Consider the following 54,896-nt stretch of genomic DNA (forward strand, 5'->3'; position numbering starts at 1 on the left):
TATTTCAGAGGATATTATAGATTACTATTATTCTTTGCAATCTCAACTCGGAATTGCAGCTCGATATCAGCTTTTAGGTTCCTTGTTTGCTGGACAAGAAGTGCCCGACTTGTTAAACAAAATCCCAGCCATTGAAGGTAAGATGGGTGGTCACACTTATTATTCTTTTTCGATTGAGCCTGAAAAACTTTTGAAAATTGGCTATGTCTTGCATAGAAACAAAGCAAATGAGAACATGATGCCAACCTATCAGCGTTTAATAAAGAAACATCGTCTAAAAGAAATACATCATTTTATTGATCAAGAACATGGATATTTCCCTAATTCTATAATAATTAATATAGTATCAGACAAAAGCAAAGATCTACGATTCGAACCAAGTAGCGGTCAGATTGATGGAGCTATTTCTAAAATTGGTACGCTTCATCTCCCTAAAAAATATCGTTCAGCTTATATTATTGACGGTCAACATCGCCTTTATGGATATGCCAACTCAAACTACAAAAACACGAATACTATACCAGTCGTTGCTTTGGTAAATTTAGATCGTTCCGAACAGGTTCGGTTATTTATGCAAATCAACGAAAATCAAAAGCCGGTTTCAAAAGATTTACGAAACACTCTCGACGCTGATTTACTTTGGGACTCAGACAGCTACATCGATCAAATTAAAGCTCTAAAATCTCGAATAGGCATTAGATTAGGAGAAGATAGAAATTCCCCATTTTTTAATAAGATTTCCATAGGTGAAGATAAAAAACTGATTTCCACCCAACAAATTTCAATTGCTTTAGCAAAAAGCGATTTCATTGGAAAAGTAAAAGCTAAACAGATTGAAAAGGAAGGAACCTTTTTTTCTGGAAATCTAAATCGAGCATATAATAATATATCCGATTTCTTAATACGGTGCTTTGATTACATAAAAATAGGTGTTGGTGATTTATGGGATCAAGAAGGTAATATTATAGTAATCAACAAAGGGTTTTATGGTATAACAATGATTATAAATGACTGCGTAAACCATTTGAAAACGCATCAAATAATTGACAATAACACGTCCCCGAAAGACATATTTGATGAATTGAAGGATTACTTGAACACCATAATTACATTTTACAATAACATAGAAGAAGAAAAAATAAATGAGTTAAAATCCGCTTATGGAATGCCAGGGGACGCCAAATATTGGAGAACTTTACAGATCGCACTAAGAAAAGATTATCCAGAAATCCATTTTGAAGGCTTGGATGATTACATAAAAAAGGAAGAAAAGGAAAATAACGAAGCTGCATTTAAATATATACGAGATATTGAGAATACCTATTTAAAAAATGTGGTTAGGCAGCGGCTAGAAGATGAATACGGAAAACAGTGGTTCAAAAAAGGTGTGCCTGAAAAAATTTACTCGGATGCAATTGCTTTAGCTGCCAAAAAAAATCGAGAGATTGATGACGAAGAAGATGAGAAACAACCGTGGGATCAATTACATCTAATAGACTATCGAGAAATAATTCTTAAAAACTGGCAAAATTTATTTGAGAAAACGTTTACAAAACCTGGAGAAGAAAAAATATCAGGCGGAAAAGAAGCTAAAACAAAATGGCTAGTTGAACTGAACAGAATTAGAAATGAAAATTCCCACACATATTATGTAACTGGTGACGAATTATCTTTCATTGAAAGCATTTATGATTGGCTATCTAATTCAGAAGCCTAACTACAAAAAGATTAATCGTACTTGCTCGCATATAGTTTGACTACTTTTGGTGTCAATGCTCGCTATCAATAACCGCATTGCAGTAAAGCAGGTACGAGTACACCTGTAAGAATGTTAACGCACGCTTTTAAGGCAAAAGTTCCTTTGTGATAAAAGTTGTCGTCTATAGTCTATTTTCGAACCAGATCATCCATAAACCGCAACACCGCATAGGTAGACAATTGGCCGCCCGGTCCGTTAATGTTATAATCGAAGCCATGTGTAGCCCAGGGCAGCCTAAGCCAGTAGTGGGGCACACCGGCCTGCTGTAATTTCTGATTGAGCCTGCGGCTGTGTTCGTAAGCCACCAGGGCATCATTCTTCCCATGGATAATAAGCGTAGGTGGCACCGAGGCGTCCACAAACGATAAAGGCGAGCTATTCACATATTGTTTCGGTACGCTGCTATAGGTGCCCCCAAGATACCTTTCCATCACCTTCCGCGAGTCCATGATCAGCGGGTTAGAAGGTGCTGCATATCCCCATACCATATCAGCAGGGCCATAGAAGTCTATAACACCGGCAATGTGCTGGTTCTTTAGCGTATAGCCTGCCACCAAAGCGATCTGCGCCCCTGCCGAACGGCCGAGCAAAACAAATTGGTTAGTATCAATAGATAGTTCGGCAGCGTGCGAACGCAGGTATTTAAGCGCATTCTCCACATCCTCAACAGGCGCTGGGCTTTTCCACATCGGCGCCATGCGATAATTTATGGAAGCTACGTTGTAACCATTAGTAGCCAATAAGCTATTGAGCTCCGGTAATTGCTGCGAGTCGCCACTGCTCCATGAGCCGCCATGAATAACGATGACGCAAGGCCGCCTATTAGATTTAATCTTACTTGGATAGAAGTCCAGGGTTAACGAGGTGTCTGTGTATTTAATGTAAGTATGTTGAAAGTGATCTGCTTCGGATGTTTTAGCAAAAAACTTTGCTATGGAAAATGGCTTACCTATTCCTCGCTTAGCTTTAACAAGAAATACTTTATCGAGATTGCCACTCAATTTCCCGGAGATTCGAGAAGCCTGAAAAATTGGAAGGATAAATATGAAGAAGGCTATTGCACTGATGATAGTACCGGTGATAAAAGCCTTGTCTTCCCGTCGCCCCGAAGCCAATACGATCAGCGCTGCCAGCGCAAGCACCCAGCAATACTCGCCGGCGATAACCGCAAGTAACCACAAATGGTACTCCGGTGCGGGAAACAGTATCAGCAAAGCGGTTAATAGCAGTAGGATGCTCAATATGAATCGGATCATTTTGCGAAGTTAAGGCTATTTCTTTGGCAATGTTAGCGAAGCATTTGCCTCCAGACAAGTTTCAAAAATTCTCGCAACGCAAAAAAGCCTTCGACTGTTATCCAGTGAAGGCTTTNTCTTTTTCCTACTTAACCATCCTCAACACTCCTTCAAAAAACAACCGCTTAACTCTCCGTGAAGCGGGCTGCAAAGGTGCAAATTTTTAGTTTATATGTCAAGTGAAAAATTCACTTTTCGTTAACTTTTTTTATTTGCCTTGCTTTTCAAAAAACAACCGTCCTTCGTTTTGGACGGGATACAAATGTACACCGAAAAGGTTCTTGCCTCCAAAGAAAATTTAAAATAATTTAAGCATCCACTTAAGTTACTCACGCACAGCAACAAACAGCACCATTTAACGGCCCGTTTATACTGTGTTTATATTAAAATCACATCGGCTGGCAACTAAAAACATCGCCAAAAACGCATGAAAACGGCATTTTATGGTTACTGCATCATATCAATCAGCCCAAATAGCGCTTAATTTTTTCCGTACTTTTGGTGTTATATATGGCAAATCATACTTTTCCGGATAAGTTTTTAGAGAACCTGGCTGCTGAACCGGGCTTCGACAGGGAGAATTTCATCCATGCGCATGCATCAGAAAGCGCCCCAACCACTATCCGGCTTAATCCTTTTAAACCATCCAACACCCAAACCGACGCCCAAGTGCCCTGGTGCGCCGAAGGCTTTTACTTGAACGAGCGCCCATCTTTTACGTTCGACCCGCTCTTTCATGCCGGTGCGTACTATGTACAGGAGGCATCGTCCATGTTCATAAGCCATATATTATATACTATAAGGGGGAATGATACCGACCCATTGCGGGTGTTAGACCTTTGCGCCGCCCCGGGTGGTAAAAGCACGCTGCTTAATTCGGCACTGCAGAGCAACGATCTGCTGGTGGCAAACGAGATCATAAAAACACGCGTACCTATATTAATGGATAACCTTACCCGCTGGGGTACCGCCAATACGGTGGTAACCAACAACGACCCGCGCGACTTTGCCCCGCTTAAAGGTTTTTTTGATGTGATACTGGTTGACGCGCCCTGCTCAGGGTCGGGCATGTTCCGTAAGGACCCCGACGCCATGAACGAGTGGAGCGAAGCCAATGTAAACCTTTGCCACCAACGGCAGGAACGCATACTGGCCGATATTTACCCCACCCTAACCGAAGATGGCTACCTTATATATAGTACCTGCTCTTACTCGCACCAGGAAAACGAGGATATTTTAGATTGGTTGTGCAGCACCTTTGATATGGAAAGCATCCGCATACCGTTGAGAGAGGACTGGGGCTTGGTAGAAAGTCAGTCGGCCACGGCTAAAGCCTGGGGCTACCGCTTTTACCCGGGTAAGGTAAAGGGCGAAGGCTTATTCGCAGCCTGCCTGCGCAAACGCGAGAACAGCGGGCAAAGCAATTATAAAAGTAACGCGCAGCAAAAGCTCCCTGCCAAAGAACTGGACATCGTGAAGGCCTATGTTAATAATGCCGACGACTTTTACTTTTTTAAGGTGAATGACGACTGGTTGGCCATTAACCGCGAACACAAGGAAAGCCTGAACGCTTTACACCGGCACCTGTACATAAAAAAGTCGGGCACGCGTTTGGGCAAACTGGCCGGTAACGACCTGATACCCGACCATGAACTGGCCCTGAGCATATATATAAATAAGGAAGCTGTGCTATCAACCGAATTAAGTAAAGACCAGGCCATACAGTACCTGCGCCGCGATAACATGGATATAACGCCAACCGGCAAAGGCTGGAGCCTGATGACCTACGAAGGCCTCGCGCTGGGATGGGCCAAACTGCTGCCCAACCGTATTAATAATTATTATCCAAAGGAGATCAGGATAATGAGTACCCCCCTGACCCACAACCCCCTAACCCCCTGAAGGGGGAACAGGAGCGCTTCTTATTTATTCTTTTTGTAGAAATCCTCTAAAGCATCTTTATACTCCTCGCGCGAGAATAGGTCGCTGATACGCAGGAAAGCTTTATAATTAGTAGTGTAAGGAAACGCAAACTTGGCCGACTCGATCTTGGAATCGTCCGTATTGAACTGGTTGAGCAGCGTAATGAGCTGATCAATGCTGATGCCTTTATCCTTAACGCCGGCTTTAAGCACCGCGATTTTCTCCGCATCAGTATTTTGCTGCTGCATCTCACGCAATATAGCCTTAGCCTCAGCTGCAGACATAGCCTGCTCCGGGTGTTTTATTTTTTGGATAAATGCAGCAGGTACAGGCTTAACGGTGGCGGCACCTACATTTGCTGCCGCTGATGCTAAGAGGATAAGGATGAAGAGTTTTTTCATTTCGGGGTATTTAAAGTGTTGAAGGTAAAAATAAATTGTAAGGAGAGCAATAATCAAATATTATTCAAAAAATCCGAAATGTCGGTTTCGCCAGTGTCGCCCGTCAATTCAACCGTCTCAAACTCATGCCAGGTTGGATCTTTTATGGAGAAATGCTCATCTATTATGGAAGGCAAACCCCACTGCTCTGCATAGAACCAAGTACCATCAATAAGTTTTTGCCGGATTTTCACTTCGATATTGGCAATATTAATACCGGTGCTATTTGCAAATACCACATGATTAAAGGTTTTATAGTTCCCGCTATCGCGATAGAGATAACATAGCTTGATGTTTTGCACTTGACAAAATTATAGCTCAGATAATATTTGTCAATCGGGTATAAGTGAACTATGAACGAAACCGTCCATTATGAACTTTTAGAAATTCAACATCAGGGAAAAACTTTTTGGGTTCGATAAGGGGTTGCCCATCATAAACTGCGAAGTTGTTATTGATACTTAAAATATCGGCACCCTTTAGTAAGCTGGGCGAAACTTTGATTTTGAGGTCTGTTGTAATCGTAATTAATCCTCTATCAAAAGCCTTATCGTGCAAGGCGTTCAAGGCAAGGCCATTTCTTGGGTTAAGGCGGTTACCCGCATCTTCACTCCAGGGAAGTATATGGCTTGCAACAAGCAACTCTGGTACATTAATGCCCGTTATACAACAACGATCATCAAAGTTACTCAACACCATTTTCCTGAAAGCCGTTTGGTTTAACCTCACCAAAACCTGCCTTGTGGCTTCCCTTCCCTCCATAATTTCGGGCTCTTTTAAGTCTACAGGGTTTAACGCCTCAATACTGGTATGCTTTTTTTGGGCGAGTAACTTCTCGCTTTCAATAAACTGCTCGTCCCAATTGTTTACATATTCCTGCCAAACTTGCCTATCCAGTTTACTTACATTTTCCAATCCCTTTATACCACGAGCCTGTAAAGTAGGGTCGAAACTGGCGAAGTTGCCAAGTTTACGGGCAACAGCGCTTGGCGACCGGCCGATAATAGCGGCCAGTTCCTGCACATCTTTATTACTGGCATGCATTTGCCCGAAACGGATCTTGCTATACAGATTAATAGTAAGGATTAGTTGCTCCCGTGTCCAGAGGGTTTGGCCCGCTTTCATGAATTGTTACTTTTTATGAAGTTATACAATTTATCTGTTATAATCGCTGTCCCAAATCCGTTCCGTTATAGTTTCCAAAAGCGTTCCACACGGAACGGGCACCTAAAGTAAGGCATAAGCTGGTTATCAGCCAATTACAACGGTTAACTCAACAAAGCAACGCAAATAGTAAATTTGCAAATCATTCATTGTCAAAATGTTCCGTTTGTTTCATTATGGTATATACTCCTTGGTGGAACGCATGGTGTATGGGGTAGCAATGAGGGCATCACCAAACGCAATTTTAAACGAGAACTATTACTCATTTGCACATCCGCATATCTGCACATCTGAAATTAACTCTTCTTCCTTTTACTCTTAAAAAAATCCTTAATGAGTTGGGAGCATTCGTTCTCGTGGATGCCGGAGGTGATGAGGGTTTTGGGGTGGGTAATGCTTTGGTTTAGTCGGCCAAAGCCCATGCGGGTGTCATAGGCACCAAAAACTATGCGGCCTATCTGGAACCAGTAGCTGGCGCCGGCGCACATTACGCAAGGCTCAAGGGTTACATACAGCGTGCACTCGGGCAGGTATTTACCGCCCATATAGTTGGCGGCGGCGGTAAGGGCCTGCATTTCGGCATGGGCAGATACATCGTTGAGTCGTTCTGTGAGGTTGTGGCCCCGGCCAATGATCTTACCTTTGCATACCACCACGGCGCCAATGGGTATCTCATCCTCGGCCAATGCCTGGCGGGCTTCCTTGAGGGCCTCGTTCATAAAAAACTCATCGGGCGATATGGCCGGCTGTTCGTCGTCACCAAAATTGAAGTAACGCATTTAAATTAATTTGCTGCCATTGGGCACAGGTTTATCAATAGCGGCCAGTACAATATCGCCGTTCGCATCGGCCAGGCCGGTAACCAAAAACTCCGACATAAAATTAGCGATCTGCTTTTTAGGGAAGTTCACCACGCCCAGTATCTGCCTGCCGGGCAGTTCTTCCTTGCTGTATCTCCTGGTGATCTGCGCGCTGCTTTGTAAAATGCCTAAGGGGCCAAAATCAACCCGTAGTTTGTAGGCCGGCTTACGCGCCTCCGGGAAATCAAAAACCTCCAAAATGGTACCCGCGCGCAGCTCTACCTTTTCAAAATCATTCCAGCTGATGGTTTCCATAGCTTATGCCCTTATCCTTTTTACGGTTTCTGTTAAATGTGCCAGGTGGTGGTTGCCATGCCAGGCATAAGTAGCCAGGTTGCGTTTCAGTGGTATAACAGCGCCGGTTTCGGGGTGTACAAAGGTACGGTTCCACTGGTCTTCGTTAAAGCTCTCCAACAAGGCCACCAAGTGCTGGTGTATACCTTCCAGCATACGCAGCGAGGGCTCAACCGGCAGGCGGTAGTCGGGCTGTATGGCCCAGGCAGCCTCATCATAAGGCTTAATGGTGGGGTTATCTTCTGTAAGGGCCAGCTTAAAACGGCAAAGGGCGTTCATGTGGCTATCGGCCAAATGGTGCACCACCTGGCGCAGCGTCCAGCCGCCGGTACGGTACTGCGTATCCAACTGCTCATAAGTAAGGCCTAAGATGGCTTCGCGCACACGGCCGGGCAAAATAGCAATCTCATGTATCCAATTGCGGTAGTCCTGCTCGGTGTATGAAACCGGGGCAACAAATTTGCCTATCGGGTAGCGCATCTGCTCATCGGTAAGTATCATGGTGCTGCTCAATTATATTTTAACAAAATAATATGTAACAGGCCGAATTTAGCGTTTTATGGATATTTTGCCGTACTTATGATAAAAAAGTTACTGCTGTGCTGCCTTATTTTCGCATTTACAGGGGCTTACGCCGAAACCATTAAAACCGATGTATTGGTTATTGGCGGCGGTGCAAGCGGGGTATCTGCCGCCATACAAAGCGCACGCAGCCGCGTAAAAACTATGCTTATAGAACAGGGCGACTGGTTGGGCGGCAGCCTAACCTCGGGCGGCTTTTGCTATGCAGAGGCTAACCGCAACTTCCCTTCGGGTATTTATGGCGAGTTCCGTAAACGGGTAAGAGATGTTTATAAGATGCGCCTCGGGTATGATACCACGTACAACGCCCCGCTGGTATTTGAACCGGCAACAGGCGCGGCTATCCTGAAAAAGCTAACCGATACGGTAAAAAATCTTACCGTTAAACTCCATACAAACTTTACTGACATTAAAAAAGATGGCACCGGTTGGGAAGTGGTGATCGTATCAGACAAACAAAAAACCACCATCAAAGCCAAAGTATTAATTGACGCTACGGAACTGGGCGATGTGGTGAGTAAAATAGAGGTGCTGATGACAGCCGGCTTTGATAGTCGCGGCGACACTAAAGAGGCCCTTGCCCCACAAAACGCCACCAACCAGATACAGGACATCAGCTACCTGGCTGTTTTGAAAGATTTCGGCCACAATACCAACCATACCATTCCGCAACCTGATGGGTACGACCCATCCAAATATAGCTGCCTTCAAAAAGCCGATATCAGAAAGCTGCTTGACGCCGCTAAACTACCAAATGATAAATACTTAATTAACTGGGATGGATGCGCCAGCCAGTATTCTGTTACCAGCGAGGACCTGCAACCTGAACACCGTGCGGAAACCTTTCGCAAGGCAAGGCTGCACACGCTTGGGCTTATCTATTACCTGCAAACTGTTCTCGGTTATAAAAACCTGGGTTTCGCCGATGACTTTAACACGCCTGACCACCTGCCCTACATACCTTATATCAGGGAGAACCGCCGCGCCGCGGGCCTGGTGCGCATGGTAGTAGATGATATTTACACACCTTACAGCCGCGGCTCGCAGCTTTACCGCACGGCCATAGCCATTAGCGACGCGCTGCCCGGTCAGCACTACAGCGAGGCAGGGGTGCCGCATATTAACTACCCGCCTTTCCCGGCATTTTCGATACCGCTGGGGGCCATTGTTGTAAAAGATCAGGACAATTTACTGGTGACCGAAAAAGCGCTATCAGTTACTCACCTGGTAAACGGCGCGGTAACCGACCCTGCCGTACAAATGACATTGGGGCAGGGCGCCGGCGCAACAGCAGCGTTTTGCGCTTTTTTTAAAACTACCACGGAAAACCTGATGCCGCGTATAATACAGGGCGAGATACTTGATTTCGGGGGCTACCTGATGCCTTTTGCTGATATTAAACAAACCGACCCTGCATGGCGCGCCATACAGCAGATTGGTGCTACCGGTATGCTGAAAGGTGTTCAGCGCCCCAATGGTGATAAAGCTGATGTGCTGTTCATGCCTGACAACACAGTAACCACAGCCGAAATAAAACCTTACCTGGAAGAGATCTATTCGCGGTCGTTCATATGGTTTAACCAGGAAAAGCCGGGAGAGCTGTTTACCATAGCAAACATCATCTCCTACATCAGCAATATGACCCTTCGCGACCCTAAAAACCTGCAGGACGCCCTCCAAAAAAGCTGGAAGACCTATTACCACTTTCCAACTGAGTTTAAAACTGACCGGCCCATTACCCGGCGAGAGTTCGCCGTTTTGGCCAACCGCTTTTTCAACCCTTTCGCCCGTAAGGTAGATATCAGCGGAAAAATGGTGAACTAAACACGGCCGTTATTGTATTTATATATATTTGAGCAAACACCAACTTTATGAGAATTGCCACCTATAACGTTAATGGCGTAAATGGCCGCCTGCCCGTATTGCTGCGCTGGTTGCAGGAAAAACAACCGGATATTGTATGCCTGCAGGAATTGAAAGCCCCACAGGAAAAATTTCCTGAAGAGGCTATTAACGATGCGGGGTACAACGCTATCTGGCATGGCCAAAAAAGCTGGAACGGGGTGGCTATACTTTCAAGGGGACTGGAAATAAAGGAAACCCGCCGTGGACTGCCCGGCGACCCTGAAGATCTGCACAGCCGCTACATTGAAGCAGAAGTAGGCGGAATTACTATAGGCGGGCTCTATCTGCCCAATGGCAACCCGGCGCCCGGGCCAAAATTCGATTATAAACTGGCCTGGTTTGAAAGGCTCACCTACCATGCGGCTGATCTGCTCAAAGCCGGTAAGCCCACCATACTTACGGGTGACTACAATGTAATGCCTACTGAAAAAGATGTTTATAAGCCTGAGCGCTGGGTAGAGGACGCGCTCTTCAGGCCGGAAACACGCGCGGCTTTCAAAAAACTGGTTGACCAGGGCTGGACGGATGCACTGCGTAAATTATATCCGGACGAAACCATTTATACCTTCTGGGATTACTTCCGCAATGCATTTGGCCGTAATGCCGGCCTGCGTATAGATCATTTTCTGCTAAGCCCCGGACTGGATACCCGGCTAAAAGCCGCCGGGGTTGACAAACAGGTACGCGGCTGGGAAAAAACCAGCGACCATGCCCCTGTATGGATAACTTTAGATGCTGAGTAGTATCTCTATAAATAAGGATAAATATTTTTACACTCCCGCTGGTTAATTACTTCGGCTTCAAACTTTTTCCAGTCGGCATCTTTAATACCGGCATCTTTTACAATGGTTAGCAAATAATTGTAATTGGTTTCCATACCCGGCTTTTGCAGTGCCTTACGGCAAAATTGTTCAACGGCACCGGGACCAAAACGCTTTTCCATGGCCAATAAAATTAATGGCCCGTAGATGTATCGGTAGCCTTCGCCAAGGTTATCCGGGTTTACAATGGTGGGCAAAGGCTTAATTTTCCAGTCTTTTACCTGCGCTTTAGCCTTGCTGATGTAATTACGCAAAAAAACTTCGCCGTATTTTTTTTGCCCTGCCTTTATAGAAAGGAACTCGGCCATGCTCTCCAGGAAAAACCATTTTAAAGTACTATTGGGCTGTAGCAGGTGGCCAAAGTAATAATGCCCCATTTCGTGGGCATAAAAGGTATAGTTAGACGTATCTTTAAACGTACCCTTCTGCATATCCAGCTGCGATTTAAATGTTTCACCCGCTACCGCGATAGTAGGGAAAGTAACAAAGCCCCAATTACCCGATGGCCCGTAAGTTTCTACCGCCTTGTGCTGCAACAGGGTTACCTTATCGCCATATGGTGCACTTAAGTACGCTTTGTAAAAATTGGTTATGAAGGCGATGTTATCATTAAACACCTTTGCTTCGGCAGGTGAAAGGTCGGCATTGAGAAAAGTGCTGTTATCTAATACTTGCGCCTTGTAATTTCCAGCAAATAGTAAAAGCTGCCTTGGCACAGCAGATACGAACCTGGCAGCGGGACCAGACTGCGGCCGCGAACCATTTATGTAAATGGTTTGGCAATCCTTACATTCCACATCAATATCATAGGTTACATCCAGCAGCTCTTTATCATTTTTTACATCATAAATTACCGGGTACCACTTACTCTGCTCAGCAGCGCGTAGTGTTTTGCCGTTAAGCGCTATCATCCCTTTAAAATCAAAAGAATTGAGCGTATCTGTATATATCGGGAAAGCACCTGTGTAACTGATAGACAATTTTTGAGGCAACGAGAGCGTATCATTATCAGCCACGGGGTAATACGCGGCTGCTTCTCCTATCAATTTATCATTATAAAAGCCGCTATACTGCAAAACTTTGCCGCTATCGTTTTTCAGCAGCCCGATGTTCAAACCTCTGTTCAGCAATATTTTGTACTGCTTACCCAGGCCGGGAAGCTTAGATAGCTGAAAATCGCCCTTTATAAGCCCATCTGAAAAACTGATCTCCAGTTTACCGGATACGTGTGGTGCTTGCTGCTGCCCGCTTACCCGGCAAACATTCAACATCAATATAAATAACGCCCAATAGAAATGCTTCATAACCATAAGTTGATCAATTGAGTACAAGACGTCCAATGCATATACGACGTTACTCCTGAGCGCCACATTAATCTATCTTCTTAAAGTCATATGGATCTTGCTCTACAAAATCGGCTACCTTAACGCGTATACCGGTTACCTTGCCATCCTTTACAAAAAACGGGAACACGGCTTTGCCAAAAGTTGGGTCGGAAAATGTTACCTGGAAGCGGTTACCTCCAAGAGGCAGCAACTTAGCGTACATTTTAGGGTGATGCTCAAAGCGGGCTTCCAATTGGTTACCTTCTTCGCCACGCTCAATGGTCATATTGCCATACAGGTCATTATAGTATTTACCGGTATATTTATTTATGGATAGCTGAGGCTTTAAGTTCATCAGGGTACTATCGCGCATTTGTTTGTCAATAGCCCGAAACGTCGCTGTAGTCTTTTTGAAATTGGCCAGGTAAACATCATTATAATGATAATTTTTATTGCCCAGGTAGGCGTCAATGATATCACGTCGCAGTGTTTCAAAAAATTCGTTATGATCAGTATTAGTTAATATCACTATCCCCAGCTTTTCAGAAGGCAGCAGTGTAACGGACGACACATAGCCGCTTACCCCGCCGGTATGCTGCACAATGCGCTTTCCACAGTAATCTTCCAGGAACCATCCCAGTCCGTAAATTTCAAAACCACTGTCGCCATTTAAATAATGGGTATTACCTACTACATCCATCGGTTGGCGGGTTGCTGTAATAGCAGCTGCTGGTATCACTTGTTTATTACCTATTTTACCATTATCCAATAAGGCCATTACCCATTTGCTCATGTCGCTAACACTCGAGCTGATGGCACCGGCGGGAGCAAGGCCATCCAACTGCGCGTAGGGTATAGCGGTAAGGCGGCCATCAACCAGGGTATGTGGTACGGTACGGTTGAGTGCTTTGGGCATATCAGCAGTGAGCGCGAGGGTGCTGTTCATACCCAGCGGAGAAAATATGTTTTCCTTTAAATATACCTCCCATTGTTTGCCGGTAGCCCGTGGAATGATCTCTCCCGCAGTAAGAAAAGCCGCGTTGGTGTAACCCCAGGTAGTCCGGAACGGATAGGTAGCCCTCATTTTACCCAGCTTTTCGATGATCTCATGCCTGATGAGGTTACTGTTGTAAAAAGTAAAATCGCCCTGGAAGGTTTTAAAGCCCAGCCTGTGGCACAAGAGATCTTTAATGATCGCCTGTTGCCCCGCTGCACTATTATCTAACTTAAACTCGGGGACATATTTAGTTACGCGGTCATCCAGCGACAGCTTTTTATCGGCTTGTAGCATAGCCAGTGCCGTAGCGGTAAAGGCCTTGGTATTACTACCGATCATAAACAGCGTATTCACATCCACTTTATTTGGCAGGCCCAACTCCTTTATCCCGTAGCCTTTCATGAGCACTACCTTACCATCTTTAACAATGCACACGGCCGCGCCGGGAATGCGCCAGTCGGTTAACGCTTTATTAATATAACTGTCAAGGCTATCGGTAATAAACCTGGAACGGTCTATCTTTTGGGCGTTTACCACAAAAGTTGTGGCCAATAGGCACAGTAGCAAGTGTAATTTTTTCATGAATTTGTGTAGAGAGGCTTTAAAATGCTAATTTAACGCAATTTTTACTGCACAATTATTTATTTTAATTATCACCCACAAATTAACTCTATGAGCATAAAGCTTTATTGTAAAAGATGGTTTGCCATTGCCCTCCTGCTAACCCTTGGCTGGCAGGCGAATGTAAAAGCGCAAGCCATTAACTGGACTAAAGACGGAAGCCAATATTACCGTATAAAAGGCGGCGAAATTTTTAAGGTTGACGCACGCGACGATAGCAAGCAAACCGCCTGGATAACTAAAGACATGCTTACCCCACAAGGTAAATCGCCCATTGGTATACGCCGCTTTACACTATCAGACGATGGGCAGAAGGTGCTGATCAACAACAACACTAAAAAGGTTTGGCGTTATGATACCCGCGGAGATTATTGGGTTTACGACGCTAACAGCAAAAGCCTGGTACAATTGGGCAAAGGCTTACCGGCCTCATCGCTTATGTTTGCCAAATTTTCACCTGATGGCAGCAAGGTAGCTTATGTAAGCGAGCATAACATTTACGTGGAAAACCTGGCTGATAACAGCATAAAGAAACTGACTAACGATGGCACCGACAGGCTGATAAACGGCACTTTTGACTGGGCTTACGAAGAGGAATTCGACTGTCGCGACGGTTTCCGTTGGTCGCCAGATAGCCGTAACATCGCTTACTGGCAGATAGACGCGACCAAGATAAAGAACTACCTGATGCTGAATACAACAGATGCAACCTACCCATTCACCGTTCCGGTAGAATACCCGGTAGCGGGCGAAGACCCAAGCATGTGCCGCATTGGCGTGGTTGATGTAAATACCGCTGCCAGCAAATGGATGGCTGTACCCGGCGACCCCGTTCAGCATTACATTACCCGCATGGAGTTCTCTACCAACCCTAACGAAATTATCCTTGAGCAGCTTAACCGTGCGCAAACAGAAAGCAAAGTATTTATCGGTAACATATCTAACGGCACCACACGTGTAATACACCAGGAAGACGCCAAGGCATGGATCGATGGCAAAGCACGCTGGAACGATGGCAACCCTGTAGGATGGGAGTGGCTTAACAAAGGCAAAGAGTTTTTATGGGTGAGCGAGAAAGATGGCTGGAGGCACATTTACAGAATAACCCGCGAAGGCAAAGAAACCCTGGTAACCAAAGGCAACTATGACATTACCGGCATTAAACTGATCGATGAAGCCAGCGGTTACATTTACTTTACCGCATCGCCAACCAACGCTACACAAAATTACCTGTACCGTATAAAAATAAGCGGTGGTAAAGAGGAACGTTTAAGCCCTGCTGCACAGCCTGGCACCCACCATTATGAGGTAGCGCCCGGAGGCAAACTGGCCATGCACAATTTCTCTAACGCATACACCCGCCCGCAAAGCGAGGTAGTTAGCCTGCCAGATCATCAACACATCAGTGGCGACAATATCAAGCTTGATGCGGATGCCAAGAACAAAACAGAATTCTTTAAAGTAAAAACTGTTGATGGTGTTGAGTTGGATGGCTGGATGAAAAAACCAACCAATTTTGATCCAAGCAAGAAATATCCGGTAGTATTTTACGTATATGGCGAGCCTGCTTCGCAAACCGTAACAGATACTTATGGTGCGGGAATGAACTTCCTTTACACCGGCGATATGGCGGCCGACGGTTATATCTACATATCATTAGAGAACCGTGGCGCACCAGCGCCTAAAGGTACTGCATGGCGCAAAGCTATTTACAAGAACATCGGTATTCTTAACGTTCGCGACCAGGCTATGGGCGCAAAAGAAATTATGAAATGGCCTTATGTGGATAGCACACGCGTAGCGGTTTGGGGCTGGAGCGGTGGTGGCTCATCAACCCTTAACCTAATGTTCCAGTATCCGGATATCTACAAAACAGGTATTGCCATTGCCGCAGTTGGCGACCAGCTAACTTACGATAATATTTACCAGGAGCGTTACATGGGCGTACCAACCAATGAAGAGGGCCGCGAACCATTCATTAAAGGCTCACCCGTTAGCCACGCCAAAAACCTGAGAGGTAACCTGCTTTACATACATGGCACAGGTGATGATAACGTGCATTACAAAAATGCCGAGGAGCTGATAAACGAGTTGGTTAAATACAATAAGCAGTTCCAGCTCATGTCGTACCCTAACCGTACGCACAGCATATCTGAAGGGCCGGGTACAGGTGCACACCTGCGCACTTTATATACCAATTATTTAAAGGAACATTGCCCTCCGGGAGGCAGATAATTGACGCCTTTTATAGCTTACAAATGCCTGCTTTTCGCAAGAAGCAGGCATTTTTTATTTCGCATAAAACACAACGCAAACTTTTATGTTAACATGCAATCATAAGCTCAATTGGCGCTTATCACACTAATTAAAAAATTTGTTTTTTTTGAAAGTTCTTTTTAGTTTCACCTTCTACATTACCCATGCAAAAAACAAACAAGAAGATTATCATTTTTGATGATGATGAGGATATCCTATCTATCTGCACTTACATTCTGGAAGAACAGGGCTGGGAAGTAAATACTTTTACAGACTGTAATGATATTGTAGCAAAGGTGAGCAGCATACAGCCGGATGTAATATTGATGGACAACTGGATACCCGATTCGGGCGGCATTATTGCTACACAAACCTTAAAAAAGGACGAAGAATTAAAGCATATACCGGTAGTATACTTTTCGGCCAACAGCGATATCCAATTACTTGCAGATCACGCCGGCGCCGAAACTTACCTGGCCAAACCCTTTGACCTGGACGAACTGGAGAAAGTGATCAGCGCGGTAATGGTTAGCCATTAACCAGCATCAACCATATTTAACAACAAGGCCCGGAATATTACTCCGGGCCTTGTTGTTATTACCATATCTTAACACGCTTATCTGGGTCTATCCACATTTTATCGCCTTTCTTTACACCAAAGGCTTCGTAAAATTCGGGGACATCACTAAACGGGCCGTTCACCCGTAAAAAGTTAGGGGAGTGCACATCCGTAAGTATCTGGTTTGCCAAAGCTTCCTTTCGGGTATGCCCCAGCCAGCCCAGCGCATAGCCTAAAAAGTAGCGCTGCACAGGAGTTAGCCCGTTTATGGTTTTACCTTCTTTATACTGTTTAGTTTTCTTAAAAGCATCCAAGCCTATTACAATGCCACCCAGGTCGGCAATGTTTTCGCCCAGGGTAGCTTTGCCATTTACGTGCAGGTCGTTTACTTTATAGCCATTAAATTGCTGCACCAGCATTTCGGCACGCTGGGAAAATTTAACCGAGTCCTGCGGCGTCCACCAGGGTTTTAAATTGCCTTTCTCATCAAACTGGCGACCTTCATCATCAAAGCCATGCGTAAGTTCGTGCCCTATGGTTGATGCCGCGCCGTAGCCATACACAACAGCGTCGTCAACCTTATCATCAGGCGTACCCGGTACAGTAAAAATAGCGGCCGGCAATACAATCTCGTTATTAGAAGGATTGTAGTACGCGTTATAGGTTTGCGGTGTCATGCCCCATTCGGTACGGTCAACCGGTTTGCCCAGCTTGCCTGCATTGTACTTATGGTCAAATATGTTGCTATTCATAATATTCTGCACATAGTGCTGCCTGTCTATATCCAGGCCTGAGTAATCTCTCCAATGATCAGGGTAACCCACTTTAGGATACACCTTGGCCAGCTTTTCATACGCCCGCTTTTTGGTGGCATCGCTCATCCAGTCGAGCCTGGCAATATGCTCTTTAAACGAAGCACGTACAGCCTCCACCATATTCTCATACCGCTTTTTGGTAGCTTCAGGAAAGTATTCCTTTACAAATATTTGCCCTAGCACTTCGCCCATTACCCCTTCTTCCACATCCAGTACCCGTTTCCAGCGCGGCAATTGCTCCTTACGGCCGGATATTACCGTACCATAAAACCTGAAACTTTCATTTGCCGCCGCTTTATTCAGATAAGGGCTGTATTCTTCGAGCAGGTTTTTCCGCAGGTAATTCTTCCATTGGTCCAGACTGAATTTGGTGAGCGCCGTATTTACCGCGCGCAGATATTCCGGCTGGCCAACGATCACCGAATCGGCCTTGCTGTAATACATGATATCAAGGGCAGGCTGCCAGTTCACCTGCGGGGCAAGTTTATTTAACCCGGCAAGCGGCATCTTGTTATAGTTATGGTAAGGGTCGCGCAGGTCCTGTAAGGTCCTTGAGCTATCAGCCAAAAACTTTTCCAACGCGTAGGTTTGCGCAGCCGCGACTTTTGCAGCAGCCTCGCCGTTACCAAGAAAAGCAAATAAAGCAGGTAAATGCTTTTGCTGATAATCATTACGTACCGCGGTCGTATGCTCATCGGTTTTGAAGTAATAATCGCGGTTAGGCAGCCCTATACCCGTCTGGTACATTTGCAGCATATTTTTAGCGCTGTTACGCTCATCCTGCCCTACGTAAGCGCCCAGGGGAGTGGTAACACCAAGCGTGCTGAGAGTGGCAAATTCATTCACCAGGCCTTTAACATCTGTTATGGCATTTATCCTGGCCAGTTCTCCCTGCAAAGGCTGCAAGCCTAATTTCTCAATAGTAACGGTATCCATACCGCTGTAGTAAAAATCGCCGATCTTTTGCGTGTTGGTACCTTTGGCGGCATTAGCCTTCATGGCCTCCTCATTTATCTTAAGCATCTTGTTACGCAGGTCCTCCTGCACCAGGTTGGATATGCTCCAGGCCGAATATGCCGCCGGAATAGGGTTATTTTTTATCCATGCACCGTTAGCATACATAAAAAAGTCATCGCCGGGCTTTACACTCTTATCAATATTCTTGATCAGCACATCGTTTTGTGTGTATACCTTCTGCTGATCGGTACAGGCCATTAATACTGTCGCGCTAAAAACGCATACAGAAAGGTATCGTAAGGTGTTTGTTTTTATGGTCATAAATAGCATTTGTATTGAAATAGATACATGAGGTGTACTATAAACAGGAATAATATTGATAAAAGTACACTTCTTTTTACTTAAAATTTAACTTCCTTCATCTGGATCGGAAATTTTTTGAAAAAAATTAAATCACGTGTTTTTACGGGCTTTTCGATAGTTGGTTTTAAAAGTTTAAACACACGGTTATAGTATAATGCACTGATAACGAATAAACAGACTACTTACGCAACCCGGCAAAACTTATAAGAATTATTTTTAACTACGCCAACATCCCCCCTTTACTCCGCTAACCGGAACATCATAACCCAAATTGTGGCTTGGCTTTTGTTTAACACTTCACGGCCTTGCATACATCTTTGAAAAAATATTTCATCTACCTGTGAAAAATTTCTTTGAGTATAAGGGCTTTATCTTGAATTCTCAGGCGCCCAAGTTGAGATGAACATGTTCTTTTATTTTGGGTTTAATCAATAGTTTAAATTAATTAGGGGAAAAGGGAGCTTCAAAAGAGCTCTCTTTTTTTGTTTCAGCCTTTTTGCTATGCATGCATAATACTATATTTACCATATGCAATTTGAATTATCAGAAGAACAAAAAATGATACGCCAGGCGGCGCGTGATTTTGCACAGACCGAACTTAAACCCGGCGTGATAGAGCGCGACGAACACCAGAAGTTCCCGGCCGAACAGATAAAGAAACTGGGCGAGCTGGGTTTTATGGGCATGATGGTGTCGCCGGAGTATGGTGGCAGCGGTATGGATGCCATATCCTACTCCCTGGTAATGGAAGAATTATCAAAAGTTGATGCATCTGCTTCGGTAGTGGTATCGGTAAATAATTCGCTGGTATGCTATGGCTTAGAGAAGTATGGTACCGAAGAACAAAAGCAAAAATACCTGGTGCCATTGGCTACCGGGCAGGTGATCGGGGCGTTTTGCCTGAGCGAACCCGAAGCCGGGTCTGATGCTACATCGCAGCGCACCACCGCCATTGACATGGGCGACCACTACCTGCTTAACGGTACCAAAAACTGGATCACCAATGGCAGCACGGCATCAACCTATATTGTAATGGCCCAAACCGATCCCGAAAAAAAACACAGGGGCATTAACGCGCTTATTGTTGAAAAGGGTATGGAGGGCTTTACCATAGGCCCCAAAGAAAATAAACTGGGTATACGCGGTTCTGATACGCACTCCTTAATGTTTACCGATGTTAAGATCCCCAAAGAGAACCGCATTGGCGACGAAGGTTTCGGCTTTAAATTCGCGATGGCCACGCTGGAAGGCGGCCGCATAGGTATTGCCTCACAAGCCCTGGGGATTGCGGCGGGTGCCTACGAACTGTCGGTGCAGTATGCGAAAGAGCGCCAATCGTTCGGTAAACCATTGGCCGACCATCAGGCCATACAATTTAAACTGGCCGATATGGCTACCGAAATTGACGCTGCACGCCTGCTATGCCACCGTGCAGCCTGGCTTAAAGATAATGGCTTGCCGTATGCGCAGGCGGCATCTATGGCTAAACTCTTCGCTTCTGAAACCGCTATGCGTACCACTATCGAAGCTGTACAGATACATGGTGGCTACGGTTATGTGAAAGAATACCACGTGGAAAGACTGATGCGTGATGCGAAGATCACACAGATTTACGAAGGCACTTCTGAAATTCAGCGTATTGTAATATCGCGCGAAGTATTAAAATAGTTTAACTTGTTTTGCTACTTTTGAAAAAGTATACAAAATTAGTAGTCTATTTTTAACATGATAAAGAAACTGATATCCGGCGCGGCAGTATTGGCCGCGCTAACAACCCATACCCAAGCTCAAAACAGTTTGCAAGAAGGCGTATGGCGTGGCGAACTGAAAACGGCCAGCGCAAAGGTCATCCCTTTTAATTTCGACGTAACCCAGGCGGGCAATAAGCAGGAGATCTACATTATTAACAGCTCCGAACGTTTTAAGGTAACCGATGTAACATCAAAAGGCGATTCGGTTTTCATCAGGATGCCTTTGTTTGATTCTGAGTTCAGGCTGAAACATAGCGGTAAAGAACTAACCGGCCAGTATATTAAACATCTGGCCGATAAGGATGTGCCCATGGAATTTACAGCCACTCCGGCTACATCATGGCGTTTTTTTAAACAGCCTGTAAAAAGCGCGGCTAATGTTAGCGGAAGATGGTCGGCCATTTTTGGCGAAGGCAATTCGCGCGATACAACCGTTGGCGAATTTAAACAAAGCGGCCAAAAAGTAACGGGAACGTTTTTAACGACCACCGGCGATTACCGCTTTTTAGAAGGCACGGTAAGCGGCGACAGCCTCTACCTGTCATGCTTTGATGGCGGCCACGCCTTTTTATTCACCGCAAAAGTGGAGGATAACAATACCCTGAGCGATGGCAAGTTCTTTTCGGGCCTTACCGGTAAAGATGTCTGGACCGCTAAACGCGATGAGAACGCTAAACTGCCCGACGCTTATTCGCTTACCGCATTAAAACCCGGCTATAAGAAACTGGACTTTACCTTTAAGGACCTTGATGGCAAGCCCGTTTCACTATCTGACAACCGCTTTAAGAACAAGGTGATAATTGTACAGATCATGGGCTCCTGGTGCCCCAACTGTATGGACGAAACCGCCTATATGGTTAATTATTACAAGAAATACCAGAAACGTGGTGTAGAGGTAGTGGGCCTGGCCTATGAGCGTACTACAGATTTTGCACGATCACGCAAAAGTGTGCTGCAGATAAAGAATCGTTTTAACGTACCCTACCCGCTTTTGATAACAGGCTACACCAGCAATAAGGAAGAAACCGCCAAAAGCTTACCGATGCTTACTAAAGTTGTAGGCTTCCCTACTACCATTATTATTGATAAAAAAGGTGATGTACGTAAGATACACACCGGCTTTAACGGCCCGGGAACAGGCGAGCATTACACCGAATTCATTACCGAGTTTGAAAAACTGACAGACGACCTGCTGAAAGAAAAATAAAGCTTTAAAGAATGGAATACCCGATAACGGTTAATATGCTTAACCATTATCGGGTATTTTTTATTTATCCGCAGTAAGGAATAGCTCTTTATGCATTGCCGGGATAATTCCTTTTTCCAGCGCGGTATCAAACATAAGGCGGATCGCTTTTTTACCTTCTGCACCTAAGTCGACCGAATACTGGTTCACATAAAGCTCGATGTGTTTATACATCACCTCTTCACTCATTTCCTGCGCATGTGAGCGAATATATTCCAACCCCGATTTAGGGTTGGCGAACGCGAACTCCACCGACTTCCTGATCACCCGGTTTATTTTATACTGCACATCAGCAGGCAAGTTGCGATTAGCCACAATACCACCCAGAGGGATAGCGCAGCCTGTACGCTTTTCCCAGTAATCGCCCAAGTCGATAATTTTTTGCAGGCCCTTATCCTGGTAAGTAAACCTGTTTTCGTGGATAATTAAGCCTACATCAGCCCGTCCGTCAAGCACGGCATTTTCTATGTCAGAAAAAACCAGTTCCTGTTTGTTAGTAGCTTCCGGGAATGCCAGGCTCAATAAGAAATTGGCGGTGGTATACTTACCCGGTATCGCTATTTTAACTTCCTTATCACCATTGTTGAGCCTTTCGCGCAATTGTTCCGCATCGTCTTTACAGATGAGTAATGGCCCAACGCCAAAACCCAGCGCGCTGCCGGCATCAAGCAATACATACTTATCTACGGCGTAAGCAAAAGCATGATAACTGAGCTTGGTAATATCCAGTTCGCCGCGAAAAGCTTTTTGGTTCAGCGTTTCCACATCATCATAAAACACTTCAAAGTCGAGGCCTTCGGTGTCTATTTTATGATGAATAAGCGCGTCAAAAATAAAAGTATCATTAGGGCAGGGCGAAAAGCCGATAGTTAATTTCATAGTATTAAATGTAAGATATACCTAATCCCAACTCACCAAAAACTAAAAAATGCAGTACACCAAAACCAATAAACAAAACACCAAATAATAAGTCTGCCGCTTTTTTAGGTTTTAATCCTATAATTAAAATTATAGTAGCCAAAATTAGCCCGGTTAACGAAAGAACATTCACAAAACCCAGTCCTTCGGAATCATGAATACCGCCACCAAATAATTTAATTCCAATATCAGTGAAAGCAAAAAATAAATATGACAATAATACTTTCTGCCACCTGTTAATGCCTTGTCCATAACCTATCAATGCGGTTGTAGCACAGATTGCGATGGGCATGAGTGACAATCCAGAAGGCGGATACCAATGATCAAGCAATGTGTTAATGATGACTATTGTTACCGATACGGCTACTTTTATTTTGTAATTCAAACCGCGAGCGATTATTAAACAAATATAGTTTTACAAAAACTTTTCAATGTCCGACTCCTGTCATTAAAACTCCAATTCCAGCAACACCGGGCAATGGTCGGAGTGTTTGGCTTCGGGTAATATCATGCAGCGTTTAATTCTCGCTTCCAGTTCTTTGCTGGCCAGCGCGTAATCAATACGCCAGCCCAGGTTTTTGGCGCGGGCATTAGCGCGGAAACTCCACCAGGTATAATTATGCGGCTCCTTGTTCACATGCCTGAAAGTGTCAATAAAGCCCGACTCCAAAAAGTTCTCCATCCACTCCCGCTCCTCCGGCAAAAAGCCAGATGAATTAGCGTTTGATTTTGGGTTATGAATATCAATAGGGCGGTGGCAGATGTTGTAATCGCCGCAGATCACCAGGTTAGGTATACTGGCTTTAAGCAGCGTAAGATATTTACCAAACTCGTCTAAAAACCGAAATTTAAAGGCTTGCCGCTCATCACCGCTTGAGCCGGATGGGAAATAAGCGCTCATGACGGATACCTCATCAAAATCAACCCGTATGCAACGGCCTTCGCGGTCAAAATCGGGTATGCCGCAGCCGTACTCTACATGATTGGGTAATATCTTGCTAAAGATGGCTGTACCACTGTACCCCTTCTTTTCAGCCGGAAACCAAAAATGCTGGTAGCCCAGCGCGTCAACCAAACCCAGGTCGGTCAAAACATCAGGTGTGGCTTTAATTTCCTGTAAACACACCACGTCAGCATCGGTAGCCTGCAGCCAGGCCAGCCAGTTCTTATTAATGGCCGAACGTATGCCATTTACATTATAAGTAACGATCTTCATATCAATATCTAAATATATTTGTCATGATACCTATAGAACCACAATCGCCGCTTTTACAGGTCTCGACAACCTCAGACTAACAAAGTATTATTTCTCTTTTGGCCAGAGCAACTCGTCCATTTGCTTACATTCTTTTTTGCTGAGCAGGGTTACGGTCATCGGCACATCTTCTTCTGGGCGGTCCCTGGTATCGCGTTTAACGGCGGCAACGCGGTCAACCATATCTATACCCATTATCACTTCGCCAAATACGGTGTAATTCTGGTCGAGATGGGGCGCGCCTCCTACTGATGTATAAATATCGCGCTGCCATGCCGGTATCTTACGGCCTTTAAGCCGGGTATTTTCCAGCGTATCCAGTTTGCCCGGGGTAAAACGTTTACCCTCAACAATATAAAACTGGCATCCGCTTGATGCCTTTGCCGGGTTATCTTCCCGGGCCGCGCCCAGTGCGCCGCGCTTATGGAACAAGCTGTCCCTAAACTCGGCAGGTATGGTATATTTAAGGTCGCCGTTACCCAGTTCCTTACCTTTTTGGTTCTTCGTGGTATCGCGCGAGTCGGGGTCGCCGCCCTGGATCATGAAACTCTGTATCACCCGGTGAAACAGCGTGCCGTTATAAAAACCTTCTTTAGTGAGCTTAATAAAGTTATCGCGGTGCTTAGGTGTTTCGTTATATAAACGAATGATCATGCTTCCATAGCTGGTAGTGAGGCGCACATACTGGTTTTTTGGCGGTTTAGCAAAAGCGATAGTACTGATCAGTAAAAGGCAAAGGGTAAAAAGTTTCTTCATATTTACAGGCATTGTTAAAGCTGCCAGTCCAGCTCGGTTTCAAAATAAGTGATCATTAATGATTTTAGCAGCAGTTCCTGCTCCAGCATGGTATAGTTAGGAATCACTTTAACCAGTTTCCAATGCGGCCAGCCATCCTGGTCAAGCCCTTCCAGCTCATAAAAACCCATTTGGCTAAACAGCTTGCAGGTGGCAATATGCATCAATTCCTCCTTTTGCCGCTTACTGAACTTACGCGGCCCCTGCCCAAGCTCCTGCACGCCCACCAGGAATAACATCACCTTCATATCGGGCTTCTCATTATCAAACTCCTCGGCTATCTTGTTCTGTAAAAGCGCCCACTTGGCGTTGATCTCTGCAGGTTTCATAACGGCAAATATACTGAAGCTAAACGGCGCTAAAAGCCATTCTTTATATACGATTAACAATATTGTTACGTTTATGCAACTAAATTGCATCAATATTCATTAGTTTTGCAACGCGATACCATATTGCTGTGAAAAAACACACCTACCATATCATTTGCGCCTGGGCGCTGCTGTTCTGCTTTATTGCAGGGCAGTACATGGTTTATGCACACCAGCATCATGTGAACAAACAATCGCACATGGAAGCTGACGCCGGCGGTAAGCACCACTCATCAAGCCAGGTATTAAAGGAGAAATGCGAAATATGCGACTCTATGCACCATTCTTTTATGGAACTGGTAAAGCCGCAATTTGCTTTTTATAACGCCAATGCCGGCCAGGCGTACCTCTTACAACTCTATCAATTTGAAAGCATCGGCCTGATACTTTCATCCGGAAGAGCCCCACCTTCGCAGGCATAACCTGCTATTGAGTTTTCCTGACACTGCATATTATATCATACGCAGCATTTTATTCCTGATTCTTTAATTTTTAATTATGAAACTGAAGCTATTATATTGCTTTATACTCCTGTTTATACAATTTTCGGCATTTGCCACTGACTTTACCGACCTTAAAGGAAAGGTGATTGATGCCAAGACCAACCAGCCGCTAATTGGCGCTACTGTAACCATACCCGACCTGCGCTTATCAGTAACCACCAACCCTAACGGCGAATTTGCCTTCCGGGGGGTACCGCCACGCGGGCGCTTTGTGCTACAAATACAATATCTGGGTTATAAATCACTCACGCAAACCATAGATATGGCATCGCAAACATCAATGGTGTTCGCTATGCAACCAAGTGTAATTGAAACGCATGAGGTGGTGATAACCGGTACGCCTATTACCGCGGGCAGCAGATACAACAGTACGTCGGCCAGTGTGGTTACTAAAGACCAGCTGCAAGGCTCATCAACCAACCTGATAGACGCTTTGGCGAAGCAGGTACCCGGTATGAGCCAGATCACTACCAGCCAGGCTATTTCAAAACCGGTTATCAGGGGCTTAAGCTACAACCGTGTAGTTACGCTAAACGATGGTGTGAAACAACAGGGCCAGCAATGGGGCGATGAGCATGGTATTGAAATGGACCAATACTCGGCCGGGAGGGTTGAGGTATTAAGGGGAGCAGCCTCGCTGCAATATGGTTCTGACGCACTGGGTGGTGTAATTAACGTTATTGACCCGCCTACGCCTGCCGTAGGGAACGTAGCCGGAGAGTTCTTAACCAACTATTCTACCAACAATGGCTTAAGCAATACATCGGTAATGCTTACCGGCAACCAGGATGGCATTGTATGGCGCGGACGCGGTACCTACCAAAACGCCTACTCATTTAACACGCCGGCCGGCCGCTACATTAACAGCGGCTTTAACCAAACCGATGCCAGCGGTATGATAGGCGTTAACAAACCCTGGGGCTACTCGCACCTTAACTTTTCTTATTACAAAAACAACATAGGTTTTTATGACGCGGACCCGGGCGACCCGCTGTACAACCAGTCGACCAGCCGCACGCTTGATTACCCCCGCCAGGACATCAGGCACTATAAAGTATCGCTAAACAACAACTTTTTATTTGGTGGAAGCTCGCTAAAGTTAGACCTGGGCTACCAGAAAAACCAGCGCCGCGAACTGGAAGACAACCCGGACCCGTCGCTATTTTTTGATATGAACACGTATTCGCTCGATGCCAAATATTCATTACCTGAAATGAACGGCTGGAGCCCTGTTATTGGCTTGAGCGGCGCGCTAAGCCACAGCATAAACCTGGGTAAGGAGCTATTGATACCCGCTTATGACGAATACAGCACAGGCGCGTTCGTTTACCTGAAAAAAATGTGGGGACAAAACACCTTTAGCGCTGGTGCCCGATATGATTTTATTAAGAACAAAGGTAAAGCACAAAACGCGGATAACGGCGATGTGATATTCACCGGGTTTGATAACCACTTCTCTAATGTTAGTGGCGCCATGGGCTTTACCCATATCTTTAATGATGTATTGAGCTTTAAGGCCAACGCGGGCTCAGCTTTCCGTGCGCCAAACCCTGCCGAATTAGGCTCAAATGGGGTACATGAGGGCACCACCCGCTATGAAATAGGCGACCCTAACCTGGCGCCTGAACGCAGCTACCAGGCCGACGCTACGTTAGAGTACGGCTCAGGCTTTATTACCGGCAGCTTTGGTATTTATGAGAACTATATCCATAATTATATCTACGCAGCAGACCTTAACAAGGAGCAAACTACTGTGGTAGGCGACGATGGCCAAAGCCGCTCATACGATACCTACCGTTACGGACAGGTAAATGCCAACCTATATGGCTTTGAAGGTAATTTAACCCTGCACCCGGTATCATTTATCCATTTTGAAAACACATTTACTTACACCCACGCACAAAACAATACGTTTAACAGGCCGCTGGCTTTAATACCTGCCGGTGCCCTGCATAACACCCTGCGCTTTGAGCCAAAGGTAAACGGGTTAAAGGATTTTTACTTTTACGCGGGTATTGATAACTTCTTTAACCAAAACCGCGTCGACAATACATTTGAAACACCTGCCGCCGGTTATACTTTGCTTAACGCGGGTATAGGTGCCACTTTCAATATTGGCAAACAACCGCTTAAATTATTCGTTGCAGGTACAAACCTTGCCAATAAAGCCTATTACGACGCGCTTAGCCGTTTAAGGCCGGGCCGCTACAGCCAAGAAGACCCTACTTACGGCGTTTACAACATGGGCCGTAACGTAACGTTTGGTGTTTATATCCCTTTCGGGACCAATAAATAAAGGAAACTTTTAGTTAGTTAGTTTAGTTAGAAAGAAGGCCTCGTTAGTGATAACGGGGCTTTCGTTTTAACACAGCCTTGTGTTATAAAATATAGAGCTGCTTTAGTTCTGACGCAAGCTGCTCCGGAGATTGGTAATGGATGGACTTAATGCCCAATTGCTCTGCAGCCATAATGTTGCGCTTGTTATCGTCAATAAACAAGGCTTCTTGGGGTTTAACCTTGTAGCGGTTAAGTAACAGTTGGTAAAACTCAGGCTGGGGTTTACGCATCTTTTCGGTGCCCGATACCACCACGCCATCAAACCAGCTCAGAAATTCGTAGCGCTCAATAGCTACCGGAAAGGTTTCTGCCGACCAGTTGGTTAAAGCGTAAACTTTATATTTTCCGCTTTCCTTTAGTTTTTTGAACAGCTCAACTGTATCATCAAAGGCGCCGCCCAGCATTTCGTTCCAACGGCCGTAAAAAGCGCGGATATTCGCTTCGTGGCCCGGAAAGCGTTTCACCAGAAACTCAGTACCTTCTTCAAGTGTCCTGCCTGCATCCTGCTCCTCATTCCAGTCGGGTGTAGCGATGTTAGTTAAAAAATGATTCATTTCCTCTTCGTTATCAAACAACGAACGATAGAGGTATTGTGGGTTCCAGTCGATCAGCACACCACCCAGGTCGAATATAATGGTGGTGATCATTTCTTGCTATAATCTTTTTTAGGGTATTCCTTTTCAGTCACCTTTACGTCGGTAATGATCGAATCTTTTTTGTTCCATGCAAAAACCAGGTTTTTGGTGCGAATGGTATCCAGGGCGTTCATTTTCAAGATGATCTGGTAATAGAAATGGGTGCTGTCAATGAAACCGTCCGGCTCATGTAAAAGGCCTACAAGGCTCTTGTACTTCATCCCTTTAAACTGGTATTTCTGCATCAGGTCGTCAACCATGGGGTTGCGTCGTGGAAAATCGAGCCCGTTACCATCATTCCAGCCCCTGCGGTCAAAAGGTTGGTTGGAGGTACAACCTGTTGCAATGGTTGCCAGCAATAAAACAAAGAAAAATATATTGACGATTACGCTCCGGGTCATAAGGATGCTTCAGTATTATTATTCACGCAAATATCCTGTAAATAATATAAACCTGTACAATTATTTTAAGCGCCTAAGAATTAACAACGGCCTTTCCAACTCACACCTACGGCCGATAGGATGTCGGTTTCTAACCTTAAATTATTGTTGATCGTAAATCCGTTCTTCTGATAGAAATAAAGAGGCGAAGCATACGGGGTACCGTCGATTTTTAAATATCTGTCATGGTCAACCGCCCATCCAAACAAGGCATCTTCCTTTCCTTTTAGCGCATCTATCAATAATGCTCCATAGCCCTTGCCCTGCGCTTTGCTCTTTAGCATAATTAGAAAACAGCGCATGCCGTCCCTTGTAAACGATGCCGCCCAGCCAATGATGTCTCCTTTACCGATCTTCAGCAATAAGTATTGAGGGTTAATCAGCATGCTTAAATAAGCATTGAATTCTGCCATACCCGGCATGCATAACTGTTGTGGATATTCGGCATTCCATATATCCAGCAGCGCTTTCTTCTGCTGCTCCGTTAAGCATACCTGGTATTCTACCTCAGGCATTGCCTAATAAATAGCTTTTAAATTCGTTAAAGCTTGTTCCTAAGCTTACGGCATGGCTTTCCTTTTTTTCCAGTTCTTTAACCTGTGCAGGCACCTCTATTTTAGCGGCTATCTCCGGTTTAAATACATCCGGGAATTTGCAGGGGTGGGCTGTAGACAGGAATATCCCGGCAGTATCATCAGCGGCGTGCTCCTGTTGGTAGGTTTTTAAAGCCTTCCAGGCAATAGCGGTATGAGGGCAGGCAACATAGTTATCTACTTTTGATAATTGCTCAATAGCCGTCAGCGTATCCTCATCCGTATAGCTGTAACCGGTGATGAGTTGCCTTACCGTATCAAGGTCTTCATCAAACAAGTCGGCAATACGTACCCAGTTGCTGGGGTTACCTACATCCATTGCGTTTGAAAGGGTGGCAACTGATGGTTTAGCCTCATAAACACCACTCTTTAAAAATGCAGGCACAGTATCGTTGGCGTTGGTAGCGGCAACAAAATGCTCAACCGGCAAGCCCATTTTCCAGGCCAGCAAGCCCGCGCCAATATTACCGAAGTTGCCGCATGGCACACAGAACACCGCTTTGCTGATTCCCTGGCGAAGCAGTTGCGCGTAAGCGTTGAAATAATAAAACGTTTGTGGGATCAACCTCGCGATGTTGATGGAGTTGGCCGATGTGAGTCGAAATTTTTCGTTCAATTCCTTATCCGTAAATGCCTGCTTAACCAGCGCCTGGCAATCATCAAAGGTGCCATCTATCTCTAAGGCTCGGATGTTTTGCCCGTTGGTGGTTAACTGTAGTTCCTGTATGTGGCTTACTTTTCCCTTAGGGTAAAGAATGGTTACCCGCGTATTGGGTACTCCAAGGAAACCCAGCGCTACCGCGCCGCCCGTATCGCCGGAGGTAGCTACCAGCACATCCAGCTGTTTCTCTCCCTCCTCAAGAAAGTACGCCATTACCCGGCTCATGAACCTCGCCCCGAAATCCTTAAAGGCTAATGATGGCCCGTGGAACAGTTCCAGCACAAACACGTTCTTTTCCAGCTTTACAATGGGTGCGTAAAAGTTAATGGCGTCGTTGATAATGGCTTTCAGGTCGTCTGCCGGGATATCATCACCTAACAGATTTTGCGCCACGTGGAAGGCTATCTCCGGCAGCGTGTATTGATCCAGGTTATTCAGGAACTTGGCATCCAGATGCGGGATATGCTCCGGCATATATAAGCCTTTATCCTGCGGCATGCTGTTAAAAACCGCTTCTTTAAAACCAACCCTAAGGTCCTTGTTATTTGTGCTGTAGAATTTCATTGTTGTTGTTTAACATTCGTCATTGAAAGCGTAGCGTAGCATTTCTCTATTAGCCTCACCCTGCCCTCTCCATAGGAGAGGGTTTTATATATCCCATTTCTTTTTAAATCCTCTCCAAAGGAGAGGATTTAGGTGAGGCTGTCGCTCCACTCAATGACGATCCGGATAATCCTTCTTTTGACTTTTTAATTTTTAATTTTGACTTACAAAACCCTTGGCCCTGCATCATTGATAGTTGACACGTAGGTATTAGCGCCTATCTTGATGCTATTTAAATGCTGCTTGAGTTTCCCAGTGATTAGCTTCGCGGTTTGTTCATCGCGGGTAAAGGCGAAAACAGATGGGCCCGAGCCGGATATGCCGAAGCTTACCGCTCCTAAGTCCATGGCCATTTTGCGCATTTCGTAAAAATCGGGTATCAGCATGCTGCGTACAGGCTCCACCAAAACATCCTGCATACTGCGGCCAATGAGGGCAATATCCTGCATAAACAGGCCGCTTACCAAACCGGCGATGTTACCCCATTGTGTTACGGCATCTTTCATCTGTATCTTATTACGGATGATCTGCCGGGCCTCGCGGGTAGGCACATCCACATCAGGGAATACAATGGCACACCAAAGGTCTTTGGGATGCGGCAGTCGCACCACATCAAGTGGTTCGTAGCTGCGTATCAGCACAAAACCGCCAAACAGCGCTGGTGCCACATTATCGGCGTGGCCATGACCGCAAGCCAGTTCTTCACCCTTCATGGCAAAAGGTAATAGCTTTGAAGGGTCAGCACTATCGCCCAATAACGACTTAATAGCATATAAACCTGCTACAGTACTCGCCGAGCTTGAGCCCAGGCCGCTACCTATCGGCATTTTTTTGTGCAGCTCAATATCTACGCCCACATCCAACCGGCCCACGCTTTTCAGGTAGTGCTCAACGCTTACACTCACCGTGTTTTTCGCCGGGTCCATTGGCAGGCGACCGCCATCGCCGGTAATTTTGCTGATGGTGATGCCCGGTTTATTGGTGCGGCGCATGATTACCTCGTCACCCGGCTCGTTAACTGCAAAGCCCAGCACATCAAACCCACAAACTACGTTGGCCACGGTGGCCGGGGCGAAGACATGGATGCTGTCGAGGCTTGCATTGGCCTTTGCTTCGGGTTGTTTCAGATCTTGTATATCGTTACTCATTGTATCATGTTTTTTAGAACACATTCTTACCCTTCTCAAGAGGGAATCCAGCGCGCGCATCCTTTCGTCCTGGTTCTTGATTCTTGTCTCTTGACTCTTTGTTCTTGATTCTTGTCTCTTGACTCTCTCCTAATTAGCTCCCACATTTATCAGATCGGCAAATACCCCTGCGGCGGTTACTTCGGCACCTGCACCGGGGCCTTTTACAACCAATGGGCGCTCGCGGTACCTATCAGTGGTAAAGGAAATAATATTATCGCTGCCGCTGAGCATGTAGAACGGATGGTTCTCATCCACCATTTGCAGGGTGATGGATGCTTTACCATTCTCCAGCTTACCAATGTAGCGCAGCACTTTCTTTTCGCTTTCGGCCCGGTTTTTCAGGTCGGTAAAAAACGCGTCTTCTGCCTTTAGCGCCGCGTAGAAATCATCAACCGTTTTAGCTTCAAGGCAGGCCTTTGGCAATACGCTTTCAATCGATACGTCTGCCTCTTCCATTTCATGACCGGCATCACGGGCCAGGATGAGGATCTTACGCATAAAGTCCTTACCGCTCAGGTCGTCGCGCGGGTCAGGTTCAGTATAGCCTTTCTCCTGCGCCTCTTTTACCACATCGTGGAAATTAGCATCGCCTTTAAAATGATTAAAGATGAAAGAGATAGTTCCTGAAAGGATGGCCTCTATTTTCTGAATCCTGTCGCCGCTGCTCATCAGGTCTTTAAGCGTGCGGATGATAGGCAAGCCTGCACCTACGTTGGTTTCATAAAAGAAATCGACCCCGTGCCTGCGGGCGGTATCCCGAAAGTTTTGGTATTGAGCCAAAGAAGCCGAGTTACCTATTTTGTTGCAGGTTACTACCGAGATATTTGACTTAAAAGCCTCCTCGTAAAACTGAACCGGCTTAGGGCTGGCGGTGTTATCAATAAACACGCAGTTGGGTAAATTCAACTCTTTCATCTTGGCGATAAAGCCCGGCAAGTCAGCTTCATGGCTTGAAGCCTGCAATTCTTCCTGCCAGGTATCTAAAGATAAGCCATCGCTGTTAAACACCATTTTGCGGGTATTGCTGATGCCTACCACTTTTACCTGTATACCATTATTCTTTTGCAGATACTCTTTGTGCGCATTTAGCTGGGCAAATAACGTTTTACCGATATTACCGGTACCCAGGCAAAACGCGTGCAGGGTTTTGGTGAGTTCGATAAAGAAGGCATCATGCACCGCGTTGAGAGCTTTGGAAAGATCATTAGCCGAAATGATCACCGAGATGTTATACTCTGATGAACCCTGCGCAATGGCGCGCACATTTACACCGTTACGGCCCAGCGCATGGAACAATTTACCGCTCATGCCCGGGGTTTGCTTCATATTCTCACCCACGATGGCCAAAATAGCCTGGTTGCTTTCTATCACCAGCGGCTCCAGTTTGTTGGCCAACAGTTCCAGTTCAAACTCCTGCTCTATGAGTTGCTTGGCTTTGTCAACATCCTGCGGTTGCACGGCAAAGGTGATGCTGTGCTCTGATGAAGATTGGGTAATTAAAATGATATTGATCTGCTCCCTCGCCAGTAATGAGAACAACCTGCCGCTAAAGCCCGATTTACCCACCATACCGCTACCCTGTAAATTAAGGATGCTGATATTGTTGATAGATGAGATACCCTTGATAGGAAGCGCAGACGATTTACAATCATGACGGATAACCGTACCTGCAAACGCCGGCTCAAAAGTATTTTTGATCACGATGGGTATCTTTTTCAAGAATGCCGGGATCATGGTTGGCGGGTAGATCACCTTGGCGCCAAAGTAAGAAAGCTCCATGGCCTCGGTATAGGAAAGCTCCTCCAGCGGGAAAGCTTTCTGCACCATGCGCGGGTCGGCGGTCATCATGCCGTTCACGTCCGTCCATATCTGTATCTCTTCGGCATTTAAGGCGGCGCCGAATATGGCAGCGGTGTAATCGCTGCCACCGCGACCCAACGTAGTGATCTGCCCGGCATCGTTACCCGCAATGAAGCCGGTAACTACCAATAATTTATCCTGATGTTGATGATAAAAATTATTAATGAGCAGCTCGGTAAGATCACTATTTACTTTGGCGTTGCCAAAGGCGCTATCGGTTTTTATTAATTCAGATGCGTCCACAAAAAGCACATCCTTAAAATGCTGAGCGGCTATCTTACTTACCATTAAGGCTGAACAACGCTCGCCAAAGCTCACGATCTGGTCTCGGGTTTTAGGGGTAAGCTCGCGCAGGGTAAGTACGCCTTGCAGTAATTCTTCCAACTGGTTAAAATGAATTTTAAGCCGGGTAAAGGCCGGGTTTTGGTTCTGCACGTCAAGCAGCGCCTTAACTACATCAAAGTGGCGCTTCTCCAGTTCGGCAAGTTCGGCGGTAAATTCTTTGCCGTTGGCGGCACCCTCGGCCATGACTATTAAAAGGTTGGTAACACCGCCCATGGCTGATAGCACCACCACAGGCCTGTTTTGTGGTTTGTCCTCGGCCTTTAAAATATCCAGCAGGGTTTTTATGCTGCCTACCGACCCTACTGATGTACCACCGAATTTTAATACTTTCATTTCTTATAAAATATCTATTTAATATCTCTCAAGCCCGGTAGCCTCTCCCCAAACCCCTCTCTAAAGGAGAGGGTTCTAAAGAGTTTTAAAGTCCCTCTCCTTTGGAGAGGGCAGGGTGAGGCTACAAAAAAAGCCTTCCCCGTTTCGGAGGAAGGCTTTCTGTTTGGCTTTTACTTTATGTTTTTTACACCATACGATTATCTTCCTCCGAGGTTTATACCGGTGGTAATAATGGTAATAATAATGGTGTTGTTAGTTGTCATACGTTACGCCGTAAAGAAAGTAGATTTTATTTTAAATAGCAAGGGTAATTTGCATTTATTTTCTTCAAAGCCCTTAATGTGTGTAAATTGCGCTCTTATGCAGGGTTTAATTACAAAATCAACCGGGAGCTGGTACCAGGTAAAGGCGGGGGATGAGGTGTTTGATTGCCGTATCAAAGGCAAGTTCCGGATTAAGGGTATCACTACCACCAACCCCATAGCGGTGGGCGATGTAGTTGATTTTGAAATGGAGCCCGAGCAAGGCACCGGCGTGATCACCAACCTGCATCAGCGTAAAAATTACATCATCCGTAAATCGGTTAACCTGTCAAAACAGGCGCAGATCATCGCGGCCAACCTCGATCAGGCTTTTTTGATCGTTACACTGGCATCGCCTCGTACCTCATTGGGTTTTATCGATCGGTTTTTGGTAACTGCCGAAGCTTACGATATACCCGCCCGACTGATATTTAATAAGCTCGACCTGTTCAGCGACGAAGGACTGGAAATATTAGCGGACTATAAAGACATTTACGAGCGCATTGGTTATCCTTGCTACCAGGTATCGGCCAAAGAGGGTACCAACATACAACAGGTGCAGGATTTGTTAAAAGATAAGGTAACGTTGCTTACCGGCCACTCCGGCGTGGGCAAATCAAGCCTTATCAACCGCCTGCTGCCTGATCTCGACCTGAAGACCCACATGATATCCGAATGGAGCGATAAGGGTATGCACACCACCACCTTTGCCGAAATGTTTGAGCTGCCGCAAGGTGGCCATATTATTGATACGCCGGGCATCCGCGAGTTAGGGGTGATCGATATTGAAAAACAGGAGCTTGGCCACTTCTTCCCCGAAATGCGCGAGCGCATGAACGATTGCCGCTTTAACAACTGCCGCCACATTAACGAGCCCGGCTGCGCGGTATTAGAGGCTTTGGATAATGATGAGATAGCCATTACCCGTTACGAAAGCTACCTGAGTATTTATAATGGCAATGAAACAAGGGCTTAGTAGAGAGGCAAGAAACAAGAATTAAGATACAAGAGTCAAGAAACAAGATTGGCTCCATCTGATTTTTATAAGATACTAAGCGATGTCTTGATTCTTGTATCTTGACTCTTGGTTCTTTTTATATTCTTGTATCTTGGCTCTTGAATCTAAATAACATGAGAGCAGTTATACAACGGGTTTCCGAAGCGGCCTGCCAGGTTGATGGCAACATCACCGGCCAGATAGATGTTGGTTTTATGGTTCTCTTAGGCATTGAGGATGCCGATACCGATGAGGACCTGCAATGGTTAGCACAAAAAATAGTTGGCCTGCGTGTATTTGGTGATGAGAAAGGATTAATGAACAAAGCCCTTGCCGATGTTGACGGGGGTATACTGCTCATCTCCCAGTTCACCTTGTTTGCCGCCACCAAAAAAGGCAACCGCCCTTCGTTCATCCGTGCGGCAAAGCCGGATAAGGCCATCCCACTTTACGAAAAAATGATCAGCACATTGGAGGGCTTAACCGGTAAAAAAGTAGCCACCGGCATTTTCGGCGCCGATATGAAGGTTAGCCTCATAAACGATGGCCCGGTAACCATTACCATAGATACCAAGGCAAAGGAATAACGATAATATCATTAAAAAAAAGCGAGGCCCGGGTTGTGTAACCCGGGCCTCGCTGGTATTAAGGAAATTGAGTGATTATTGCACCTGGAACATGTTGTTAAAGCTGCCGCCATCAGGGTAGTAGCCGGTTATCAGCAACATACCATTTCTAAGGTTAGTGATCGCTTTATCAATGTCATCAACACTGTTGATCGGTTTCCTGTTGATAGAGGTAATGATAGAACCTACAGGGATCTCGGTGTTATCAAACACACCACCCTGGCGTACCTGTGTTACCAGCACACCACCATTTACATGGAACTTAGCTTTTTGAGCCGCGTTTAATGGCTGGAAGCTCGCGCCTAATTTGTTAAACAGTTCAGTAGCTGATTTAGAAACAGCGGCTGTTCTGTTTGATGGCGCATCGGCTTTAAGCGTTACGGTGAAGTTCTTTTCGCTGCCATTACGCAAAACGGTAAGGTTAATTTTATCGCCAGGCTGTAAACGGGCCACACGCTCCTGGAGGTCTGATGATTCATACACAGTATTACCATCTACTTTGGTAATAATATCACCTTCCTTAATACCGGCTTCCAATGCGCCGCTACCAGGTAATACGCTGTTCACATACAAACCATTTGTTTTAGTGCTGTTTACACTTTTAGCCTGTTCAGGGTCGCTTAGGTCGGCAAAGCCAATACCTACATAACCACGTTTAACCGAACCATATTTCTTAATATCGTTCAATACCTTTTTAGCCAGGTTAATTGGGATAGCGAAACCATATCCTTCATATGAACCGGTGTGTGAAGCAATCGCCGCGTTGATACCGATGAGTTCGCCATTGGTATTTACCAGCGCGCCGCCACTGTTACCAGGATTGATAGCGGCATCAGTTTGTATGAACGACTCGATACCTTTTTTAAATGAAGGGGTTTCCTGCTGCCTTACCGGATATGGGTTATCCTCGTCATCGTCGCGGCCAATAATACCTATGCTACGGCCTTTGGCGCTTACGATACCCGCGGTAACGGTTGAGTTTAATTTAAACGGATTACCAACTGCCAGTACCCACTCCCCAACACGTACAGCATCAGAGTTACCTAATTTCACAATAGGCAGGTTAGTAGCGTTCACTTTAATAAGGGCAAGGTCGGTATTAGGGTCGGTACCTATTACCTTAGCCTCAAAGCTGCGGTGGTCGTTGGTTACAATTTGTATCTTCTCGGCCTTGGCTACCACGTGGTTGTTGGTAACAATATAACCATCAGGTGAGATAATTACACCGGAACCTGATGCCATTTGCGGGCCCTGCGGGCGCATACGCTGGCCAAACATCTGCCCAAACATCTGCTCAAACGGGTCGGAACCGCCGCCCTCAGAAGAATTGCTGGCGTATGTGGTGCGTATATAAACTACCGCCGGAGTAACCTCGGCAGCAGACTGTGTAAAATCAACCGATCCGGCTGATGATACCATATTACTTTTTTCGGGGTTGCTGGCAAAATAGACTTTCTGCTTATCCTCTATGCTCATGTTTTGGTCGTACTTGTTCTCCACGAACTTGTACGCGCCCAAAGCGAGCGCACCGCCCGCGAAGGCGGTTAACAATGTTATACCAAACTTTTTCATATTATTATTTTCCACTTTTTCTTTTCTGTTTAATCGTTATTTATCAGGGATTTCAAATTTAATACCATATAGACGAAATAATCAATAATAAGGTATGTGTAATAATGTTAAATATTGTTAAAATGAAGTTAACGCTTACCCTATATTTGTTACAGGGAGCACCATACATGCTTCCATCAATAATAAGAACAGTAAAGTGCAGATAAATTTTCATAAATACCAGGGTGCCGGCAACGATTTTGTGTTGATAGACAACCGCGAAAACAACATTCAAAACCTTGATAAAGAAACCGTTGCCCTGCTTTGCGACCGCCGTTTCGGGATTGGAGGCGACGGCCTGATGTTGCTGGAGAACCAGGCCGGTTACGACTTTAAAATGGTATACTATAATGCCGACGGGAACGAGGGCAGCATGTGCGGTAACGGCGGGCGTTGTATTGTAGCTTTTGCGAAACATCTGGGTGTAATTACCGACACGACAAATTTTCTGGCTACAGACGGCCCCCACTATGCCAAAATTTCAGCAGATGGCGAATGGGTAAGCCTCCAGATGATTGATGTGGACACCGTTAATACCGATGCCGACGCCTTTGTGCTTAATACCGGCTCTCCGCATTATGTTAAACCAACGCACGACCTGGCGTTTAAAGATGTGTTTAACGAGGGCCGCGCCATACGCAATAACGCTACCTACAAACAGGAGGGCATTAACGTAAATTTTGTGGAGCCCGAAGGCGAAGGTTACTTTGTGCGCACGTTTGAGCGCGGTGTGGAAAATGAAACCTACGCCTGCGGAACAGGGGTTACCGCCGTTGCACTGGCTATGGCCAGGCACCACAACTTATTAGGGCAGATCAGTACGCCAATAAGGGTATTGGGCGGCAACCTGAATATCCGCTTTCGCTATGATGGCGAAAAGTTCAATGATATATTTTTAGAAGGCCCCGCCAAAAAGGTCTTTGAAGGGACGATATTGGTTGATAACAAGGCGTAAAAAACGGCATCAGATTTGGGACGGTTAAACCATGACTATTAGCTTCTTCAAAACCTTTCCGGCTATACTCGCCATGGTGCTTTTGCTTTCATCAGGCACAGGCGCTCAGCCCTTAAACTATAGCCGTGCCTTAAAGAACTGCTCGCTCAATAAAAATATATTGGCGTACAACACCGGATGTATGAACGGTGTACTCGCTCCTTTTTTTAAAGGCCGCACTTTAAAAAATGAAGTTGTTGATCTGAAAAAATTACGCGGATACGTAGTGGTGCTTAACTTTTGGTTTGTTGACTGTGCGCCCTGCCGTTTAGAACGCCCTTCTCTCAACAAAATCACCGGCAAATTTAAAAATGATAAGGTGGCTTTTATTTCTATAGCCTCAGATAAGCCTGGCAAGCTTAGGCAATACCTGGCCGGCAATCCGTTTTACTTTAAAACCATTGTCGACTCCACCCGCTACCTGTCGGAACAGACATACGGTATAAAAAATTATCCCTGTACCATCGTGTTAGATAAGCAAGGTAAAATCAGGTCGTTTACTCAAGGGGCAAAAAATACCGAAACTGATAACGATGAGCTTTTGGATAACACCCTTACGCGTGTAATATATGAATGCCTCGGAAAGAAATACACTAAAGAAGTTAAAGACTTTGATGTAAAAGGCTTGTTTAAGTATTAAGAATAACAGGCTCATATATTACATACAGGCCTGTTATTCTAAGCAAGTAATTACGCTTCATATATTCTTGAACAACTGCCCGAGTTGTAGCCCGGCTGTGCCGCAAAATATATGGTTGAACAATTACAAGCTGACGCACCAGGTACATAACTTTTCGATGAATCATAGTTAGATACGTCTAAGGTAAAACTCGGTTGCGTGCCAATACCACTGTTACAGGTGCATGAACAGGATAATGTTACCGAACCACCGTCGCCGGGAGGCATAGCATATCCACCCAAAACCTGTTTCATTTCTTCTCTTGAAAGCCTGTCAAATTTCTTCATAATTATAAAATTTAAAGTTTGATTTTAGCGCATGTCGCGCACCTTTCTCATTAGTTACAATCACAACACTATTCATGCACTATTTGTTCGTAATAATTACAAGCAAATTGTTCATTATCAAGCGTTACGGAAAATCATTTATTTTTATCTCAGAAAAATTTTTGAGTACAGATTTTTTAATTTACGTTTGAATTTTTTATTAACGTAGCTTCTATTAATTTTTTACCTAAAAAAAGATTAATGCTACGCGTAGACAGTACCAAGCCCTGCCAATTGATATATGCCATTGCCAGGCACGATTACTTGTCGTACGTTATTGAACCGCATGTGGTACAGCTTAATCCTAATGGCGAGTTCTCCTTTACCCACCAGCGCCTTTTCTCTAATACCGCCGAAGAATTTAACGCCTGCATTGATGATACCGACCGCAAGCTGATCAAGATATTGGAGGATATTGAGCAGGGGAACATCATCAAAAAATTTCACAAAAAACCCATAAGGCCGTTCGAGTTTTTCGGAAAGATATTTAATGAACAGCTTTTTGATATCATCCGCCCAAAAATTGAAAAGAAGCTGGTAGAAGCGCTAAGCATGCTGCGCGACAAGCAGATATACCTCATGAGCAAAGAGGGTTATCCCGCTGGGCGAAAGGTGCATATAGCCGACGAAGCCGCGTCCGTTTTATTCCATTTCAGGCGCGGCGACGACGAGATACGCTACTTCCCTACCATTAAATACCAGGGCATGCGTATCGAGTTCATGTTCAAGGACGCGGAAATTATCTGTAATCACCCCGCCTGGATGCTGCTTGACGATACCCTGTATTATTTTGATAAAGATATTGAGGGCAAAAAGCTATTGCCTTTTTTAAATAAGCGGTATATCTCTATCCCCAAATCATCAGAGCATTCTTACTTTGAAAAATTTGTTGCCCCGCTGATAGAAAAATATAACGTTTACGCCGAAGGCTTTACCATTAATACCGAAAAGTATGATGCCATTGCCTGCGTAAAGCCTATTTATGTGGAGGGTGGCACATCGCAGCTGCAGCTGTATTTTAAATACGCGGGATATGTTTTTCCTTACGGGGATGGCCGGCATATTTCGGTACGTATGGAAAAAAATGGCGACGATTACCTTTTCCACCGCATCCGGAGATCGGTTAGCTGGGAAAAAGGCAAACTGCAGCAGTTGGAAAGCATGGGGTTGAAAACGACATCATCCTTATTCCAGAACCTGGAGGTCGCTGCCACTGATGACGATGCCGACCGCTCGTTCCCTATTTTTGAATGGCTTAACCACCACCATGACGAGCTGCTTGAAAAAGGCTTTGAGATAGAGCAACCCGACGGCCAGAAGCGCTATGTTTTTGGCAATACCCGTATCGACCTGGAGGTAAACGAACAAAATGATTGGTTTGACATCAACGCCGTAGTATCCTTCGGGCCGTACCGTATACCGTTCATCCAGTTAAAGAACCATATCCTCAACCATCGTAAAGAGTTTGTACTGCCATCAGGCGAAATAGCGGTAATACCCGAAAGCTGGTTTTCACAGTATGGCAACCTGTTGCATTTTAGCGAGGGAGGCGATGAAATTAAACTGCGCCGGCATCACCTGGGCCTGGTGAACGACCTCTCCGGCGGCGAAATGGCCGAGGTGGCTATGAGTCGCAAGCTGCAAAAGCTTACCGATTTTGAAGAAACAGAAGATATACCCATGCCGATAAACTTCGCCGGTAGCCTGCGGCCTTACCAAAAGGCTGGGTATAACTGGTTCCATTTTTTAAAACATTATCACTTTGGCGGCTGCCTGGCGGATGATATGGGCCTCGGTAAAACCATACAAACGCTTTCATTGCTGCAAAAGCATAAGGAAGAAACCGAGGCGGCGGGCGGCAAAAGCACCTCACTTATAATTATGCCTACCTCGCTGATCTACAACTGGCTTAACGAGGCTAAAAAATTCGCGCCGCAGTTACGTATCATGGTGCATACGGGTGCTTTCCGATACAAATCGGCAGAGGTATTTGCCAATTATGATGTGGTAATTACCACCTATGGCATCAGCCGGATTGACATAGAGATGTTTAAGGCTTACTTTTTTGAGTATGTGATACTGGACGAAAGCCAGAACATCAAGAACGCCTCGTCCAAATCTTTCCAGGCGGTTAAGCAGCTTAAATCGCGCTATAAATTGATACTGAGCGGTACTCCGGTTGAAAATTCTGTGAACGACTTGTGGACGCAGATGACCTTCATTAACCCCGGCCTGCTGGGTTCGCAGCAGTTTTTCCAGAACGAGTTTGTGACGCCGATAGAAAAAAAGAAGGACGAGGATAAAGCGCGCAAGCTGCAAGCCATCATCAAACCCTTTGTGCTGCGCCGTACCAAGGAGCAGGTAGCTACCGAGCTGCCGCCAAAAACCGAAAACCTGTTCTATTGCCAGATGAGCGAAGAACAAGCCACCGTGTACGATAAGGTAAAATCAGAATACCGTAACGAACTACTGCGCAGCCTGGAAGACGGCACCTTTGCTAAAACGCAGATACAGGTATTGCAAGGGCTCATCAAATTGCGGCAGATAGCCAACCACCCTTCCATGATAGATGCCGAATACGAGGGCGATAGCGGCAAGTTCGAGAACGTGACACACACCCTCGCCAACGTTTTGGATGGCGGCCATAAGGTGCTGATATTCTCGCAGTTTGTGAAACAGCTTACCATTTACCGCGAATATTTTGAGCGCGAGAATATCCCTTACGTTTACCTGGATGGCGGTACACAAAACCGAGGCGATGTAGTGCAGAAGTTTCAGCAAGATGCCAAAACCCAAGTGTTCCTGATCTCGATAAAGGCTGGCGGCGTAGGCCTCAACCTCACCGAGGCCGACTACGTATTTATCCTGGACCCGTGGTGGAACCCTGCCGTTGAGCAGCAAGCCATTGACCGCACGCACCGCATTGGCCAAACCAAAAACGTATTCATCTACAAATTCATCACAAAAGATACCGTAGAAGAAAAGATACTGGCCCTGCAGCAACGCAAGCTCAGCGTAGCCCGCTCCCTCATCACCACCGAAGAAAGTTTCATCAAGTCGCTTTCAGCGGATGATATTAAGGAGATTTTGGGGTAGGAATTATAAACAAAATTGTCATGCTGAGGAACGAAGCATCTATCTACGCTATAATTGTTTGAAAGATGATCCGCTTTCGCTCAGCATGACAAGATGTAATTACCTTTCGTATATAGAAGGCATCAGGCCGCTACTTCTTCGCTATCCTGTAAAATTTACCGCTATCGGTTAAGCCGTACAGGGCGCCGTCCTTGCCGGTAACCAATGCCCGCCAGCGTTCGTTTTTATCGCGCAGCAAACGTTCCTCGCCCACTACTTTATTGTTCCTGATCACCAGGCGCGCGATGTGCGAGCCGCTTAAGCCGCCTACAAACAGGTTGCTCTTCCACTCGGCGATATTCCCGGTGTAAAAAGTAATGCCACCGGGCGATATGGTAGGGTCCCAATAATAAATGGGCTGTGTCATACCTTCTTTTTGCTGTATGCCATCGCCCACCTTTTCGCCGCTGTACTCAATACCGTAGGTAATTACCGGCCAGCCATAATTATTTCCGGGCTTAATAATATTAATCTCGTCGCCGCCGCGGGGGCCAAATTCTGCTTCCCACAGGTCGCCCGTCACCGGGTTCCAGGCCAGGCCGTCGGGGTTGCGCAATCCATAAGCATATATTTCGGGCAAAGCACCAGCCTTACCCCCAAACGGGCCACCGGGTACCGCCTTACCTGCCCTGGTGATATGGATGATCTTACCTATACCCGCGCCAAGGTCCTGCGCTTTCATGCGGATATCGGCTCCGCTACGCTCGCCTGTGCTTACAAACAAATTGCCGTTTTTATCAAAAACAATACGGCAGCCATATTGCAGGGTTCCTTTGTAAGCCGGCTCAGCCCGGTAAATCACCTGTACATTTTCCAGCTTGGTTTCATCGGCCGATAACTTGCCTTTGGCAATGGCCAGCAGCGAGCCACCCGGAGCTTCTTCGGCATAGCCCCAGTAAACCATGCGGTTAGTGGCAAAAGCGGGGTCGATAGTTACATCCAGTAAACCACCCTGTGCCTTAAACAATACCGGCGGGAAACCGGTGATCTGTTTATCAAACGCGCCGTTGGCTTTTAGTATGCGCATGGAGCCGGCCTTCTCCGTGATCAGGAACCGCCCGTCGGGCAGTACGTGTATGCCCCAGGGGTTCTTCAATTCGTTGTTGATCACCGTTGCCGCGTAAGGCGTTTTGGTTTTCACACCGCCTATGCGCGTTTGCCCGCGAAAGGCTGGTTTGTAATTAGTATTGGGCTTTTGCGTTTCAACCGGGGCAAGGGCGGTATCGCGTTGCAGATTGCCGGCATTAGCGCCCGCGCAGCACACGGCAAGGCCTGCTGCCATAAATAATTTTTTTGATAGCGTAAACATAAGTAGTTGGTAATGTATGCGGTACTTGTTGGTTATGTGGGGTAATAGAAGCAATATTAAAAAATTAATATTTGTTTGCATCCCCTGTTAAAAAACAAATTAGCCGGCATATTGTATAACTCTCAATTTACCGCGTAATTGCCGCATAAACACACCGGGCGGCACAACAATTTTACGCTGCATCAAAACTGCTTTTTGTAACATTGCACAAATTTTAATAGTTGACAGTAGCCGCTAAAAAGATATTCTCGTACCTGTTAAAGGCATCAATACTTGTTTTAACAGTATTATTTGTCTACCATAAACTTCTAAGTAAGAACGATAGCCTGCAGCAGTTTAAAAACCTCACCTCGGTTATCAGCCGGGCCGAGGTGGTGTATACCATGGGCGCCGTTGTAGTACTCATGGTGGTTAATTGGGCGCTGGAAAGCTTAAAATGGCAATACCTGGCTAAAAAGCTCACCCGCCTGAGCGCATGGCAGGCCGTTGAAGCAGTATTTTGCGGCTTAAGCTGGGCCATATTTACCCCTAACCGTATTGGCGAATATGGCGGGCGGGTAATGTTTTTACCCAACCGCAAGCGCATACATGGTGTGTTCGCTATGGCCGTGGGCGCGTTCGCTCAAAATGTGATCACTAACCTGGTGGGCATCCTTGCTTCCTTATGGTTTATTTACCATTTTCTGCATTTAAATATCTGGCTTTTTCTTGGCATTACGTTGTTGTCGGTCGCTTTTTTAGCGCTGTTCCTGCTGCTTTACTTTCGTATAGGCCTGCTGGTAAAATGGCTGGACAGGATCAGTTTCCTCAGAAAATTTCGTAGGTTCTTTGATATTATGGGCCGGTACAGCCAGCGCGAACTGCTGGTGGTTTTTGGCTATAGCCTGGCGCGCTTTTTTGTTTTCTCGTTCCAGTACTACCTGGTCATTCACCTGCTACTGCCGCAACTGCCCCTATTCAGCATGGTCATGACGGTGCTGGTGTTCATCTTCATCCAATCGGCCATGCCCTCGCTTGACCTGCTTGATATAGGCGTGCGCAGCTTTACGGCCATGCATTTATTTTTATACATAACCAACCAGCAAATAGCTATAATTGCAGCGGTATCATCTATCTGGCTCATCAACCTGATCATACCGGCCATTATCGGCTCTATATTTGTTTTTAAACTGAGATTCTTTGATCGCACTGCATAGTATTATTTCGTTATTACTTACCGGCCTTTACCTGCTGGTGGTTGGCTACCTCATTAAAGGCTGGGCCGCGTTAAAGCGCGCGAGGCTTACCCAAACTACATTTGTCACACCGGTAACCATACTGATAGCCGCCCGAAACGAGGCCGAGCGTATTCACCTGACCATTGAGGATATCCTGGCGCAGGATTACCCCAAACACCTTACCGAAATTATCATTGTTGACGACCACTCTACTGATGATACCGCCAACATTATACGCGGTTATGCCGGCAGGGGCGTTAAGCTGCTGCAGCTGAATGAGGATAAACCCCTCAACTCCTATAAAAAGAAGGCCATTGCTGAAGCCATAGGCATGTCAACCGGAGAGTTAATGGTTTGTACCGATGCCGATTGCCGCATGGGTACCCAATGGCTTTCGTCTGTAGTGAGCTGCTATGAAACTCGGAACCCGGTCATGATCTCCTCGCCGGTAACCTATTTTGAAGAGCGCTCTTTGTTTGAACGCCTGCAAACGCTGGAGTTCTCGTACCTTATTGGCATTGGCGCGGCCTTTATTGGCAATGGCAGGGCATCCACCTGTAATGGGGCTAACTTTGCCTACCGCAAGGATGTATTTTACGAGGTAGGTGGCTTTAAGGGTATTGACGACCTGGCATCAGGCGATGATGAACTGCTGCTGCAAAAGGTAGCCGAAGTATATCCCCACCGGATAGCGTTCCTCAAAAACCGTGATGCTGTAGTGTATACGCATGCCAAGCATACCTTGCAGGAGTTTTTGCAGCAAAGGCGCAGGTGGGCTTCCAAATCAACCCGGTATAAGGATAAAAAGGTGGTAGCCCTCGCAGTTTGCATTTGGCTGTTTAATCTTTCGTTATTGGTGAACGCCGCGCTGGGTTTTTACAGCATTACTTTTCTTGAACTTTTCCTGGTGCAATTCCTGTTAAAATACCTTATTGAAGTGGCTTTTCTGCTCCCTATTACCGCCTTCTTTAAAAGGCCGGGGCTGGTGAGCCTGTTAATTATACTTGGCCCCATACACATTGTTTATTTTGTGTATGTAGGCTTGCTGGGCAATACTCGCAAATACGCCTGGAAAGGCCGGGTGGTTCGTTAATCGCTGCTATTAACAGGCAATTATCTAATTTTATAATTTAATTCTGTTACACACTTTTAAACAGATTATTTATCTATTTTAGGCTGCCTGTTACCAAAGTAATGCAAAACTATCATGAAAACTCCGGAGAGGACGAGCTGATACGGTTGCTTTTAAAGCGACAGTCGGAACTCAACTCCTTACTGGAAGTTACCCGCGCCATCAACAAGAATACGCCTACCACCACGTTGTTTCAGATGCTGGAGGTGATCCTGAAGAGCTACCTGCAAATAGGCAAGTTCAGGTTCATGATAGAAAAAGGGGGCAATTTTAGCTGTATATCCAAATTTGGCGGGGTTGCCGAATCGCCCATCGTATTAAACAACACCTGGAAACATTTAAGCAAGATCAAATCGCCCTCGCCACTTAACGGGCACGCCGACAAGATCTTAAGCACATATAATTACTTTATCCCTATCTATCATAAGAACAAGGCGCTGGCCTTTGCCCTCATTGGCGATTTTGATACCAGCAGCGCCATGCTCAATAACGACCTCAATTTTATCCAAACCCTTATCAATGTAATTGTTGTGGCCCTGGAGAATAAGCGGCTTTTTCGCGAACGCTTACTGGCCGAACGTATGCAGCGGGAAATGGAACTTGCCGTGGAAGTGCAGAACATGCTGGTACCGCTGCGCGAATACCACGAGGACGGGATAGAGGTAGACGCCAAGTATCTGCCGCACCAGGACATTGGCGGTGATTACTTTGACTTTTTCAGGCTCAACGAGAACGAATTTTTATGGTGTGTGGCCGATGTATCGGGAAAGGGGATATCGGCAGCGCTGCTGATGGCTAATTTCCAGGCCAGCCTGCATGGCCTGGTAGCTATTGAAGACGACCTGACCACCGTAGTTGAGCGCCTTAATAAAATTGTGATACGCAACACCAAGGGCGAACGCTTTATTACACTTTTCCTGGCTAAATACAACCAAAAAACGCGCCGCCTTAATTATATAAACGCCGGGCACAACCCTACCATTTTATACGCTGACGGCGAGGCCGTACAGCTAAAGCTCGGCACTACCATGATAGGCGCGTTTGACGAGCTGCCATTTTTAAACGAGGGTGAAATTGACGTAGAGCCCGGAAGCCTGCTTTTTAATTATACCGATGGCTTAATGGATATTGAGGCGCAGAACAGTAAAAACTGGAACGAAGAAAAAATGGTGGAATACGTAGTGTTAAACGGCGATAAAACCCCCGACCAGTTTAACGAAGAATTGATGCACCACATCAATAACGTGGTAAAAGGCAGGCTGATAGATGATATTACCCTCCTTACCCTGCGCCTCTACTAACGCTTAGCCAAAGAGCAAGGTAAATACCTCTTCAATACGGCCTACAGGCCTTACATCTATAGCATACCGTGTAAGATCCAGCTTCGCTTTATCCTTAGCTGCTGATGGCATATTGTATTTGGAGATAAATATCTGCTCAAAACCCAGTTTTTGTGCTTCGGCAATGCGCTGCTCCACACGGTTAACGGCACGTATCTCGCCAGACAGGCCTATCTCCCCGGCAAAGCAGGTTTTGGCAGAAATAGGGATATCCTCGTGCGAAGATATAATGGCTATAGCCAGGCCAAGGTCAATAGCGGGGTCCTCCACACGGATACCGCCGGTAATATTCAGAAAGACGTCCTGTGTGCCCAGCCTGAAGCCACATCGTTTCTCCAGCACAGCCAGCAGCATACTCATGCGCTTGGTATCAAAACCGGTGGCGCTGCGTTGCGGCGTGCCGTAAGGCGAGGGGCTAACCAATGCCTGCGTTTCAATCAGCATGGGGCGCATACCTTCCAGCGTGGCCGAAATGGTGATGCCGCTTAAACCATCCTCGCGCTGCGACAACAGTATCTCCGAAGGATTTGATACTTCCCGCAAACCCTCGCCCAACATCTCGTAAATACCCAGTTCAGACGATGAGCCAAAACGATTTTTTATAGTACGCAAAATACGGTAAACATGGTGGCGGTCGCCCTCAAACTGTAGTACGGTATCTACCATATGCTCCAGTATCTTTGGCCCGGCTATCATACCGTCCTTAGTGATATGCCCTATCAGGAATACCGGCGTAGAGGTTTCCTTGGCAAAACGCAACAGCTCCGCGGTACATTCCCGCACCTGCGATACACTTCCCGGGGTCGATTCCACGTGCGCCGAATGGAGGGTCTGGATAGAATCGATCACCAGCACATCGGGCTGCAATTCCTCTATTTGCTTAAATATATTTTGGGTAGAAGTTTCCGTAAGGATATAGCATGCCCCACCTTCAGGGGGGTGGGGGGCTAATCTTTCCGCGCGCATTTTTATCTGGTGGTCGCTTTCCTCGCCCGACACATAAAGTACTTTTACATTGGGCATATTAAGCGCCAGTTGCAGCATCAGGGTTGATTTACCGATGCCCGGCTCGCCGCCTATCAGCACCAATGAGCCAGGCACCACGCCGCCGCCTAAAACCCGGTTAAACTCTTTATCGGGCGTGAGCAGGCGTTGCTCCTCCCGGTAGGTGATATCCGCAACCTCAACCGGCTTGTTGGCCCGCTGCATGGATGTAGAAGCACTGACTTTCCAGTTAGGAACACTGGCATTACCTTTTTCCAGTATCTCCTCAACAAAAGTATTCCATTGCTGGCAGCTTGGGCATTTGCCCAGCCACTTAGGCGACTCGTAGCCACAGCTCTGGCAGAAATAAGCGATCTTGGTTTTAGCCATTGTTCAGATATGCAGATTACAGATGTGCAAATATGCAGATTATTTGCTATTAAAATTAGCAAAAATCATAAAAGCCTGGCGCTATTTAAGTAGTTGGATTAAATATCCACTACCTCATCCTGCCCAACCTTCTCTATCCAGGCTGCGGAAATGGATGGCTTCGGCCAGGTGCTCCAGTTGAATATCTTCGCTGCCTGCCAGGTCGGCTATGGTGCGGGCTACTTTCAGGATACGGTCATAGGCCCGGGCGGACAGGCCCAATTTTTCCATCGCTTTTTTGAGCAGCATTTGCCCGGCCGCGTTTATTTTACAGATGTCCCTTACCATTTGAGGGCTCATCTGCGCGTTGGCATGCAGATCGGGCCGCTCACCAAACCTTGCCGACTGTACTTCGCGGGCCTTTACTACCCGCTCGCGTATCTGGTCGCTTTTCTCGGCCAGCCTTTCGGATGATAGCTCGCTGAAGTTAACGGGCGTTACCTCCACATGCAGGTCGATACGGTCAAGCAGCGGACCCGATATTTTGCTCAGGTACTTTTGTACCATGCCCGGCGGGCATATACATTCCTTTTCGGGGTGGTTGTAGTAACCGCAGGGGCAGGGGTTCATGCTGGCCACCAGCATAATACTGCTGGGATAATCGACGGTAAATTTGGCGCGTGATATGGTCACTCGGCGTTCCTCAAGCGGTTGGCGCATCACCTCAAGGGCGGTACGTTTAAACTCGGGCAATTCATCCAGAAACAGCACACCGTTATGGGCAAGGGATATTTCTCCCGGCTGGGGGTTACTGCCACCGCCCACCAAAGCCACATCGCTAATGGTATGGTGCGGCGACCGGAATGGGCGGGTGGTTACCAGCGCGTCGGCCGCGGAAAGCTTGCCCGCTACCGAATGTATCTTGGTGGTCTCTAATGATTCATGTAAACTAAGCGGCGGCAAAATAGAAGGCAGCCTGCGCGCCAGCATGGTTTTCCCCGCTCCGGGCGGGCCTATCAAAATTACATTGTGCCCGCCGGCAGCGGCTATCTCCAAAGCACGTTTGATGTTTTCCTGACCGCGCACATCGCTAAAATCGCTGTCGTAATTGGCAAGGCTGTCGTAAAATTCCTCGCGGGTATTTATTATCTCGGGCTTAAGGCTCTGGTCGCCGTTGAAAAAGTCGGCCACTTGTTTAATGTTCTCTACGCCGTAAACCTCCAGGTCGTTCACAATAGCCGCCTCACGCGCGTTTTGTTTGGGCAGGATAAAACCTTTGAAGCCCTCTTTGCGGGCTTGTATAGCTATAGGCAGCGCACCTTTTATAGGTTGCAAGCCACCATCCAGGGATAATTCGCCCATGATGAGGTAACGGTCCAGCTCGGTAGCCTCTATCTGGCCGGATGCTGCCAATACGCCGGTAGCAATGGTAAGGTCATAAGCCGAGCCTTCCTTTTTGATATCGGCGGGAGCCATATTTACCACCACCTGCTGGCGCGGCATGCGGTAACCGCAATTCTTCAATGCCGATTCTATCCGGAAATAACTTTCCTTCACGGCAACATCGGGTAAACCCACAATAAAATATTTGGTGCCGGCGGCAATATTCACTTCAATGGTAATGGTGATAGCCTGTATCCCATAAACCGCGCTTCCAAAGGTTTTAACTAACACGTGACAGGTTATTTTTTAAGCGAAAGATAGACATTTTAACCTATCAGAGATATACCCTTGCACAATTAGCTACCCGATAAGGCATCTTTATTAAGCAGATGATAATTTGGAAGTACGGATATTACCACTTACATTTGGCCTTATTTATAATTAGTCTTAATAATAACTGCATGTCGCCACTTAAAAAATTTGTCCTTTTTTGCCACCGATGGCTGGGTTTTATTACCGGGATAATTGTTTTTATAGTGAGCATTACCGGCTGCATATTCTGCTTTCAGGATGAAATACAGGATGCCATATACAGCTATCGGAGCGTAACGGTGCAAAACAAGCCCTACCTGCCTCCGTCAAAACTGGAAGCCATTGTTAAAGCCAACCACCCCGGCGCCGACCCGTCCTACATTTATTATTATGGTAAAGATCGCCCCGCGGTAGCGCTCAGCAATATAGGCAAAGAAGGCTTTTACAGCACTTACCTGAACCCATACACCGGCCAGATCACCCACGAAGAACGGCTGCAAAGCAACTTTTTTGTGGTGGTGGAATATATACACCTGTACTTACTGCTTCCGCCGGCTATTGGCGGCATGGTGGTAGGCATATCGGTTTTGCTGTTTGTCGTCATTATGATAACCGGCATCATCCTGTGGTGGCCCAAACGTAAAACCGACCGCAAACGCAGTTTTACCATTAAATGGAACGGCCGCTGGCGCAGGGTAAATTACGATCTGCATAATGTACTTGGTTTTTACGCCACCGCTATAGCGCTTATACTGGCCATAACCGGCCTGTCCATATCCTTTGACTGGGTGCGGAAAGGGATTTATAACGCGGGTAATTTGGGCAAGCAATACGCTCATGAAAAGCAGATCGTTAAATCGGACTCATTGCAAAAGGGTTTCAAAAGCAACATCCCTGTAGCCGACCGCGCGCTGGCCACCGCGCAAAAAAGCTCGCCAAATGCGCAAATGTTTTTGGTTTACATGGATAAGGTGAGCGCCGCGGGTACTATTGGCGTTACCGCGTATGCCAAAACGCTGCACTTCTACAACAGCGATGCCTATACCTTTGATAAATACACCGGTAAATTATTGCACTACCTGCCCCAGCAAAAGAAAAGCCCCGGGCTAAAGCTCAACGAAATGAACTACGATATACACGTAGGGCAAATAGGCGGGTTAACCGGCAAGATCATCGCTTTTGTGGCCAGTTTGATCTGCGCCAGTCTGCCGGTTACGGGGTTTATTATCTGGCTGGGCAAACGCAATAAGTCAAAAGGAAAAAAGGTACGGACAGCAGTGCATCACAAAACGCATAAAAGGCAAACGCGTGTCCCGGCTTAACGGGAAGTTGGGTTATAGGTTATTTCCACATCATCGGTTAGGGCATGGCCGGTACAGGTGAGTATTAAACCCCTGGCGATATCCTCATCCGTAAGCACCTCGTTTTTCACCATTTCTACACGGCCTGTTTTACAGTATGCCACGCAGGCCGAGCATATCCCGTTACGGCAACTGTAGGGCAACTGCACCTTATTTTGCAGCGCGGCCTGTAGTATCGACTGGTTTTCGCCCGCCATTACATCATGCACCTTACCGCCTATGTTAATGCGGATCTTTAGCGGCGGATAAACCGTTTGGCTGCCGGTAACCGGCACCGTTTCCAATACAAAGTTCTCCTTGCGTATGTTACGGTCGTGTATGCCTATGTAGTGCAGGGTAAGCCGTATGGTACGCATGTAGCTGAACGGGCCGCAGAGATAAAACAGCGCTTTCTGCTTATCGCCGGTCAGTTGTTGGTTCACCAGGCGCTCCACTACCGCGTTGCTCATGCGGCGGCCTTCATCACTGATGAGATAGGTGATATCCAGGCGGGTGGTGTACAAGCTTTTTAAACGGTTAAGCGCATCATAAAAAAGTATGTCGCGGCGAGAGCGGTTGCTGTATATCAAATGGAGCTTGCCCGTTCCCGGGCGGTTGAGCATGTATTTCAGTAAAGCAAATACCGGCGTAATGCCACTGCCCGCCGCGAAAAATACCACATCGGCTTCACCTATGCTATCATCAGCAGTAAAAATACCGGCAGGCTCCGCCGAATAGAGAATATCCCCTTCGTTTACCTTACTCAGTAAAAAGCGGGAGATCTCGCCGTTGGCTACCCGTTTAACGGTAATAGCCAGCAAAGGCTCATCGGGCGAGGAGCATAACGAGTAGGAACGCCTAATCTCCTCCTGATGGTGGTTAAAAATAAGCGTCAAAAACTGCCCCGCCTTGTAAGCTATCCGCTTACCGTTACGCTCTGCCAGGTAAAAAGTGCCGGCATCGGGCAGTTCCCTAACAATACGTTCAACCCTGAGTTCAAGCATTTACCAGCACAATTTTACCAAACTGCTTTGAAGCGCCCATTTTTTCAAATGCCGTTTTGGCTTCGGCAAGCGGCAGTACGTCGTCAATAACAGGTATAATTTTGTGCTCATTTACAAACTGCAGCATGGCTTTAAATTCTTCCTGCGTACCCATGGTGGTGCCAAGCAACTGCAGCTGTTTCCAGAACAATGGCCTCGCGTTGAGCTCGGGGATATTCCCTGCTGTACCGCCAAAGAAAACGATACGGCCGCCGGGGTTACAAAGATCGGGTATCTTGGCAAAATCTGAACCCAAGGCGCTGTCCACTACAATATCAAAGCCACCGGCCAGGTGTTTTAATTCCTGTGCCCAATCCTGCGCCTTATAATTTACACCCGCTGCCGCGCCCAGTTGCCTGGCTCGCTCAATTTTTTCGCCACTGCCCGAGGTTACAAAAACCTGCGCCCCGGCCGCCACGGCCCATTGCAACAAAAAGGTGCCGGTGCCTGCGCCAACACCCACAATCAAAACCTTATCGCCTTTTTTTAAACGCGCTTTGCTGAACAATGCCCGGTAAGCCGTTAAACCCGCCAAAGGGATAGCCGCAGCCTGCTCCCAATTCAAATGCGTTGGTTTAGGATACAAGTATTCGGCCTTCACCAAAACATATTCAGCCAGCGTACCATCATCCGGCAGGCCCAGTATCTTAAAATCTTTGCCCTGGTATTCCGGGTGGTCGCCCCAGTTATGGGAAGGATTGATGATCACTTCTTTACCCATCCATCTTTCCGCCCCTTCGCCTGCTTCGGCCACAATTCCTGCGCCATCGGCTCCTAAAATGGTAGGATATTTAATGCCCGCATACTTGCCCTGGGTTATCCACCAGTCGCGGCGGTTTAAGGCCGCTGCTTTTATTTGCACCAATACCTCACCTGCGCCCGGCACCGGTTTGGCAACTTCTTTAACAACTATCGGGTTTTCTGCCGATTCAAGTACGACTGCTTTCATTGGATTTGAAAATAATTTTTGCCTCACCCTGCCCTCTCCAGAGGAGAGGGTTCTATAACGCCATCCTTATAAAGTAGTC

General features: G+C 46.3%; 47 protein-coding genes (1 of these 47 only partly in view). 19 read left to right on the top strand and 28 right to left on the bottom strand.

What is annotated here, in order from left to right:
• Positions 1 to 1,717 carry the 3' portion of a DGQHR domain-containing protein gene (locus CKK33_RS02820; protein WP_095702653.1) on the top strand. Its footprint begins 566 nt before the window's first position, so the window shows 1,717 of its 2,283 coding nt (coding positions 567-2,283); its start codon lies beyond the left edge, outside the window; it ends in the stop codon at positions 1,715 to 1,717.
• A 170-nt stretch (positions 1,718 to 1,887) separates the two neighbouring features.
• Here the strand turns inward: CKK33_RS02820 and CKK33_RS02825 are convergent, their stop codons facing one another.
• Positions 1,888 to 3,015 (bottom strand): alpha/beta hydrolase, encoded by a 1,128-nt coding sequence (locus CKK33_RS02825; protein WP_095702654.1) that lies wholly within the window; start codon positions 3,013 to 3,015, stop codon positions 1,888 to 1,890.
• Between the two features lie 549 nt (positions 3,016 to 3,564).
• Between CKK33_RS02825 and CKK33_RS02830 the strand changes: the two genes are divergently transcribed.
• A complete protein-coding gene (locus CKK33_RS02830) occupies positions 3,565 to 4,956 on the top strand; it encodes an RNA methyltransferase (protein ID WP_095702655.1) in 1,392 nt (463 codons plus the stop codon).
• Between the two features lie 20 nt (positions 4,957 to 4,976).
• Here CKK33_RS02830 and CKK33_RS02835 read toward each other — a convergent pair whose 3' ends face one another.
• The 6 genes from CKK33_RS02835 to CKK33_RS02860 all read right to left on the bottom strand — a co-directional run bounded on the left by CKK33_RS02835 (position 4,977) and on the right by CKK33_RS02860 (position 8,236).
• Positions 4,977 to 5,378, bottom strand: a complete 402-nt coding sequence (locus CKK33_RS02835; RefSeq protein WP_095702656.1) for a DUF4476 domain-containing protein — start codon at positions 5,376 to 5,378, stop codon at positions 4,977 to 4,979.
• Between the two features lie 53 nt (positions 5,379 to 5,431).
• Positions 5,432 to 5,719: a hypothetical protein gene (locus tag CKK33_RS02840; protein WP_095702657.1), complete on the bottom strand. Its 288-nt coding sequence runs from the start codon at positions 5,717 to 5,719 to the stop codon at positions 5,432 to 5,434.
• Between the two features lie 49 nt (positions 5,720 to 5,768).
• Positions 5,769 to 6,542 carry an HNH endonuclease gene (locus CKK33_RS02845; protein ID WP_095702658.1) on the bottom strand — a complete coding sequence of 258 codons (774 nt, stop codon included), beginning with the start codon at positions 6,540 to 6,542 and terminating at the stop codon, positions 5,769 to 5,771.
• 335 nt (positions 6,543 to 6,877) lie between these two features.
• Positions 6,878 to 7,360 carry a nucleoside deaminase gene (locus CKK33_RS02850; protein ID WP_095702659.1) on the bottom strand — a complete coding sequence of 161 codons (483 nt, stop codon included), beginning with the start codon at positions 7,358 to 7,360 and terminating at the stop codon, positions 6,878 to 6,880.
• On the bottom strand, positions 7,361 to 7,696 hold the full coding sequence (locus CKK33_RS02855) for a tRNA-binding protein (protein ID WP_095702660.1): 336 nt from the start codon (positions 7,694 to 7,696) through the stop codon (positions 7,361 to 7,363). It abuts the gene before it with no gap.
• A gap of 3 nt (positions 7,697 to 7,699) precedes the next feature.
• The gene (locus tag CKK33_RS02860; protein WP_095702661.1) at positions 7,700 to 8,236 is read right to left on the bottom strand and encodes a YfiT family bacillithiol transferase; all 537 of its coding nucleotides are present in this window, start codon (positions 8,234 to 8,236) and stop codon (positions 7,700 to 7,702) included.
• A 78-nt stretch (positions 8,237 to 8,314) separates the two neighbouring features.
• On the opposite strand from CKK33_RS02860, the gene CKK33_RS02865 reads away from it, so the two are divergent.
• On the top strand, positions 8,315 to 10,141 hold the full coding sequence (locus tag CKK33_RS02865; protein WP_095702662.1) for an FAD-dependent oxidoreductase: 1,827 nt from the start codon (positions 8,315 to 8,317) through the stop codon (positions 10,139 to 10,141).
• Between the two features lie 47 nt (positions 10,142 to 10,188).
• Positions 10,189 to 10,965: an exodeoxyribonuclease III gene (xth, locus tag CKK33_RS02870; protein ID WP_095702663.1), complete on the top strand. Its 777-nt coding sequence runs from the start codon at positions 10,189 to 10,191 to the stop codon at positions 10,963 to 10,965.
• Between the two features lie 5 nt (positions 10,966 to 10,970).
• Here xth and CKK33_RS02875 read toward each other — a convergent pair whose 3' ends face one another.
• Positions 10,971 to 12,347, bottom strand: coding sequence for a M1 family metallopeptidase (locus tag CKK33_RS02875; protein WP_143822887.1), 1,377 nt, complete (start codon positions 12,345 to 12,347; stop codon positions 10,971 to 10,973).
• A gap of 67 nt (positions 12,348 to 12,414) precedes the next feature.
• The gene (locus CKK33_RS02880; RefSeq protein WP_095702665.1) at positions 12,415 to 13,947 is read right to left on the bottom strand and encodes a serine hydrolase; all 1,533 of its coding nucleotides are present in this window, start codon (positions 13,945 to 13,947) and stop codon (positions 12,415 to 12,417) included.
• 90 nt (positions 13,948 to 14,037) lie between these two features.
• Between CKK33_RS02880 and CKK33_RS02885 the strand changes: the two genes are divergently transcribed.
• Both CKK33_RS02885 and CKK33_RS02890 read left to right on the top strand, forming a co-directional pair.
• Positions 14,038 to 16,221: a DPP IV N-terminal domain-containing protein gene (locus CKK33_RS02885; protein WP_095702666.1), complete on the top strand. Its 2,184-nt coding sequence runs from the start codon at positions 14,038 to 14,040 to the stop codon at positions 16,219 to 16,221.
• Between the two features lie 185 nt (positions 16,222 to 16,406).
• Entirely contained in the window at positions 16,407 to 16,781 is a 375-nt protein-coding gene (locus tag CKK33_RS02890; protein ID WP_095702667.1) for a response regulator, read from the top strand.
• A 58-nt stretch (positions 16,782 to 16,839) separates the two neighbouring features.
• On the opposite strand, the gene CKK33_RS02895 is transcribed toward CKK33_RS02890, so the two are convergent.
• Positions 16,840 to 18,894, bottom strand: coding sequence for a M13 family metallopeptidase (locus CKK33_RS02895; RefSeq protein ID WP_095705725.1), 2,055 nt, complete (start codon positions 18,892 to 18,894; stop codon positions 16,840 to 16,842).
• 570 nt (positions 18,895 to 19,464) lie between these two features.
• On the opposite strand from CKK33_RS02895, the gene CKK33_RS02900 reads away from it, so the two are divergent.
• On the top strand, positions 19,465 to 20,604 hold the full coding sequence (locus tag CKK33_RS02900) for an acyl-CoA dehydrogenase (protein WP_095702668.1): 1,140 nt from the start codon (positions 19,465 to 19,467) through the stop codon (positions 20,602 to 20,604).
• 57 nt (positions 20,605 to 20,661) lie between these two features.
• On the top strand, positions 20,662 to 21,894 hold the full coding sequence (locus CKK33_RS02905) for a peroxiredoxin (RefSeq protein WP_095702669.1): 1,233 nt from the start codon (positions 20,662 to 20,664) through the stop codon (positions 21,892 to 21,894).
• Between the two features lie 60 nt (positions 21,895 to 21,954).
• Here the strand turns inward: CKK33_RS02905 and CKK33_RS02910 are convergent, their stop codons facing one another.
• The 5 genes from CKK33_RS02910 to CKK33_RS02930 all read right to left on the bottom strand — a co-directional run bounded on the left by CKK33_RS02910 (position 21,955) and on the right by CKK33_RS02930 (position 25,230).
• Complete coding sequence (locus CKK33_RS02910; protein WP_095702670.1) at positions 21,955 to 22,812, bottom strand: menaquinone biosynthesis family protein; 858 nt, start codon at positions 22,810 to 22,812, stop codon at positions 21,955 to 21,957.
• Positions 22,813 to 22,816: 4 nt separating this feature from the next.
• Positions 22,817 to 23,143 carry a hypothetical protein gene (locus CKK33_RS02915; protein ID WP_143822888.1) on the bottom strand — a complete coding sequence of 109 codons (327 nt, stop codon included), beginning with the start codon at positions 23,141 to 23,143 and terminating at the stop codon, positions 22,817 to 22,819.
• 156 nt (positions 23,144 to 23,299) lie between these two features.
• On the bottom strand, positions 23,300 to 24,067 hold the full coding sequence (locus CKK33_RS02920) for an exodeoxyribonuclease III (RefSeq protein WP_095702672.1): 768 nt from the start codon (positions 24,065 to 24,067) through the stop codon (positions 23,300 to 23,302).
• Positions 24,068 to 24,154: 87 nt separating this feature from the next.
• Positions 24,155 to 24,862, bottom strand: a complete 708-nt coding sequence (locus CKK33_RS02925; protein WP_095705726.1) for a peptidylprolyl isomerase — start codon at positions 24,860 to 24,862, stop codon at positions 24,155 to 24,157.
• A gap of 14 nt (positions 24,863 to 24,876) precedes the next feature.
• Positions 24,877 to 25,230 carry a hypothetical protein gene (locus tag CKK33_RS02930; RefSeq protein WP_095705727.1) on the bottom strand — a complete coding sequence of 118 codons (354 nt, stop codon included), beginning with the start codon at positions 25,228 to 25,230 and terminating at the stop codon, positions 24,877 to 24,879.
• Between the two features lie 128 nt (positions 25,231 to 25,358).
• Between CKK33_RS02930 and CKK33_RS02935 the strand changes: the two genes are divergently transcribed.
• Positions 25,359 to 25,691, top strand: a complete 333-nt coding sequence (locus CKK33_RS02935; protein WP_143822889.1) for a hypothetical protein — start codon at positions 25,359 to 25,361, stop codon at positions 25,689 to 25,691.
• Positions 25,692 to 25,767: 76 nt separating this feature from the next.
• Positions 25,768 to 28,068: a TonB-dependent receptor gene (locus CKK33_RS02940; protein WP_095702674.1), complete on the top strand. Its 2,301-nt coding sequence runs from the start codon at positions 25,768 to 25,770 to the stop codon at positions 28,066 to 28,068.
• A gap of 82 nt (positions 28,069 to 28,150) precedes the next feature.
• Here CKK33_RS02940 and CKK33_RS02945 read toward each other — a convergent pair whose 3' ends face one another.
• The 6 genes from CKK33_RS02945 to thrA all read right to left on the bottom strand — a co-directional run bounded on the left by CKK33_RS02945 (position 28,151) and on the right by thrA (position 34,769).
• Positions 28,151 to 28,756, bottom strand: a complete 606-nt coding sequence (locus CKK33_RS02945; RefSeq protein ID WP_095702675.1) for an HAD family phosphatase — start codon at positions 28,754 to 28,756, stop codon at positions 28,151 to 28,153.
• Positions 28,753 to 29,145 carry a hypothetical protein gene (locus CKK33_RS02950; protein WP_095702676.1) on the bottom strand — a complete coding sequence of 131 codons (393 nt, stop codon included), beginning with the start codon at positions 29,143 to 29,145 and terminating at the stop codon, positions 28,753 to 28,755. Before CKK33_RS02950 ends, CKK33_RS02945 begins: the two co-directional genes overlap by 4 nt.
• A gap of 80 nt (positions 29,146 to 29,225) precedes the next feature.
• The gene (locus tag CKK33_RS02955) at positions 29,226 to 29,699 is read right to left on the bottom strand and encodes a GNAT family N-acetyltransferase (RefSeq protein ID WP_095702677.1); all 474 of its coding nucleotides are present in this window, start codon (positions 29,697 to 29,699) and stop codon (positions 29,226 to 29,228) included.
• Positions 29,692 to 31,002, bottom strand: coding sequence for a threonine synthase (thrC, locus tag CKK33_RS02960; protein ID WP_095702678.1), 1,311 nt, complete (start codon positions 31,000 to 31,002; stop codon positions 29,692 to 29,694). The genes CKK33_RS02955 and thrC overlap by 8 nt, the downstream gene beginning before the upstream one ends.
• Positions 31,003 to 31,205: 203 nt before the next feature.
• A complete protein-coding gene (locus CKK33_RS02965) occupies positions 31,206 to 32,189 on the bottom strand; it encodes a homoserine kinase (RefSeq protein ID WP_095702679.1) in 984 nt (327 codons plus the stop codon).
• A 129-nt stretch (positions 32,190 to 32,318) separates the two neighbouring features.
• Positions 32,319 to 34,769 carry a bifunctional aspartate kinase/homoserine dehydrogenase I gene (gene thrA / locus CKK33_RS02970; RefSeq protein ID WP_095702680.1) on the bottom strand — a complete coding sequence of 817 codons (2,451 nt, stop codon included), beginning with the start codon at positions 34,767 to 34,769 and terminating at the stop codon, positions 32,319 to 32,321.
• Positions 34,770 to 35,129: 360 nt separating this feature from the next.
• On the opposite strand from thrA, the gene rsgA reads away from it, so the two are divergent.
• Both rsgA and dtd read left to right on the top strand, forming a co-directional pair.
• Entirely contained in the window at positions 35,130 to 36,047 is a 918-nt protein-coding gene (gene rsgA, locus CKK33_RS02975) for a ribosome small subunit-dependent GTPase A (RefSeq protein ID WP_095705728.1), read from the top strand.
• A gap of 155 nt (positions 36,048 to 36,202) precedes the next feature.
• Positions 36,203 to 36,655, top strand: a complete 453-nt coding sequence (dtd, locus tag CKK33_RS02980; RefSeq protein WP_095702681.1) for a D-aminoacyl-tRNA deacylase — start codon at positions 36,203 to 36,205, stop codon at positions 36,653 to 36,655.
• Positions 36,656 to 36,730: 75 nt separating this feature from the next.
• Here dtd and CKK33_RS02985 read toward each other — a convergent pair whose 3' ends face one another.
• Entirely contained in the window at positions 36,731 to 38,266 is a 1,536-nt protein-coding gene (locus tag CKK33_RS02985) for a Do family serine endopeptidase (protein ID WP_095702682.1), read from the bottom strand.
• A gap of 196 nt (positions 38,267 to 38,462) precedes the next feature.
• Between CKK33_RS02985 and dapF the strand changes: the two genes are divergently transcribed.
• Positions 38,463 to 39,260, top strand: coding sequence for a diaminopimelate epimerase (gene dapF / locus CKK33_RS02990; RefSeq protein WP_095702683.1), 798 nt, complete (start codon positions 38,463 to 38,465; stop codon positions 39,258 to 39,260).
• Between the two features lie 31 nt (positions 39,261 to 39,291).
• On the top strand, positions 39,292 to 39,939 hold the full coding sequence (locus tag CKK33_RS02995; RefSeq protein ID WP_095702684.1) for a TlpA disulfide reductase family protein: 648 nt from the start codon (positions 39,292 to 39,294) through the stop codon (positions 39,937 to 39,939).
• 50 nt (positions 39,940 to 39,989) lie between these two features.
• Here CKK33_RS02995 and CKK33_RS03000 read toward each other — a convergent pair whose 3' ends face one another.
• Positions 39,990 to 40,265 carry a hypothetical protein gene (locus CKK33_RS03000; protein ID WP_095702685.1) on the bottom strand — a complete coding sequence of 92 codons (276 nt, stop codon included), beginning with the start codon at positions 40,263 to 40,265 and terminating at the stop codon, positions 39,990 to 39,992.
• A 240-nt stretch (positions 40,266 to 40,505) separates the two neighbouring features.
• Between CKK33_RS03000 and CKK33_RS03005 the strand changes: the two genes are divergently transcribed.
• On the top strand, positions 40,506 to 43,400 hold the full coding sequence (locus tag CKK33_RS03005) for a DEAD/DEAH box helicase (RefSeq protein ID WP_095702686.1): 2,895 nt from the start codon (positions 40,506 to 40,508) through the stop codon (positions 43,398 to 43,400).
• A 130-nt stretch (positions 43,401 to 43,530) separates the two neighbouring features.
• Here CKK33_RS03005 and CKK33_RS03010 read toward each other — a convergent pair whose 3' ends face one another.
• Complete coding sequence (locus CKK33_RS03010) at positions 43,531 to 44,748, bottom strand: PQQ-dependent sugar dehydrogenase (protein ID WP_095705729.1); 1,218 nt, start codon at positions 44,746 to 44,748, stop codon at positions 43,531 to 43,533.
• Between the two features lie 221 nt (positions 44,749 to 44,969).
• Between CKK33_RS03010 and CKK33_RS03015 the strand changes: the two genes are divergently transcribed.
• The 3 genes from CKK33_RS03015 to CKK33_RS03025 all read left to right on the top strand — a co-directional run bounded on the left by CKK33_RS03015 (position 44,970) and on the right by CKK33_RS03025 (position 48,398).
• The gene (locus CKK33_RS03015; RefSeq protein WP_095702687.1) at positions 44,970 to 45,944 is read left to right on the top strand and encodes a lysylphosphatidylglycerol synthase domain-containing protein; all 975 of its coding nucleotides are present in this window, start codon (positions 44,970 to 44,972) and stop codon (positions 45,942 to 45,944) included.
• Positions 45,928 to 47,058 (top strand): glycosyltransferase, encoded by a 1,131-nt coding sequence (locus CKK33_RS03020; RefSeq protein ID WP_095702688.1) that lies wholly within the window; start codon positions 45,928 to 45,930, stop codon positions 47,056 to 47,058. The genes CKK33_RS03015 and CKK33_RS03020 overlap by 17 nt, the downstream gene beginning before the upstream one ends.
• 101 nt (positions 47,059 to 47,159) lie before the next feature.
• Positions 47,160 to 48,398 (top strand): PP2C family protein-serine/threonine phosphatase, encoded by a 1,239-nt coding sequence (locus tag CKK33_RS03025; RefSeq protein ID WP_095702689.1) that lies wholly within the window; start codon positions 47,160 to 47,162, stop codon positions 48,396 to 48,398.
• Positions 48,399 to 48,401: 3 nt separating this feature from the next.
• On the opposite strand, the gene radA is transcribed toward CKK33_RS03025, so the two are convergent.
• Together radA and CKK33_RS03035 are read right to left on the bottom strand one after the other, a co-directional pair.
• Positions 48,402 to 49,811, bottom strand: coding sequence for a DNA repair protein RadA (gene radA / locus CKK33_RS03030; RefSeq protein WP_095702690.1), 1,410 nt, complete (start codon positions 49,809 to 49,811; stop codon positions 48,402 to 48,404).
• A gap of 114 nt (positions 49,812 to 49,925) precedes the next feature.
• Positions 49,926 to 51,464 carry a YifB family Mg chelatase-like AAA ATPase gene (locus tag CKK33_RS03035; RefSeq protein ID WP_095702691.1) on the bottom strand — a complete coding sequence of 513 codons (1,539 nt, stop codon included), beginning with the start codon at positions 51,462 to 51,464 and terminating at the stop codon, positions 49,926 to 49,928.
• Between the two features lie 170 nt (positions 51,465 to 51,634).
• Here CKK33_RS03035 and CKK33_RS03040 point away from each other — a divergent pair, with 170 nt between their 5' ends.
• A complete protein-coding gene (locus CKK33_RS03040) occupies positions 51,635 to 52,807 on the top strand; it encodes a PepSY domain-containing protein (protein ID WP_158223388.1) in 1,173 nt (390 codons plus the stop codon).
• Here the strand turns inward: CKK33_RS03040 and CKK33_RS03045 are convergent.
• On the bottom strand, positions 52,804 to 53,829 hold the full coding sequence (locus CKK33_RS03045) for a ferredoxin--NADP reductase (RefSeq protein WP_095702693.1): 1,026 nt from the start codon (positions 53,827 to 53,829) through the stop codon (positions 52,804 to 52,806). The genes CKK33_RS03040 and CKK33_RS03045 overlap by 4 nt on opposite strands.
• Complete coding sequence (locus CKK33_RS03050; protein WP_095702694.1) at positions 53,822 to 54,817, bottom strand: zinc-binding dehydrogenase; 996 nt, start codon at positions 54,815 to 54,817, stop codon at positions 53,822 to 53,824. The genes CKK33_RS03045 and CKK33_RS03050 overlap by 8 nt, the downstream gene beginning before the upstream one ends.
• Positions 54,818 to 54,896: the final 79 nt, after the last annotated feature.

Origin of the sequence: Mucilaginibacter sp. MD40, from assembly GCF_002288635.1 — a bacterium.
Classification (GTDB): Bacteria; Bacteroidota; Bacteroidia; order Sphingobacteriales; family Sphingobacteriaceae; genus Mucilaginibacter.

Coding starts and splice junctions, on each gene's coding strand:
- CKK33_RS02825 (WP_095702654.1), bottom strand. CDS start 3,015: ATGATCCGATTCATATTGAGCATCCTACTGCTATTAACCGCTTTGCTG.
- CKK33_RS02830 (WP_095702655.1), top strand. CDS start 3,565: ATGGCAAATCATACTTTTCCGGATAAGTTTTTAGAGAACCTGGCTGCT.
- CKK33_RS02835 (WP_095702656.1), bottom strand. CDS start 5,378: ATGAAAAAACTCTTCATCCTTATCCTCTTAGCATCAGCGGCAGCAAAT.
- CKK33_RS02845 (WP_095702658.1), bottom strand. CDS start 6,542: ATGAAAGCGGGCCAAACCCTCTGGACACGGGAGCAACTAATCCTTACT.
- CKK33_RS02850 (WP_095702659.1), bottom strand. CDS start 7,360: ATGCGTTACTTCAATTTTGGTGACGACGAACAGCCGGCCATATCGCCC.
- CKK33_RS02855 (WP_095702660.1), bottom strand. CDS start 7,696: ATGGAAACCATCAGCTGGAATGATTTTGAAAAGGTAGAGCTGCGCGCG.
- CKK33_RS02860 (WP_095702661.1), bottom strand. CDS start 8,236: ATGATACTTACCGATGAGCAGATGCGCTACCCGATAGGCAAATTTGTT.
- CKK33_RS02865 (WP_095702662.1), top strand. CDS start 8,315: ATGATAAAAAAGTTACTGCTGTGCTGCCTTATTTTCGCATTTACAGGG.
- xth (WP_095702663.1), top strand. CDS start 10,189: ATGAGAATTGCCACCTATAACGTTAATGGCGTAAATGGCCGCCTGCCC.
- CKK33_RS02875 (WP_143822887.1), bottom strand. CDS start 12,347: ATGAAGCATTTCTATTGGGCGTTATTTATATTGATGTTGAATGTTTGC.
- CKK33_RS02880 (WP_095702665.1), bottom strand. CDS start 13,947: ATGAAAAAATTACACTTGCTACTGTGCCTATTGGCCACAACTTTTGTG.
- CKK33_RS02885 (WP_095702666.1), top strand. CDS start 14,038: ATGAGCATAAAGCTTTATTGTAAAAGATGGTTTGCCATTGCCCTCCTG.
- CKK33_RS02890 (WP_095702667.1), top strand. CDS start 16,407: ATGCAAAAAACAAACAAGAAGATTATCATTTTTGATGATGATGAGGAT.
- CKK33_RS02895 (WP_095705725.1), bottom strand. CDS start 18,894: ATGACCATAAAAACAAACACCTTACGATACCTTTCTGTATGCGTTTTT.
- CKK33_RS02900 (WP_095702668.1), top strand. CDS start 19,465: ATGCAATTTGAATTATCAGAAGAACAAAAAATGATACGCCAGGCGGCG.
- CKK33_RS02905 (WP_095702669.1), top strand. CDS start 20,662: ATGATAAAGAAACTGATATCCGGCGCGGCAGTATTGGCCGCGCTAACA.
- CKK33_RS02910 (WP_095702670.1), bottom strand. CDS start 22,812: ATGAAATTAACTATCGGCTTTTCGCCCTGCCCTAATGATACTTTTATT.
- CKK33_RS02915 (WP_143822888.1), bottom strand. CDS start 23,143: ATGCCCATCGCAATCTGTGCTACAACCGCATTGATAGGTTATGGACAA.
- CKK33_RS02920 (WP_095702672.1), bottom strand. CDS start 24,067: ATGAAGATCGTTACTTATAATGTAAATGGCATACGTTCGGCCATTAAT.
- CKK33_RS02925 (WP_095705726.1), bottom strand. CDS start 24,862: ATGAAGAAACTTTTTACCCTTTGCCTTTTACTGATCAGTACTATCGCT.
- CKK33_RS02930 (WP_095705727.1), bottom strand. CDS start 25,230: ATGAAACCTGCAGAGATCAACGCCAAGTGGGCGCTTTTACAGAACAAG.
- CKK33_RS02940 (WP_095702674.1), top strand. CDS start 25,768: ATGAAACTGAAGCTATTATATTGCTTTATACTCCTGTTTATACAATTT.
- CKK33_RS02945 (WP_095702675.1), bottom strand. CDS start 28,756: ATGATCACCACCATTATATTCGACCTGGGTGGTGTGCTGATCGACTGG.
- CKK33_RS02950 (WP_095702676.1), bottom strand. CDS start 29,145: ATGACCCGGAGCGTAATCGTCAATATATTTTTCTTTGTTTTATTGCTG.
- CKK33_RS02955 (WP_095702677.1), bottom strand. CDS start 29,699: ATGCCTGAGGTAGAATACCAGGTATGCTTAACGGAGCAGCAGAAGAAA.
- thrC (WP_095702678.1), bottom strand. CDS start 31,002: ATGAAATTCTACAGCACAAATAACAAGGACCTTAGGGTTGGTTTTAAA.
- CKK33_RS02965 (WP_095702679.1), bottom strand. CDS start 32,189: ATGAGTAACGATATACAAGATCTGAAACAACCCGAAGCAAAGGCCAAT.
- thrA (WP_095702680.1), bottom strand. CDS start 34,769: ATGAAAGTATTAAAATTCGGTGGTACATCAGTAGGGTCGGTAGGCAGC.
- rsgA (WP_095705728.1), top strand. CDS start 35,130: ATGCAGGGTTTAATTACAAAATCAACCGGGAGCTGGTACCAGGTAAAG.
- dtd (WP_095702681.1), top strand. CDS start 36,203: ATGAGAGCAGTTATACAACGGGTTTCCGAAGCGGCCTGCCAGGTTGAT.
- CKK33_RS02985 (WP_095702682.1), bottom strand. CDS start 38,266: ATGAAAAAGTTTGGTATAACATTGTTAACCGCCTTCGCGGGCGGTGCG.
- CKK33_RS02995 (WP_095702684.1), top strand. CDS start 39,292: ATGACTATTAGCTTCTTCAAAACCTTTCCGGCTATACTCGCCATGGTG.
- CKK33_RS03000 (WP_095702685.1), bottom strand. CDS start 40,265: ATGAAGAAATTTGACAGGCTTTCAAGAGAAGAAATGAAACAGGTTTTG.
- CKK33_RS03005 (WP_095702686.1), top strand. CDS start 40,506: ATGCTACGCGTAGACAGTACCAAGCCCTGCCAATTGATATATGCCATT.
- CKK33_RS03010 (WP_095705729.1), bottom strand. CDS start 44,748: ATGTTTACGCTATCAAAAAAATTATTTATGGCAGCAGGCCTTGCCGTG.
- CKK33_RS03025 (WP_095702689.1), top strand. CDS start 47,160: ATGCAAAACTATCATGAAAACTCCGGAGAGGACGAGCTGATACGGTTG.
- radA (WP_095702690.1), bottom strand. CDS start 49,811: ATGGCTAAAACCAAGATCGCTTATTTCTGCCAGAGCTGTGGCTACGAG.
- CKK33_RS03040 (WP_158223388.1), top strand. CDS start 51,635: ATGTCGCCACTTAAAAAATTTGTCCTTTTTTGCCACCGATGGCTGGGT.
- CKK33_RS03045 (WP_095702693.1), bottom strand. CDS start 53,829: ATGCTTGAACTCAGGGTTGAACGTATTGTTAGGGAACTGCCCGATGCC.
- CKK33_RS03050 (WP_095702694.1), bottom strand. CDS start 54,817: ATGAAAGCAGTCGTACTTGAATCGGCAGAAAACCCGATAGTTGTTAAA.